This is a genomic window from Pseudomonas sp. KSR10 (assembly GCF_022355455.1).
GTDB classification, from domain to species: Bacteria; Pseudomonadota; Gammaproteobacteria; order Pseudomonadales; family Pseudomonadaceae; genus Stutzerimonas; species Stutzerimonas stutzeri_E.
On record NZ_JAKOEN010000019.1, the window covers coordinates 1343094 to 1398792 of the forward strand.

The 55699-nt window shown below is 62.9% G+C and carries 56 protein-coding genes (2 of these 56 only partly in view); 24 read left to right on the plus strand and 32 right to left on the minus strand.

Annotated elements, in window-relative coordinates; all coding sequences use genetic code 11:
- The 3 genes from MCB86_RS15030 to MCB86_RS15040 form a co-directional block, all read right to left on the minus strand.
- Positions 1-994 carry the 5' portion of a citrate:proton symporter gene (locus tag MCB86_RS15030; protein ID WP_045164275.1) on the minus strand. Its footprint begins 314 nt before the window's first position, so only the first 994 of its 1308 coding nucleotides appear in the window; the start codon lies at positions 992-994; the stop codon falls past the left edge of the window.
- Between the two features lie 73 nt (positions 995-1067).
- Complete coding sequence (locus MCB86_RS15035) at positions 1068-1397, minus strand: hypothetical protein (protein WP_196298706.1); 330 nt, start codon at positions 1395-1397, stop codon at positions 1068-1070.
- Positions 1397-2749: an acyclic terpene utilization AtuA family protein gene (locus MCB86_RS15040; RefSeq protein WP_239611375.1), complete on the minus strand. Its 1353-nt coding sequence runs from the start codon at positions 2747-2749 to the stop codon at positions 1397-1399. The genes MCB86_RS15035 and MCB86_RS15040 overlap by 1 nt, the downstream gene beginning before the upstream one ends.
- A gap of 99 nt (positions 2750-2848) precedes the next feature.
- Between MCB86_RS15040 and MCB86_RS15045 the strand changes: the two genes are divergently transcribed.
- Positions 2849-3721, plus strand: coding sequence for a LysR substrate-binding domain-containing protein (locus MCB86_RS15045; protein WP_045164278.1), 873 nt, complete (start codon positions 2849-2851; stop codon positions 3719-3721).
- A 124-nt stretch (positions 3722-3845) separates the two neighbouring features.
- Entirely contained in the window at positions 3846-4214 is a 369-nt protein-coding gene (locus MCB86_RS15050) for a PH domain-containing protein (protein WP_045164279.1), read from the plus strand.
- Between the two features lie 31 nt (positions 4215-4245).
- On the opposite strand, the gene MCB86_RS15055 is transcribed toward MCB86_RS15050, so the two are convergent.
- The 9 genes from MCB86_RS15055 to MCB86_RS15095 all read right to left on the minus strand — a co-directional run bounded on the left by MCB86_RS15055 (position 4246) and on the right by MCB86_RS15095 (position 12651).
- Positions 4246-4662 (minus strand): VOC family protein, encoded by a 417-nt coding sequence (locus tag MCB86_RS15055; protein ID WP_045164280.1) that lies wholly within the window; start codon positions 4660-4662, stop codon positions 4246-4248.
- Positions 4663-4721: 59 nt separating this feature from the next.
- Positions 4722-5180 (minus strand): heme-binding protein, encoded by a 459-nt coding sequence (locus MCB86_RS15060; protein ID WP_052679352.1) that lies wholly within the window; start codon positions 5178-5180, stop codon positions 4722-4724.
- A gap of 24 nt (positions 5181-5204) precedes the next feature.
- Positions 5205-6377, minus strand: a complete 1173-nt coding sequence (locus tag MCB86_RS15065) for an alpha-hydroxy acid oxidase (protein ID WP_239611376.1) — start codon at positions 6375-6377, stop codon at positions 5205-5207.
- Positions 6367-7377 carry a D-glycerate dehydrogenase gene (locus tag MCB86_RS15070; protein WP_239611377.1) on the minus strand — a complete coding sequence of 337 codons (1011 nt, stop codon included), beginning with the start codon at positions 7375-7377 and terminating at the stop codon, positions 6367-6369. Before MCB86_RS15070 ends, MCB86_RS15065 begins: the two co-directional genes overlap by 11 nt.
- A gap of 3 nt (positions 7378-7380) precedes the next feature.
- Positions 7381-8310: a dihydrodipicolinate synthase family protein gene (locus MCB86_RS15075; protein ID WP_239611378.1), complete on the minus strand. Its 930-nt coding sequence runs from the start codon at positions 8308-8310 to the stop codon at positions 7381-7383.
- A 56-nt stretch (positions 8311-8366) separates the two neighbouring features.
- A complete protein-coding gene (locus MCB86_RS15080) occupies positions 8367-9875 on the minus strand; it encodes a tripartite tricarboxylate transporter permease (RefSeq protein WP_230623720.1) in 1509 nt (502 codons plus the stop codon).
- 33 nt (positions 9876-9908) lie between these two features.
- Complete coding sequence (locus MCB86_RS15085; RefSeq protein ID WP_045164284.1) at positions 9909-10376, minus strand: tripartite tricarboxylate transporter TctB family protein; 468 nt, start codon at positions 10374-10376, stop codon at positions 9909-9911.
- A 34-nt stretch (positions 10377-10410) separates the two neighbouring features.
- Positions 10411-11388, minus strand: coding sequence for a tripartite tricarboxylate transporter substrate binding protein (locus MCB86_RS15090; protein ID WP_045164285.1), 978 nt, complete (start codon positions 11386-11388; stop codon positions 10411-10413).
- Between the two features lie 111 nt (positions 11389-11499).
- A complete protein-coding gene (locus MCB86_RS15095; protein WP_045164286.1) occupies positions 11500-12651 on the minus strand; it encodes a mandelate racemase/muconate lactonizing enzyme family protein in 1152 nt (383 codons plus the stop codon).
- A gap of 236 nt (positions 12652-12887) precedes the next feature.
- On the opposite strand from MCB86_RS15095, the gene MCB86_RS15100 reads away from it, so the two are divergent.
- From MCB86_RS15100 to ampC, 4 genes are all read left to right on the plus strand, one after another.
- A complete protein-coding gene (locus MCB86_RS15100; protein ID WP_045164287.1) occupies positions 12888-13919 on the plus strand; it encodes a LacI family DNA-binding transcriptional regulator in 1032 nt (343 codons plus the stop codon).
- A gap of 119 nt (positions 13920-14038) precedes the next feature.
- Positions 14039-15748, plus strand: coding sequence for an IlvD/Edd family dehydratase (locus MCB86_RS15105; RefSeq protein WP_239611602.1), 1710 nt, complete (start codon positions 14039-14041; stop codon positions 15746-15748).
- 58 nt (positions 15749-15806) lie between these two features.
- The gene (locus tag MCB86_RS15110; RefSeq protein WP_230623722.1) at positions 15807-16508 is read left to right on the plus strand and encodes a fumarylacetoacetate hydrolase family protein; all 702 of its coding nucleotides are present in this window, start codon (positions 15807-15809) and stop codon (positions 16506-16508) included.
- Positions 16509-16602: 94 nt separating this feature from the next.
- Positions 16603-17766, plus strand: a complete 1164-nt coding sequence (ampC, locus tag MCB86_RS15115) for a class C beta-lactamase (RefSeq protein ID WP_239611379.1) — start codon at positions 16603-16605, stop codon at positions 17764-17766.
- Between the two features lie 157 nt (positions 17767-17923).
- Here ampC and MCB86_RS15120 read toward each other — a convergent pair whose 3' ends face one another.
- Positions 17924-18115: a hypothetical protein gene (locus MCB86_RS15120; RefSeq protein WP_239611380.1), complete on the minus strand. Its 192-nt coding sequence runs from the start codon at positions 18113-18115 to the stop codon at positions 17924-17926.
- Between the two features lie 345 nt (positions 18116-18460).
- On the opposite strand from MCB86_RS15120, the gene MCB86_RS15125 reads away from it, so the two are divergent.
- The 4 genes from MCB86_RS15125 to MCB86_RS15140 all read left to right on the plus strand — a co-directional run bounded on the left by MCB86_RS15125 (position 18461) and on the right by MCB86_RS15140 (position 22541).
- Entirely contained in the window at positions 18461-19402 is a 942-nt protein-coding gene (locus tag MCB86_RS15125; protein WP_239611381.1) for a LysR substrate-binding domain-containing protein, read from the plus strand.
- 173 nt (positions 19403-19575) lie between these two features.
- Entirely contained in the window at positions 19576-20568 is a 993-nt protein-coding gene (gene dctP, locus MCB86_RS15130) for a TRAP transporter substrate-binding protein DctP (protein WP_045164290.1), read from the plus strand.
- 90 nt (positions 20569-20658) lie between these two features.
- Positions 20659-21228 carry a TRAP transporter small permease gene (locus tag MCB86_RS15135; RefSeq protein ID WP_045164291.1) on the plus strand — a complete coding sequence of 190 codons (570 nt, stop codon included), beginning with the start codon at positions 20659-20661 and terminating at the stop codon, positions 21226-21228.
- Positions 21225-22541: a TRAP transporter large permease gene (locus MCB86_RS15140; protein WP_045164292.1), complete on the plus strand. Its 1317-nt coding sequence runs from the start codon at positions 21225-21227 to the stop codon at positions 22539-22541. The genes MCB86_RS15135 and MCB86_RS15140 overlap by 4 nt, the downstream gene beginning before the upstream one ends.
- A gap of 141 nt (positions 22542-22682) precedes the next feature.
- Here the strand turns inward: MCB86_RS15140 and mdcH are convergent, their stop codons facing one another.
- The 10 genes from mdcH to MCB86_RS15190 all read right to left on the minus strand — a co-directional run bounded on the left by mdcH (position 22683) and on the right by MCB86_RS15190 (position 30181).
- Entirely contained in the window at positions 22683-23612 is a 930-nt protein-coding gene (gene mdcH / locus MCB86_RS15145; protein ID WP_239611382.1) for a malonate decarboxylase subunit epsilon, read from the minus strand.
- Positions 23609-24229, minus strand: coding sequence for a malonate decarboxylase holo-ACP synthase (locus MCB86_RS15150; protein ID WP_045164294.1), 621 nt, complete (start codon positions 24227-24229; stop codon positions 23609-23611). The genes mdcH and MCB86_RS15150 overlap by 4 nt, the downstream gene beginning before the upstream one ends.
- Positions 24230-24313: 84 nt before the next feature.
- Positions 24314-25099, minus strand: coding sequence for a biotin-independent malonate decarboxylase subunit gamma (gene mdcE / locus MCB86_RS15155; protein ID WP_045164295.1), 786 nt, complete (start codon positions 25097-25099; stop codon positions 24314-24316).
- On the minus strand, positions 25096-25962 hold the full coding sequence (locus MCB86_RS15160) for a biotin-independent malonate decarboxylase subunit beta (protein WP_239611383.1): 867 nt from the start codon (positions 25960-25962) through the stop codon (positions 25096-25098). Before MCB86_RS15160 ends, mdcE begins: the two co-directional genes overlap by 4 nt.
- On the minus strand, positions 25955-26254 hold the full coding sequence (locus tag MCB86_RS15165; RefSeq protein WP_045164297.1) for a malonate decarboxylase subunit delta: 300 nt from the start codon (positions 26252-26254) through the stop codon (positions 25955-25957). The genes MCB86_RS15160 and MCB86_RS15165 overlap by 8 nt, the downstream gene beginning before the upstream one ends.
- Before the next feature lie 2 nt (positions 26255-26256).
- Positions 26257-27135, minus strand: a complete 879-nt coding sequence (locus tag MCB86_RS15170; protein WP_045164298.1) for a triphosphoribosyl-dephospho-CoA synthase — start codon at positions 27133-27135, stop codon at positions 26257-26259.
- Complete coding sequence (gene mdcA / locus MCB86_RS15175) at positions 27135-28802, minus strand: malonate decarboxylase subunit alpha (protein ID WP_239611384.1); 1668 nt, start codon at positions 28800-28802, stop codon at positions 27135-27137. The genes MCB86_RS15170 and mdcA overlap by 1 nt, the downstream gene beginning before the upstream one ends.
- Before the next feature lie 116 nt (positions 28803-28918).
- Entirely contained in the window at positions 28919-29356 is a 438-nt protein-coding gene (locus MCB86_RS15180; protein ID WP_239611385.1) for a YqaA family protein, read from the minus strand.
- Between the two features lie 81 nt (positions 29357-29437).
- Positions 29438-29680 carry a hypothetical protein gene (locus MCB86_RS15185; RefSeq protein WP_239611386.1) on the minus strand — a complete coding sequence of 81 codons (243 nt, stop codon included), beginning with the start codon at positions 29678-29680 and terminating at the stop codon, positions 29438-29440.
- Positions 29681-29752: 72 nt separating this feature from the next.
- Positions 29753-30181: a DNA methylase gene (locus tag MCB86_RS15190; RefSeq protein ID WP_239611387.1), complete on the minus strand. Its 429-nt coding sequence runs from the start codon at positions 30179-30181 to the stop codon at positions 29753-29755.
- A gap of 369 nt (positions 30182-30550) precedes the next feature.
- On the opposite strand from MCB86_RS15190, the gene MCB86_RS15195 reads away from it, so the two are divergent.
- The 3 genes from MCB86_RS15195 (at position 30551) to MCB86_RS15205 (ending at position 34109) form a co-directional block, all read left to right on the plus strand.
- A complete protein-coding gene (locus MCB86_RS15195; protein WP_045164303.1) occupies positions 30551-31504 on the plus strand; it encodes a TAXI family TRAP transporter solute-binding subunit in 954 nt (317 codons plus the stop codon).
- 173 nt (positions 31505-31677) lie between these two features.
- Positions 31678-33711, plus strand: a complete 2034-nt coding sequence (locus MCB86_RS15200) for a TRAP transporter permease (RefSeq protein ID WP_045164304.1) — start codon at positions 31678-31680, stop codon at positions 33709-33711.
- Positions 33708-34109 (plus strand): DUF1850 domain-containing protein, encoded by a 402-nt coding sequence (locus MCB86_RS15205; protein WP_045164305.1) that lies wholly within the window; start codon positions 33708-33710, stop codon positions 34107-34109. Before MCB86_RS15200 ends, MCB86_RS15205 begins: the two co-directional genes overlap by 4 nt.
- Before the next feature lie 166 nt (positions 34110-34275).
- On the opposite strand, the gene MCB86_RS15210 is transcribed toward MCB86_RS15205, so the two are convergent.
- The 4 genes from MCB86_RS15210 to MCB86_RS15225 all read right to left on the minus strand — a co-directional run bounded on the left by MCB86_RS15210 (position 34276) and on the right by MCB86_RS15225 (position 39585).
- A complete protein-coding gene (locus MCB86_RS15210) occupies positions 34276-35460 on the minus strand; it encodes a PepSY domain-containing protein (RefSeq protein WP_239611388.1) in 1185 nt (394 codons plus the stop codon).
- A 68-nt stretch (positions 35461-35528) separates the two neighbouring features.
- Positions 35529-38006: a TonB-dependent siderophore receptor gene (locus MCB86_RS15215; RefSeq protein ID WP_239611389.1), complete on the minus strand. Its 2478-nt coding sequence runs from the start codon at positions 38004-38006 to the stop codon at positions 35529-35531.
- A 104-nt stretch (positions 38007-38110) separates the two neighbouring features.
- Positions 38111-39070, minus strand: a complete 960-nt coding sequence (locus MCB86_RS15220; RefSeq protein WP_239611390.1) for a FecR domain-containing protein — start codon at positions 39068-39070, stop codon at positions 38111-38113.
- Complete coding sequence (locus MCB86_RS15225) at positions 39067-39585, minus strand: sigma-70 family RNA polymerase sigma factor (protein ID WP_239611391.1); 519 nt, start codon at positions 39583-39585, stop codon at positions 39067-39069. The genes MCB86_RS15220 and MCB86_RS15225 overlap by 4 nt, the downstream gene beginning before the upstream one ends.
- A gap of 149 nt (positions 39586-39734) precedes the next feature.
- On the opposite strand from MCB86_RS15225, the gene MCB86_RS15230 reads away from it, so the two are divergent.
- Positions 39735-40259 (plus strand): DUF3617 domain-containing protein, encoded by a 525-nt coding sequence (locus MCB86_RS15230; RefSeq protein WP_239611392.1) that lies wholly within the window; start codon positions 39735-39737, stop codon positions 40257-40259.
- Between the two features lie 43 nt (positions 40260-40302).
- On the opposite strand, the gene MCB86_RS15235 is transcribed toward MCB86_RS15230, so the two are convergent.
- A complete protein-coding gene (locus MCB86_RS15235) occupies positions 40303-40659 on the minus strand; it encodes a hypothetical protein (protein WP_045164311.1) in 357 nt (118 codons plus the stop codon).
- Between the two features lie 92 nt (positions 40660-40751).
- Between MCB86_RS15235 and MCB86_RS15240 the strand changes: the two genes are divergently transcribed.
- Entirely contained in the window at positions 40752-41720 is a 969-nt protein-coding gene (locus MCB86_RS15240; protein WP_045164312.1) for a CobW-like GTP-binding protein, read from the plus strand.
- Between the two features lie 7 nt (positions 41721-41727).
- Here MCB86_RS15240 and MCB86_RS15245 read toward each other — a convergent pair whose 3' ends face one another.
- Entirely contained in the window at positions 41728-42102 is a 375-nt protein-coding gene (locus MCB86_RS15245; RefSeq protein ID WP_045164313.1) for a DUF3301 domain-containing protein, read from the minus strand.
- A gap of 88 nt (positions 42103-42190) precedes the next feature.
- The gene (locus MCB86_RS15250) at positions 42191-42598 is read right to left on the minus strand and encodes an SMI1/KNR4 family protein (protein WP_045164314.1); all 408 of its coding nucleotides are present in this window, start codon (positions 42596-42598) and stop codon (positions 42191-42193) included.
- A gap of 202 nt (positions 42599-42800) precedes the next feature.
- Between MCB86_RS15250 and MCB86_RS15255 the strand changes: the two genes are divergently transcribed.
- From MCB86_RS15255 to cysC, 9 genes are all read left to right on the plus strand, one after another.
- Positions 42801-45059, plus strand: a complete 2259-nt coding sequence (locus tag MCB86_RS15255) for an ATP-binding protein (protein WP_045164315.1) — start codon at positions 42801-42803, stop codon at positions 45057-45059.
- 13 nt (positions 45060-45072) lie between these two features.
- Positions 45073-45558 (plus strand): response regulator, encoded by a 486-nt coding sequence (locus MCB86_RS15260; RefSeq protein ID WP_045164316.1) that lies wholly within the window; start codon positions 45073-45075, stop codon positions 45556-45558.
- Positions 45559-45628: 70 nt separating this feature from the next.
- Entirely contained in the window at positions 45629-48028 is a 2400-nt protein-coding gene (locus tag MCB86_RS15265; protein WP_045164317.1) for a response regulator, read from the plus strand.
- Positions 48028-48591, plus strand: a complete 564-nt coding sequence (locus MCB86_RS15270; RefSeq protein ID WP_045164318.1) for a biliverdin-producing heme oxygenase — start codon at positions 48028-48030, stop codon at positions 48589-48591. The genes MCB86_RS15265 and MCB86_RS15270 overlap by 1 nt, the downstream gene beginning before the upstream one ends.
- 162 nt (positions 48592-48753) lie before the next feature.
- A complete protein-coding gene (locus MCB86_RS15275; protein ID WP_045164319.1) occupies positions 48754-50094 on the plus strand; it encodes an arylsulfotransferase family protein in 1341 nt (446 codons plus the stop codon).
- A gap of 32 nt (positions 50095-50126) precedes the next feature.
- A complete protein-coding gene (locus tag MCB86_RS15280) occupies positions 50127-50390 on the plus strand; it encodes a hypothetical protein (protein WP_239611393.1) in 264 nt (87 codons plus the stop codon).
- 80 nt (positions 50391-50470) lie between these two features.
- Positions 50471-51187: a hypothetical protein gene (locus MCB86_RS15285; RefSeq protein WP_045164321.1), complete on the plus strand. Its 717-nt coding sequence runs from the start codon at positions 50471-50473 to the stop codon at positions 51185-51187.
- A complete protein-coding gene (locus MCB86_RS15290; protein ID WP_239611394.1) occupies positions 51184-52341 on the plus strand; it encodes a sulfotransferase in 1158 nt (385 codons plus the stop codon). Before MCB86_RS15285 ends, MCB86_RS15290 begins: the two co-directional genes overlap by 4 nt.
- Positions 52342-52364: 23 nt before the next feature.
- Positions 52365-53033, plus strand: coding sequence for an adenylyl-sulfate kinase (gene cysC, locus MCB86_RS15295; protein ID WP_045164322.1), 669 nt, complete (start codon positions 52365-52367; stop codon positions 53031-53033).
- A gap of 5 nt (positions 53034-53038) precedes the next feature.
- Here the strand turns inward: cysC and MCB86_RS15300 are convergent, their stop codons facing one another.
- Both MCB86_RS15300 and glmS read right to left on the minus strand, forming a co-directional pair.
- Complete coding sequence (locus MCB86_RS15300) at positions 53039-53734, minus strand: dihydrofolate reductase family protein (protein WP_045164323.1); 696 nt, start codon at positions 53732-53734, stop codon at positions 53039-53041.
- Between the two features lie 435 nt (positions 53735-54169).
- Positions 54170-55699, minus strand: partial view of a glutamine--fructose-6-phosphate transaminase (isomerizing) gene (glmS, locus tag MCB86_RS15305; protein WP_045164324.1) — the 3' portion only. 321 nt of this gene lie beyond the right edge of the window; the window shows 1530 of its 1851 coding nt (coding positions 322-1851); its start codon lies off the right edge, out of view; the stop codon is at positions 54170-54172.

Below are 55699 nucleotides of genomic sequence, written 5' to 3' on the forward strand. Positions count from 1 at the left end.
GCAGGAACTGCGCCGAGCCGGCGGGCAGGATCTCGATCAGCGCGAGCGCCATGCCGTCGGACATCTTCGCGCCGGACAACACGCCCAGCAGTACCGCCGCGGCCATCATCACCAGCACCATCTGCAGCGCATCCGAAGCGTGGGCCTTGAGCCGTTCGGCCTGGGCGTCCAGCGAGACGAAATTGAGCGGCAGTGCGATACCCAGGCCGACCATGAAACAGGCGTACAGGGGAAAGATACCGGTGAACAGACAGGCCAGGATCGCGCCCGTCAGGGCTACGTTGAGCCAGTAGCGCAGCGTCCTGGGCGACAGCGCGTGTTCGCGCGGCTCGGGCTGGGTCGACGCGAAGTCGATCGTCGCCGCAGCCCCCAGCGACACCGGCCGGCCACGCTGAGCGCGGCGGGCGAGCAGCACCGCAACGATCAACATGCAGACCAGGCCGACCGCCTGTACCGGCAGCAACCCCAGCCACAGCTCGGTGGCGTCCAGCCCGGACACCGCGGCCGCACGCGCAGTGGTGCCGCCCCAGGGCACCATGTTGCCAACCCCGGCGGTGGTCCCGACCAGACACAGCAGCATGGCGGGGCTCATGTTCAACCGCCGATAAAGGGGCAACAGCGCCGGAATCGTCAATAGAAAGGTCGCTGCGCCCACTCCGTCCAGGTGCACCACGGCGGTGACCAGCACCGTGACCACAGCCACCGCCAGGGGCTTGCCGCCGGTGCTGCGGATCAGCAGGTTGACCAGCGGATCGAACAGGCCACGATCACGCATGATGCCGAAGAACAGGATGGCGAAGAGGAACAGTGCCGCCGTCGGTGCGACGGTGATCAAACCACTCTTGATGAACTCACCTATCTGCTGCGGGCTGAAGCCGGCCAGCAGGCAGATGGCGACGGGAATGGTGGTGAATGCCACCACCGGACTGATCCGGCGCAGCAGAATCAGCACGATGATGCTGAGCATCATCAGAAAGCCCAGGGTTGTGATCATGTGGTTTGCCTCGTCTTGTTTTTATAGTCGGGACCGGCATGCATCGCCGGCATGGATACGGCGGTAGCAGCGGTCAGCCAGTCGGTGGCGCGGGCAAGCGCATCGACAGCAACAGGTAGCTCAGGCTCTTGCCGTGTCGGTCGAGCCCGGGACTTCGGTTGACGCCCCCTTCCAGCGCGTCTTCCAGGACGAAATTCAGCACCCGGAGACTGTCGAGCTCGTAGCGGCGAACCTTGCTCGGCCGACGCGTAGCGAACTGCTCGGCGACGCGCTCGCAGGTCAGCTCGCGCTGCAGCCAGGCATAGTGCGCGTCGTTCAGCGGAAACACCGCGATGCTGAGAATGTTGCCCTTATCGCCGGCACGGGCATGGGCATAGTCGGCCAGGGTGACGAATGCGCTCATCAATACCACTCCAGGGATGTTTCGATTTCATCGCGGGGGATCAGAAAGCTTTGCGTGGTGATGCTTTCGCTGACATGCCGACGCACCCCACCGCCGCCTGCGGGCCCATTGGTGTAGAGCGACTCCACCTCGCCCAGCAGCGCGTCGATCAGGTGTTTGTCCCGGTGCGTGAGTCCGACACGAACACGAACGTCTTCCAGCTCAGGCGCCCGCTCCAAACGCTGCGCCAGATACTCGCCGCGGCTGTCGTTGAACAGGCTGGCAACGCCGGACAGATCGATCCAGGGCTCGATCTGCGGCGCCAGTTGCGCGAAGCGCTGTAACAGCACGTCCCGCGCCAGCCGGGCGCGGGCCAGCGCGGCCGGGCCGGCGTAGGAAATCTCGCCCTCGCCGAACCAGAGGCCGCGCAGGCCGACCAGCCCCTTGAGGGTGTCCGGCTGCGGATGCCCCTGGATACCGCTGACTTCGACGCGGTTCTCGCCCTGTTGGTGAACACGCGCCGTGCCCAGGTCGAGCACCACATCGGGGGTCAGGTAGCGGCGTGGATCATGGACTTCATAGAGCAGTTGTTCCCTGACGGTACGCTCGCTGACAAAGCCGCCACTGCCGCCAGTCTTGGTGATCACCAGGCTGCCGTCCTCGCCCAGTTCGACGATGGGGCAGCCGAGGTTGGCCAGATCGGGAACGTCTTTGATGCCGGGATGGGCGAAATAGCCACCGGTGACCTGGGTGCAGCATTCCAGCAAATGCCCAGCGACGGTGGCGACGGCCATCTTCTGCCAGTCATCGCGCGCCCAGCCGAGCCCATGGCGCGCTGGCCCGACGGCCAAGGATGGGTCGGCGACGCGCCCGCAAAGAACGATCTGTGCGCCCTGCTCGAGCGCCTGCGCGATGCCGTCGGCACCGGTATAGACATTGATCGAGACCCGCCCTTCGACCGGCGTCTCGGCGGGCAACCAGCGGTCCAGCGCCGCGGTGTCAGCCTGCAACAGGTCATCGCCCAGCACGCAGGCGATCCGCGTCTGTGCGTGGTGTGCTCCAAGCAACCCGCGTAGCCGCCGCGCGGCAGCCTGGGGATTGGCCGCACCGCCATTGGTGATGATGGGTATCTGGTGTTCGAGGCAGAGCTCGAGGATCGGCTCGATGAAATCGAACAGCCGCGCCGCATAGCCCAGGGCGGGATCGGCACGCTTGCGCAGCTGTGCTTCGGCCAGGGTGCGCTCGGCCAGCAGTTCGAGCATCAGGTAGCGTTGGCCGTCACGGCCGGCCAGATCCCTGGCGAGCCGCAGCGCGGCATCGGGGCGGTCATTGGCAAAGCCGGCACCACAGCCGATGTGGATGATTTTTGTCATAGGGGCTCCACTGCGGTTTGCCTGCATGGTGGAGCTGCGTCATTCTTCTGTGAATTCGAAAAGTACGATCAATTGATTCACTATTTTTATAGGTAGGCCATGAACGTCTCGTTCCGTCAGCTACGTGCATTCGCTCTGGTTGCCGAGAGCAGCAGCTTCACCCGCACCGCCGAACTGCTGCATCTGTCCCAGCCGGCGCTGAGTTACACCATCCGCAAGCTGGAAGAGTCGCTCGGCCTGCAGCTGCTGGCGCGCAACACCCGCATGGTCGAGCTGACCCCGGCTGGTCAGCATTTTTTGACCCAGGCACGGCGGATGCTGCGGGACATGGAGGATGCGGTGCGCGATGCGCGTGAAACGCTGGCGCTGACCCGCGGCATCATTCGTCTGGGTGCGCTGCCGACCGCCGCGGCGTCGTTCCTGCCCGAAGCCATTGCCGCCTTTGCTCAGCAGCATCCGGGCATCGAAGTCCATCTGCGGGACGGCCGTGCCGGCGAGATTCTCGGTTGGCTGCAGAGCGGCGAGGTCGAAGCCGGAATCACCTCGTCGCCCGCTGAGGGGCTGAGCCTGAACTTCGAGCCGCTGCTGGACGATAACCTGGTGCTGCTGGTGCGAGAGGATGCCAAGCGGTGCACGCAATGGCAGAGCCTGCCTTATATCGCACTCACGCCGGACACCAGCATCCGACCGCTGGCCGACGCCGCGCTCAGGCACCTGGGCATGCAATCGACACCCGTCTGGGAGGTGGCGCACATGAGTTCGGTGGTGGCGCTGGTGCGTGAGGGGCTGGGGTTTTCGCTGCTGCCGGCCAGCTGCGCGTCGGTGTTCAATATCGAGCGGTGCACCACGGTGCCGGTCGAACAACCGGCACGGCGCTCGATTGGTCTGTTGGAAACCCGGCCGGTGTCACGCTCGCCATCGTTGGCCGCGTTCATGGCATTTCTACGCAAGCGGCTCGAAGCCCGCGTTTGAGCGTTCGCTGGGTCACGCTGTCACCGTGGCCATGATAAATGCGCTTGAGGCCGGGTACGGTGCAGCCGTGGACAGGATTAGTTTCCCTTGCTCAACTGACGCAAACCAGAACCGAGGAACGCGAATGATCGACTTCAACAACAAGGGCTTCTTCAAGCTCAAGCAGAACGACGAATACGCGGAGCGGGTCAGATCCCTGCTGCTGGACGGTGAACAGGTAATCGACGCCTACAAGTCCATGCGCGACGGCGTGGTATTCACCAACAAGCGCATCATCGCGGTCAACGTACAGGGCATCACCGGCAGCAAGAAGGATTTCACCTCGCTGCCCTACAAGAACATCGTTGCCTATTCGATCGAAACCTCCGGGACCTTCGATCTGGATTCCGAACTGGAGATCTATTTCTCGTCGCTGGGCCAGGTGAAGTTCGAGTTCACCGGCAAGACGTCGATCGTGGAAATATCCAAGCACATATCGAAGCACGTGTTTTGAACCAACGGGCGGGGCATTCACCACGCGGCGGTCAGTCCAGCAATTGCGGGTTCCACACCACTTCCCAAAGGTGGCCGTCCGGGTCCTTGAAGTAGCCGGAATAGCCGCCCCAGAAGGTGTCATGCGCCGGTTTGACGATGACCGCGCCGGCCGTGGCGGCTGTGGCCATGACGGCGTCGACTTCGGTCTTCGATGACACGTTGTGGCCCAGCGTCATTTCCGTCGAACTGGCCGGACCGAGGGCCAACCCGGTGTCATGCGCAATGCTGCTGCGCGGCCAGAGGGCCAGACGCAGACCAGGTTGTAGCTGGATGAACGCAACCGCACCATGCTCGAATTCCTGTCCAACAATGCCTTCGCAGGCCAAGCCCAGACCATCGCGGTAGAACCGCAACGACGTTTCCAGGTCCTCGACTCCGAGGGTGATGACGGTGATACGAGGCTGCATGGTCAGACTCCGTTACGGATCATGGCTTTGCGGCCAGAGTAGAACGGGGCTCCGGCGATTCAACCCGCTCGCTCGACCGCCTCGGCGCCAGCACTCGCGACCTGCGCGGCTTCGCTGCGGTGGACGCCGTGCACGCCAACCGCACCGATGCAACGGTCGTCGACATAGATCGGCATCGCGTCCGCGACGCAGCGCAGACGCGGAGAAGACCGCATCAGTGGCGCCGTCTCGAGCAGACCGCATCGCTCGACGGCCGCAGCCCGCTGGGCCTTTCTGATCGCGCAGCGGGCGCTATCGGGCGGGCTGCCGTCGAGTTTCACCAGGCCAAGCGGCTCGCCCGCGCTATCGACTACCGCGATGGATACCGCCCAGCCACGGCGCTCGGCCTCGGCACGTGCCGCGCGCAGAGCGGCTTCGGTGCGCTGCATGCCGAGCTGGTAACGATCTTCCAATGGCGGAGGCCCCGCATAGATGGCAGCCTCCACATCCCATAGTCCTGACAGCAGTCCACGTCCCATAAGCCCTCCGCTAGCGGCTTTGCGCTAGTTCTTGTTATTGATCAGGCAATCGCGGGTGACGTCCTCGATCCGGGTCAGCCCCAGCAGCGCCATGTCTCGCTGCAATTCGGCGCCCAGCAGTCCGATGGCGTGGGCCACCCCCGCCTCGCCCGCATAGGCCGCGGCGTAGTTGAATGGCCGGCCGATGAACACCATGCGCGCGCCCAGCGCCAACGCCTTCAACACATCGGTGCCGCGCCGGAAGCCGCTGTCGACCATGACCGGCAGTTCGCTGACCGCTTCCACCACCCCAGGCAAGGCCGCCAGCGCCGAGATTGTGCCGTCGAGCTGGCGCCCGCCGTGGTTGGACACGATCAGCGCATCCGCACCCACGTCGCGAGCCTTGCGCGCATCGTCCGGGTGGAGAATGCCCTTGACCACCAGCTTGCCCGGCCACAGCCGTCGGACCCGTTCGAGATAGCGCCAGTTGAGGTGGCTGCGACCCGAGAAATCCCGCTTTACGTTACCGGACAGGATCGCAACGCCGCGCGTGGCGTAGTTGTTCTCGAAGTGCGGCATGCCGTGGTTGATCAAGGTGCGCAGGAAGGTGCCGAACAACCAGCGCGGCCGCACCAGCCCGTCGTAGGCCAGCCGCAGACTGGGACGCAGCGGTGAACTGAAGCCCGAGCGGGTGTTGTTGTCGCTGTTGGGCGGTACCGGGTAATCGACGGTGATCACCAGCTTGTCGAAGCCGGCGCTGCGCACGCGCTCGATCAATGCCTCGATGCCGGCTTCGTCGCCCGGCAGGTAGGCCTGAAACCAGTCCGTGTTTCCGTTATCGAGCACGTCCTCCATGCGGATCAGCGAGCTGCCGCTGAGGATCATCGGAATGCCGGCCTTGGCTGCCGCCTGTGCCTGCACCAGATCGCCGCGGTAGGCCGAGAGCGCGCTGATGCCCATTGGTGCGATGCCGATCGGCAAGGCGTAGCGCTGACCCAGCAGCTCGGTTTCAAGCGCAATGTTGGATACGTCCACCAGTGCCCGTGGCAGGAACGAATACGCATCGAAGGCGCTGCGATTGGCCCGGGCGGTGTGCCCATCTTCGGCGACATTGGCGATGTAGCCGTAGATCGGCCGTGGCAGATGGCGCTTCGCAGCGTGATCGAGATCGTGCAGGTTGAGAATCGACGCCAGGCGGCGCGAGGGGTTACTGGGCATTTACAGACGGGTCCTGCTGATTCTGGAACCCGTTCGGGCGGGCCTCCGGGTTGACCAGATCCCGCGGGCGCTCGCCGCGCAGGGCCTGAGTGATGTTTTCTACCGCGCGATGGGCCATGGCTTCACGGGTTTCATGAGTCGCCGAGCCGATGTGCGGCAGGGTTACCACGTTGTCCATGCGCAGCAGCGGCGACTCTTGCAGCGGTTCACGCTCGAAGACGTCGAGCCCCGCCCCGGCGATCAGTCCCTCGTCGAGCGCCCGAATCAGCCCGGCCTCGTCGATCACCCGGCCGCGGGCGATATTGATCACGAAGGCCGAACGCTTCATCGCCTGGCATTGTTCGTAGCCGAGCAGGTGCTCAGTCTGCTCGGTGAGCGGTACGGTCAGGCAGACGAAATCCGACTCGGCCAACAGCTGCTCGTAGCTGCGACGCTGCAGGCCCCACTCGGCCTCCAGCGCCGGTTTGGGCGACGCGTTGCTGTACAGCACCTGCATATTGAACCCGCGTGCGCGACGGGCGATGGCCTGGCCGATGCGCCCGAGGCCGACCAGACCAAGGGTTTTGCCATGCACGTCGTGACCGAAATGGGGCTCGCCGACGTGCTGGGTCCAGCGACCCTCGCGCACCATGTTGGCCAGTTCGACCAGTCGCCGGGCGCTGGCCATGATCAGCATGAAGCCGGTGTCCGCGGTTGTCTCGGTAAGCACGTCCGGGGTGTTGGTCAACACGATGCCGCGGCGACTCAGCTCGGCGACCGGCAGGTTGTCGTAGCCCACCGAGATGGTCGCGATGGCTTCCAGCGCCGGCGCCCCATCGAGCAACGCCGAGGTGACCTGCAATTTGCCGCCAATCAGGCCGTGTGCTTCGCGCAACGCGGCGGTGACGGCCTCGGGCTGCAGCTCCGGCTCTTCGAAATAGGCAACCTCGAAGGCTTCATGCAAGCGTTGCAGGTGCGACTCTTTAAGCCGCCGCAAGGCGACGATTCGTTTCTTGTGCATCGATCACTCCAGATCAGCTGTTTTGAGGCCGGGCATGTCGAAGCCGGCATCGTCGAGCAGCGCGAACAACTCGGCGCGCTGCCGCTCGTCGAGTGCCAGCAGTGGCGCCCGCAGTCGTGCCCACTGCTCGTCAACACTGAATCGTGCCGTCGCGGCCTTGAGCGCCGCGATCACCGGGAAGCGTTCGAAGATCTGCCGCGTACGTACCAATGCCGCCTGCTGTTCGTCGGCATCGTCTGCCTGCCAGCTTTTGGCAAGGCGCGCGATGGCGCCCGGATTGACGTTGGCCGTGGCGCTGATACAGCCGGCTCCGCCTGCGCGCAAGGTCTGTAACAGAAAGGATTCGCTGCCGGCATAGACCTGAAAACCGTCCGCGCCGAACTGCTCGATAACGGCACGGGTGTTGGACCAGTCGCCGGAGCTGTCCTTCAGCCCGACGATGTTGCCGGGATAAGCCCGGAGCAGCCGCTCGATCAACGCCAACGACAGCGGCACCTGGGACACCGGCGGGATGTGGTAGAGGTAGATGCGCAGGCGTTCGTCGCCGACCCGTTCGACCACCTCGCTGAAATAACGGAACAGCCCCTCGTCGGACACGCCTTTGTAGTAGAACGGCGGCAGCATCAGCACCCCTTCCACCCCTTGGGCTACCGCGTGCCGGGTTTGCGCGACGGTGTCCGGCAGCGCGCAGCTTCCGGTGCCCGGCATCAACCGCGCGGCGGGAATCCCTGCGTCGATGAGCGCATCGAACAGCCGGATCTTTTCTCCGACGGCCAACGAATTGGCCTCGGAATTGGTGCCGAACACGGCCAGCCCGACGTCCTGATCCAGCAGCCAACGGCAATGCGCCACGAAGCGCTTGGTATCCGGCGAAAGATCCGCACCGAACGGCGTAATGACTGGCGACCAGACACGCCCGCTTTCCTGACTCATGATGCTCTCCTCTTGTTGTGATTATCTGGCAGCCCCGCAGGCTGCCAGCCATGACCTCAGGCGAGGCGTATGCGACGGCGAAGCGGTGCGAGCAGCCAGCGGAAGATCGGCGTCGCCTGCAATATCGAAAGCAACGCGATGGATAGCAGCACTACGGCGATTGGGCTGGTCAAAAAGATCCGATAATCGTCGTTGCCGATCAGCATCGACTGGTGGAAGGCGTTCTCCATCACCGGCCCTAGAATCAGGCCGATGACCATGGGTGCCGGGGATACACCGGCCTTGGCCAGCCAGTAGCCGAACAGGCCGAAACCGAGCATCAGTCCCACCTCGAACAGGCTGTTGTTGAGCGCGTAGGCGCCGATGATGCACAGCGCGATGATGGCGCAGGCGACGAAGCCGTCCGGAATGCGGGTGACCGCCACGCTGGCTTTGGTGAACATCAGGCCTACGCCGAGCAGGCCGATATTGGCGAAGATCACCGCCCAGATCAGCGTGTAGGTGACGTCGCCATAGTCGCTCAACAGGTTCGGCCCGGGCAGAATGCCTTGCACCATCAACGCCCCGAGCAGGATCGCGGTGGCCGAGCTGCCGGGAATGCCCAGCGCGATGGTGGGAATCAGCGCACCGCCAACCACCGCATTGTTCGCCGCCTCCGGTGCCGCGACCCCGGCCGGATCGCCATTGCCGAAGCGACTCTTGTCCTTGGCGAAACGCTTGGCCTCGTTATAGGCGAACCAGCTGGCGGTATCGCCGCCGGTCCCAGGGATCAGCCCCACCACCACACCGATACCGCTCGAGCGCAGGATGTTGGGCATCAGCGCCTTCAATTCGCCGAACTTGGGAATCAGCCGGTCGGTAATACGGCTGGCGATCTTGGCCGCACCATGGGAATTCTCGATCAGCGACAGCGCCTGGGGTATCGAGAACAAGCCGATCAGCGCCACCGTAAAGCTGATACCGGAGAACAGATTGATGTTGCCGAAGGCCATGCGCGGCGTGCCGGTCATCAGGTCCATCCCCACCGTACTCACCAGCAATCCGACGGCACCGGAAAACAGCCCGTTGATCACCGACCCCTGCGCCAGCGAGCCGATGATGGTGATGCCGAGCACGGCGATGGCGAACAGCTCGATGGGGCCGAACTCGACCACGATGCTGCCGAGCAGCGGTGCCGCCAGCAACAACGCGATGCCGCTGATGGTGCCGCCGATAAAGGAGGCGAACAGCGAGATTCCCAGCGCCTTACCCGCCTGGCCCTGCTGTGACATCGGGAACCCGTCGAGCACCGTTGCGGCGGCCGATGGGGTGCCCGGTGTGCGCAACAGGATCGCCGCGATGGAACCGCCGTAGGAGGCACCGACATACAGCGAGGCGAGCATGCTCAGGCCGGTGGCGGTATCCATGCTGAAGGTCAGGGGCAACAGCAGGGCCAGCGCCATGGTGGCGGAGAGCCCCGGCATGGCGCCGACGAACAGCCCCAGCAGGATGCCCCCGAAAATGGCAGCGAAGTTGGCCAAGGTCAGCACGTTGACCAACCCTGTCATGACGATCGAACTTTCCACGGAAAAGGCCTCGTCGGAAATGGAAGGGAGCGGTCAGGCGATCGCTGACGGCAACAACGGTATGGGAAGCCCCAGGAACTGCACGAACACCAGGCATACCACCGCCACCAGTACCACCGTGCCAATCACGGCGAAGCGCATCGATACGGTGCGGATCAGCACCAGCGCCAAGGCCATGAACAGTACGGTCGCCAGCACATAGCCGAGCGTGGTGATGGCCGCGACGTAGGCTACCGCCAGCACGAAAACCAGGGCTGTCACCGCGTAACGTGGCGGGGCGGCGGGTGCTTCGCTGGCAACCGCTGGCTCGACCTCACGTTGCCGGGCCGCGCGCCAGCGCAGCAATTCCGAACACACCATGGCCAGCGAGAACAGCCCCACCGTGACCGAATAGATCAGCGGCATCTGCGCTGCGGCTTCTGGATAGCCCTGCGCGTTGCTGAAAAACACCATCGCCAGGGCCATGCCAAAGAGTCCGAGTACCAGCCTGTTCATGTTCATGGGCGCCTCCCCTCGTCGCGTTCGGCCGATGGCTTCACTGTTGCTTGCCACCGACTTCGCTCCAGATGCCCTGGAACTCCTGCTCCATGTCCTCAAACATCTGGCCGTAGTCATCGCCGGTGACGATGTCGATGTGCAACGCACGCTTTTTGGCATCAGCCAGGAATGCCTCGTCGGTTTTCAGCGCTTCGAAAGCGGCGATCAGCTGCTGGCGCGCTTCATCCGGAATCCCGGCCGGTGCGCTGTAGCCGCGCGAGGAGCCGGCGACCACGTTGATGCCCTTCTCTTTCAGGGTCGGCACATCGGGCAGGCTCTCGAAACGCTTGTCCGCGAACACCGCCAGCGCCTTCAGGTTGCCGCTCTTGATCTGGCTGTAAACATTGCCGACGTTGTTGAAGCTGACGTCGATCTTGTTGCCCATGGCCGCGGTGGCCGAGGGGCCGTCGCCCTGGAACGGCACCTTCTTGAAGGAAAGCCCGGTGGCCTTCTCGATCACCAGCGTGGTGAAGAAATCATCGCCACCCACACCGGAGTTGCCGACCGTGACACGGCCTGGCTTTTCCTTGGCCGCCGCGAACAGGTCTTCTATGGTGTTGTAGGGACTGTCCTTGGCGACCACCGCAATGCCCGAGTCGGTCACCACGTTGGCGATCGGGGTCAGGTCCTTGATGTTGTAGGTGATAGCGTCGTTCATGATGTAGTTGGTCATCAGCATCGGCGTGTTGGTGATGCTGATCACCGTGCCGTCCTTTTTCGACTGCCGTGCCAGACGCGTCCAGGCGATCGCGCCGGTGGCACCCGGGATGTACTCGTTGACGAAATTGGCGCCCAGTTTCTTGGTCAGGTAGGGCTGTACCAGCTGCGCCAGCACGTCGCTGCCGCCGCCCGGCTTGAAGCCTTGCAGCACGGTGACCTCGTCGCCGGCGACGTAGTCCGCCTGGGCCGCAAAAGGAACGGAAAACGCCGTGACGGCGGTCAAGACGGCTGCGGACAGTTGCTTGTTGATCTTCATTTCGCTCACTCCACGTTTCTTGTTGGATTTATCGTGTCTGGCCAGGCAAGCCCAGACGTGGTCAGGAGCGGCAACCGCGCGCCGCCGCCCCTACAGCGGGTCATGCAACGCTCATCGGTTGTTTTCGAGGGTCATCCAGGGTTGGCCGCCGGCCGCGATCGCGTAGCGCGCAACGGCCTGCTCGTCGAAGTCGAAGCCGAGCCCCGGGGTCTGGTGCAGCTTGATGTAGCCGTCTTCCTGCTCGAGCTGGCGGTCGATCAACCGGCGGAAGTTGAGGACCTGGTCATCCCAGAAGAACTCCACGTAACGTGCATTCGGCGTGGCGGCCACCAGCGGTGCATGCACGTCGTGGAACCAGTGCGGGTACATCGGCACGCCGTAACCGGCGGCCATCGCCGCGATGCGGCGCCACTCGGTGATGCCGCCGCAGACCACCGCGTCGGTCTGCAGGATGGCCGCGCCGCCCTTGTCGAGCAGCTCCTTGTGGCGCCAGCGCCCGACCTCCACCTCGCCGGTGGCAATGGGAATCGGTGTGGCCCGCGCCAGCCGTGCATGGCTGTCGATGTCATCGACCAGGAACGGCTCCTCGATAAAGGCCGGGTTGTAGCGCTCGAAGCGGCGCACGTACTGCAGCGCCTCGGTGACATCGCTCCAGCCGTTGTTGACGTCGAGCATCAGTTCGACGTCGGGGCCGATGGCTTCGCGAGCCGCCGCCACCCGCGCCTCTTCTTCCTTGGGCGAGAGACGGCCGGTTTTCATCTTCACGGCCTTGAAGCCGAGCGATACGTAGTGCGCCATCTCCTCGCCGAGCAGCGCGGGAGTTTTACCGTCGAGGTAGTAGCCACCGCTGGCGTAGGCCGGCACACGATCGGCACTGGCCGCACCGAGATAGCGATGCAGCGGCAGGCCGGCGCTGCGCGCATTGAGGTCCCAGAGCGCGGTGTCGAGAATGCTGATCGCACGCATGACCACCCCGGCGCGGCCCTGCAGGAGGGCCTCCTGGTACATCTCCTTCCACAGCGCCTCGACGTCCAGCGAATCGCGACCCAGCAGCACCGGCGCCAGCAACTTCTCCACGGCGATCGGCAGCAGCTCACCGCCGGCACTGCCGACGTAGCAGAACCCGATGCCGCTGACGCCGTTGGCGCCGGTTACCTTGACCAGGCCGTAGTCGCGGGCGTGCACGGTGCGGTTGGAGAATGAGGTGACCTGATCCAGCGGCATGCGGGCCGCACAAACGGAAATGGAGCTGATCTTTGCCATTGTTGTTCTTGTCCTGTCTCAAGCCGGCAGGCCGATGTAAACGTTTTCATCGTCCGCCGGGGTTCGCTCGTATGACCCCAACCGCGTCGCCAGTAATGCGAAACGGCGCTATGTAATCGCTTACATTTGCGAAAAAATGCGATGTAAGCGTTTACAAAAAGTTAGTTTCGGTTTTTCCTTATGTCAAACGCCATTCGCTGAGTGGCTTATTTCCAGCTCAACAAATGAGTAACTCGATGCCTCCCCCACAAGCGTTACTGTCCCGCGCCAGTCTGCACGATGTTGCCCGCGTAGCCGGTGTTTCGACGGCTACGGTATCGCGGGTGATCAACGGCAGTGCAGCCGTCAGCGACGACAAGCGCCAGGCCGTGCAGCGCGCCTGCGATGAACTCGGTTATGTGCTGAACGCCGCGGCGCGAACCCTGGCCTCGCGCCGCAGCATGACCATCGGCGCGGTCGTCCCGACGCTCGCCACGGAAACCTTCTCCCGCCCCCTCGCCGCCTTTCAGCACACCGTGCACGAGGCCGGCTACACGCTGCTGGTGGCCAGTTTCGGCTTCGACGAACAGGTCGAACTGAAGGAGGTCCAGACCATGCTCGAACACGGCGTCGATGCGCTGATGGTGGTCGGTCGAACGCACGATCCGAAGATGTGGCAGATGATCGACAACAAGCGCATCCCCTGCGTACAGGCGTGGACGCAGGACAGCGCCCGCCCGAGCGTCGGCTTCGACAACATCGCGGTTTCCCGGGATATGGTCGATCACCTGTTGGCATTCGGTCATCGCCGGTTCGCCATGCTGGTCAACGCGCCCTTCAACGACCGGGTCAGCGACCGAATCCTCGGCGCCCGGGCACGCCTAGCCGAAGTCGGGCTGGAAGTGCCCGAGCAATGGCTGATGGAGACCAACCTGACGCTCGAAGACGGTATCGCCGCGATGCACAGCCTGCTGCAGGGCGCAGTACGGCCCACGGCGGTGATTTGCGCCAACGACCTGCTGGCATTTGGCGCCCTGCTGGCGGCGAAGAACCTTGGCGTGCGGGTGCCCGAGGATGTCTCGGTGGTCGGCTTCAACGACTTCGACTATGCCCGGCACCTGTCGCCACCGCTGACCACCACCCGCGTCGAGCTCGAACAGATCGGCACTCGCGCCGGCACCTACCTGCTGGAAGCGCTCGACGGCAAGCCCAGGCCGGGCCCCATTGCCGTCGCCACGGAGCTGATCGTACGCGGCAGCTCGGGGCCGGCACCCGAACCCTCCGGTTGAGGCCGCGCGCCTCGCCGCCAAAGTGCCGCACGCCCGGCACGCATCACAACGATCGAGAGGTAACGCCCGTGAACAACAACAATGACTCCGGCAGCAAAACCGACGATCCGGCGCGCGGCATGCGCAAAGGGTTGACCAACTATGGCGATGCGGAATTCTCGCTGTTCCTGCGCAAGGCCTTCATCAAGGGTGCGGGCTATTCGGACGATGCGCTGTCGCGTCCGATCGTCGGCATCACCAACACCGGCAGCGGCTTCAATCCCTGCCATGGTAACGCGCCGCAGCTGATCGAAGCGGTCAAGCGCGGGGTGATGCTCGCCGGCGGGCTGCCGGTGGACTTCCCAACCATCTCGATTCACGAGAGCTTCGCCCATCCCAACAGCATGTTCCTGCGCAATCTCATGTCGATGGACACTGAGGAAATGATCCGCGCCCTGCCGATCGATGCGGTGGTCCTGATCGGCGGCTGCGACAAGACCGTGCCCGCTCAGTTGATGGGTGCCGCCAGCGCCGGCGTGCCGGCCATTCAACTGGTCAGCGGCTCGATGCTGACCGGTTCGCACCGTGGTGTGCGAGTCGGCGCCTGTACAGATTGCCGGCGCTTCTGGGGCATGTACCGCGGCGATGAGATCGACCAGCAGGAGATCACCGAGGTCAACGACCAGCTGGTGGCCAGCGTCGGCACCTGCTCGGTGATGGGCACCGCCAGCACCATGGCCTGCGTCACCGAAGCACTGGGTATGATGCTGCCCGGCGGCGCCACACCACCGGCGGTCACCGCCGACCGCATCCGTATCGCCGAGCGCACCGGCACCCAGGCGGTGGCGATGATCCAGTCACGGATGACGCCAGACCGCATCCTCACCGAGCAGGCCTTCGAGAACGCCCTGATGGTGCTGCTCGCCATCGGCGGCTCGACCAATGCCATCGTGCATCTGTCAGCGATCGCCGGCCGCTGCGGCATCCGCATCGACATGGATCAGGTCGACGCGCTCGGTCGCAAGATCCCGGTGCTGGTCAATCTCAAACCGTCCGGCACGCATTACATGGAAGACCTGCACAAGGCCGGCGGCCTGGCCCCCGTGCTGCGCGAACTACGGCCTTTCCTGCACCTCGATTCACTGACCGTCACCGGACGCACGCTGGGCGAAGAGTTGGATGAAATCGCCGCCTTCCCGCAGGACGTGGTGCGCTCGCTGGACAACCCGATCTATCCACAGGGCGGCATCGCCTTCCTGCGCGGCAACCTGGCGCCGGACGGGGCGATCATCAAGCAGTCGGCCGCCAGCGCCGAGCTGATGGAGCACGAAGGCCGGGTGGTGGTGTTCGATGGCCTGGAGGATCTGGCCCAGCGCATCGACGACCCGGACCTCGACGTCAACGCCGACGACATCTTGGTGCTGAAGAACATCGGCCCGAAGGGCGCGCCCGGCATGCCGGAAGCCGGCTACATCCCCATTCCGCGCAAGCTGGCGCGTGCCGGCGTCAAAGACATGGTGCGCATCTCCGATGGCCGCATGAGCGGCACGGCGGGCGGCACCATCATCCTTCACGTCACGCCCGAAGCGGCGGATGGCGGGCCACTGGCGCTGATCGAAAGCGGCGATCGCCTGCGTCTGAGCGTGGCCGAGCGTTCCCTGGATTTGTTGGTCAGCGACGGGGAGCTGGCGCGTCGGCGCGATGCGCTTGAGCGACCGGAACCGCGCGAAGGCGACGAGCGCGGCTATCGCAAGCTGTTCCTCGACACCGTGACCCAAGCCGATCGCGGCTGTGATTTCGACTTTCTGCGCAGCCTGGACGAGGCCGGCAGCGTGCCGCTGCGTAAATGATTCCAAAGCCGTCGCGTCGCACCCAGCGCAAAAACCTCAACAACCTGGAGCCCGAACAGTGAATTTGACAGACCCGAACGACTACCTCTTCACCCCCAGCATCCCCAGCCTCGCGATTGCGGATAGCAACCAACGCTACCCCGTGCGGCGCATCTACTGCGTGGGCCGCAACTATGCCGAACACGCCCGCGAGATGGGTCATGATCCGGACCGCGAGCCGCCGTTCTTCTTCACCAAGCATCCCGACAGCCTGCTGCCCGATGGCAGTGTGTTCCCCTACCCGCCGGGCACCGAGAGTGTGCACCACGAGATCGAGATGGTCGTGGCCATTGGCCGTGGCGGCGCCGATATTCCGCCTGAACAGGCGCTTGAGCACGTCTACGGCTATGCCGTGGGGCTGGACATGACCCGCCGCGACCTGCAGGCCGAGGCGAAGAAGATGGGCCGACCCTGGGCGGTGGCCAAGGGCTTCGATCACGCCGCGCCCTGTTCGGCGCTGGTACCGGCAACCAAGGTCGGCCATCCGAGCGAAGGCCGCATCTGGCTTGAGATCAATGGCGAGCTCCGTCAGGAAGGTGATCTGGCGTCGCTGATCTGGAGCGTGCCGGAGGTAATCGCCTACCTGTCGCGGCTGTTCGTGCTCGAGCCCGGCGACCTGATCATGACCGGCACGCCGGCCGGTGTCGGCGCGGTGCAGCGTGGCGATCGGTTGAGCGGCGGCGTTGAAGGCATCGGTACGCTGGAAGTCACGGTGGGTTAAATGTTCGGTATCACTGACGGGGCTGGAAAGGCACTTCTGCAAGCGGCCGGCAGATGCTAGTTTCCAAGCCCTTCAGGTGATTCGAGGAGCCATGATGCGCTCATCCAGAAAGTGCCGGGCGGGGCTGTTGCTCGTCGCGGTGACCATGGCGCTCAGCCGCCCCGCCGCGGCCGACGTGGATTTCGCCGGCATCGACGCGACGGTAACGGACGCCGCCCAAGCCGTCATGGCGCAACACGCGATCCCCGGTCTGGCGATCGCGATCACGGCACAGGGCGAGCAGCGTTTCTATGAGTTCGGCGTGGCCTCGAAGGCGACGCAGCAGGCCGTGACCCGCGATACCCTGTTCGAGATCGGCTCGGTCAGCAAAACCCTGACCGCAACCCTGGCGGCCTATGCCGAAACCCAGGGCAAGCTGTCTCTTACCGACAGCCCCAGCCGCTATCTGCCCGCCCTGCAAGGCAGCCAGCTCGACCGGATCACCCTGATCGACCTGGCCACCCATACGGCTGGAGATTTTCCGTTGCAGCTGCCCGATGCGATCCGCAGCGATCAGCAGTTGACGGATTACTTCAGGTCTTGGCAGCCGCGCTACGCACCTGGCACCAGGCGCGTTTACGCCAATCCCGGCATGGGTCTGCTGGGCATGGCGGTGGCCAGCGGCCTGGGGATCCCCTATGTCGAGGCCCTGCAGAGCCGGCTGTTGCCAACGCTCGGGATGAACAGCACCTACATCGATCTGCCGTCCGGCGAGAGAATGCGCTATGCCCAGGGTTACAACAAGAACGGCGACCCGGTCCGGCTGAATCCGGCGCTGCTGGCGAATGAAGCGTACGGCGTGAAGACCACCAGTCAGGATCTGCTGCGCTTCATCGAAGCGCAGCTCGGCACGATCAAAACGGACCGCTCGGTCAGACAGGCCATAACCGCGACCCAAACCCGCCACTACCGGGTGGGCGCCATGACCCAGGCGTTGGTATGGGAACAGTACGATTATCCGGTCGCGCTGGACGATCTGTTGGTTGGCAATGGCAGCAAGATGGTACTCGACAGCCAGCCGGTGGAACCGATTTCCCCTCCGTCACCACCGCAGGCCGACGTCTGGATCAACAAGACCGGCTCGACCAACGGTTTTGGTGCCTACCTGGCCTTCATTCCGGCCGAACAGCTGGGCATTGTCATTCTGGCCAACCGGTATTACCCGAACGAGGACCGGGTGAAGCTCGCCTATCGCATCCTCGGCCAGTTGGCGCGATAACGGAAACAGGTCAGCCGGATCGCGTAACGCGGCTCAAAGGCATGCCTCGGCGGTGGGCTGAAGGGGAGCCGACCGCCTCGGCCGCTTAAGAATGCCAAGACGATCGGCTTTCGCTCAGCGGTCTGGGCGCTATCGATACTCGCTCACCAGAGCCGGGCTAGCGGCCCACCTTCGCGTCGGTTGAATCATGGGTGATCGAGGCGGCCGGCTCCGGTTGCGCAGGTTCCGGTTCGCCACGCCCGGGGTCGTCCGGTCGGATTCCCAGAGCCATCAGCAGCGTCTCGGTAACCTCCATGAAGGAGTACCCGTCGGCCCATATTTGCGTCTTGCTGTTTAGCCTGTTATCCATTTCGTTCCATTTCCTGGGCCGGAGCGTCGTCCAGCCCTCGTTCGTATTTTTGTCTGCTTTGCCAAATTGGCACAGCACAACAGCATCGAACGTGCCATCGCATATTTTTTAATTTTTCCTTATAAATCAAATAGTTGCTGTGATGGCAAATTTCAATTATCGTGCAAATTGCATGACCTCCGTTAGCGCGCCATGCGATGTGCATGTCGCCCGCTGGCGCCTTGAGCAGGCATCACACACAGCCGAACAGGACGAGCAACCCGACACGCGCAGATCGTTCCCATGGCCAAGCCCTAAGCCGGTCCGCGTTAGGCATAATTGACCTCCTTGCCCGAGCCCTTGCCCATGCAAATCGACGAAGAACTCACCCTGAAGAAGCTTGAAGTCTTTCTGGCCTTCATGCGTAGCGGCAACCTGAGCAAAGCGGCCGCCGAGCTGAACACCAGCAACGTCAGCGTTCACCGCGCCATCCATTCATTGGAAAGCGCCCTGCGCTGCCCGCTGTTCAAACACGAGGGCCGCAACCTGATCCCGCTGGAGAGTGCCTATGTGCTGGAGGAACATGCGCAGAAGCTGGTCCAGGATGTCCTCGAAACGGTGCGCCAGACGCGTGAATCGGCTGGGTTCTCGGCCGAGCGCTTCAAACTCGGGGCGCTCTATTCGCTGACGGTGAAGACCGTGCCGCAGCTGATCATGGGCCTGAAGCTGCGCCGCAGCGAGCTCAACATCGACCTGATCCTCGGCTCCAACGTCGATCTGCTCTATAAGCTCAAGAACATGGAACTCGATGCCGTCCTGATTTCTCTCGACGACAGCCTGATCAATATAGATTGCGAGCAATTGCTGCTCTTTGCCGATGACATCTTTCTTGCTGTACCCACCGACTCCCCATTTGCCGAGCAGACAGAGGTGGACTTAGGCGACTTGCGTGATGCGACCTTCATCACCCTCACCCAGGGTTTCGCCACCCATCGCGACAGCGCTCGTGTGTTCGACCAGGCAGGCTTCAAGCCGAATGTAGGGATGCAGGTCAACGACATCTTCACTCTGCTCAGCATGGTCAGTTCAGGCGTCGGTTACGCCCTCCTTCCAGGTCGGGTCGCAGCGGTTTACGAGAACCGCATCCGTCTGATCCCCCTACAGAGCAAGTACCGCCTGCAGCAGCAGATCGGCATTGTGTTCCTCAAGGCCAAGGAGCGCGATCCCAACCTGCTTGCTCTGGTCGCCGAATGCCGAATGTATCGGTCCCGATCCAGCACCGAGCCGGGGTCTTCAACTGATCGTTAACTTAGCCGTAACGATAGAAGGGAGGTCTTAATTGATCCCCCCCGTTGCGCACGCTAGCCTGCATTTCACTCGAGCAACGGACGCTCGGATAACAAGAAGAAATTCCTGTGACGTAATAAAAATAATTATGAGCCGCGTAGCGTGGCTCTAAGTGTCAATCTAGGAGAATTCCAATGAAAGCCCTACTCCGTACATCGGTTGTGGCTGCAATGCTAGTCGCCAGCGCCCCCAGTTTCGCCGAGACAGTCCTTCGCGCTTCCCATCAGTTCCCTGGCAATCAGGGCGACCCGCGCGATGAAATGGTGCAGATCATCGCGCGCGAAGTGGCCGCCGCCAATGTTGGCCTCAAAGTCCAGATTTATCCCGCCTCCTCCTTGTACAAAGCCAACGAACAATGGGGCGCGTTGACCCGTGGCCAACTCGACATGACCGCCTTGCCGCTGGACTACGCGTCGGGCCGCGTACCGCAATTCTCCGCCACGCTGATGCCTGGGCTGGTCAAGAACTACGACCACGCCGAGCGCTTGAACGACTCCGACTTCATCAAGGAAATACACGCGCTGGCTGAGAAGAACGGCGCGATCATCCTCGCTGATGCCTGGCTGGCTGGTGGATTCGCTTCCAAAGAGAGCTGCATTACCTCGCCTGACACCATCAAAGGGCAGGTCATCCGCGCCGCCGGTCCGGCTTTCGAAAACATGCTCGCCGCCGCCGGTGCCTCGATATCGTCGATGCCTTCGTCCGAGATCTACAGCGGCATGCAGACCGGCGTACTTGATGCGGCCAACACCTCCAACGACAGCTTCGTCTCATACCGCCTGTATGAGCAGGTGAAATGCCTGACCGCGCCGGGCGAAAACGCCCTATGGTTCATGTATGAACCCGTCCTCATATCCAAGCGCACCTTCGACAAACTCACCCCGGAACAAAAGGAAGCCATGCTCGCGGCAGCAAGCAAGGCCGAGGCCTACTTCGCCGAGGAAGGACCAAAAGGTGAGCAGCGCATGAACGAGACGTTCGCCAAGGCCGGCGTCAAGGTTGTCAGCCTGAGCAAAGAAGAACACGACGCCTGGATGCAGGTCGCCCGCGACTCTTCCTACAAGTACTTCGCCGAGAAAGTCAAAGGCGGCCAAGACCTCCTGGACAAGGCCCTCGCCGTGCAGTGATGCCCCACATGGCCGCTACCTCAGCGGCCTTCGCTGTGTTCAAGCACGCTCCGTGCTTCTGCTTCATGGCCCGGGTTCAAAGGAGTCCCCATGTCCAGACGATTTATTCGCTCCATCGAGGCCCTGTCGCGCCTTGGTGGGGTCAGCTCCGTGTTCCTGTTGATCATCGCCATGGTTGTGATGTGCCAGATGATCCTGATGCGCTACTTATTCAGAGCGCCCACCGTCTGGCAGACCGAGGTCGTGGTATTTGCCGCCACCGCGGCGATCTTTATCGGCGCGCCCTACGTGCTGATGAAAAAAGGCCACGTCGGCGTCGACGTCATAGAACTGATGATGTCCTCGCCCAACCGACGCCGTATGCAGCTGCTCGGGGCGGTGCTGGGCCTGACGTTCTGCCTGCTGATGACCGTGGCGAGCGTCATCTATGTCCACGAAGCCTGGGAAGGCGGCTGGACCACCCCGACGATTGCCGCCATACCGCTATGGATTCCTGCAACGCCTATGCTCGTGGGCTTCGGCCTGCTGTGCCTGCAATACGTGGCAGAGATGATGAAGCTCATCTGCCCCGCCCTGGCCATCTCGGAGCAGCAAAGCGCTTCGGCCATCACGGATGAACCCATCGGACACAGCCGCCAGAATCTGGGAGAAGCACCATGACGCCGACCCTTACAGGTACGCTTTTGATCTGCGCCTTGCTCCTGTTCCTGGCCACCGGCATGCCGATCGCCTTTGCCCTGGGCCTGGCGGCCATGGGCGGTCTGTTCTTGGCGATGGGCCCTGATGTCATCGGCGTGGTGGCTGAAACCATGTTCGCCGGGATCGGCAATCTGGCCTTCGTCTCGATTCCGATGTTTGTGCTGATGGGCGCCATCGTGGCCGGCACGCCCGCCGGAGCCGATCTTTATCGCGCGCTGGACCGCTGGATGTACAAGGTTCCAGGCGGTCTGGTGCTCTCGAACATCGGCGCCTGCGCTGTCTTTTCCGGTATGACAGGCTCGAGCCCGGCCACCTGCGCTGCGATCGGCAAGCTGGGCATCCCGGAGATGATCAACCGCGGCTACCCCTCCTCGGTGGCGACTGGTTCGATTGCCGCGGGCGGCACGCTCGGCATCCTGTTACCTCCGTCGGTGACGATGATCATCTATGGCATCGCCACGGAAACCTCCATCGGCCGGCTTTTCCTCGCCGGGGTTCTGCCGGGCCTGATGCTGACGGCCATGTTCATGTGCTGGGCGATGATCGATGCCCGCCGCAAGGGCTTCCGCTTCGGCACCGAAGGTGTGTATTACAGCCTGCGCGACAAGCTGGCAGCACTGCCGCGTATTTTTCCGCTGATCCTGGTGATCATCGGCGTGCTCTACGTGCTTTATGGCGGCGTGGCCACGCCTTCCGAGGCAGCCGGCGCAGGTGCGATGCTCACGCTGGTGGTCGTGGTGCTGGCCTACCGGCTGTTCAAGATGGGCACCTTCCGCAATATCTTCAGCTCCGGCATGCGTGAAAGCGTCATGATCATGATGATCCTGGCCTCTGCCGAGCTGTTTGCCTTCGCGTTGTCGTCGCTCTACATCACTCAGTCGCTGGCCGAAACGATTGCCAGTCTGGAGGTCAACCGCTGGGTGCTGATGGGTGTGATCAACCTGTTCCTGCTGGTGGCCGGGATGTTCCTCCCGCCGGTCGCGGTCATCGTGATGTCTGCGCCCTTGCTCTTCCCCATCGTCGTACAGGCCGGCTTCGATCCCTACTGGTTCGCAGTGGTCCTCACCATCAACATGGAGATCGGCCTGATCACGCCGCCGCTGGGCCTGAACCTGTTCGTCATCAATGGCATCGCACCCCAGGTGCCGACCCGGGACATCCTTTGGGGGGCGCTCCCTTACGCGCTGGTCATGGTGCTGGCGATCATCGTGCTGTGTGCGTTCCCACAGATCGCGACCGTACTGCCTGACTATGTGATGGGCGAAGCCCTATAAGCATATATGTTGGCCATTGGCCGTAGGCGAATTTGACGGGCTCCTTTGGGGAGCCCGTTTTTTTTGCGCTTACGCCAATGCGTAGCGCTCGGATCGGAGCAATCTAAGCGCCTGAAAAGTAAGGCCAGTGCGGTGATGGGGTTATTCGACTCGATCGGCTTCCTGACGCAGCAAGGCGATCAGGGTGTCCAGCCGTGCACCGTCGAAAGCGATCAGCGTGCCCTGTTCGAACACCCGCCGTGCCAGGCCGGTCAGCACCGAGCCGGGGGGCAATTCGATATGCAGCCGCACGCCGCGCTCGTAGGCGGTGCGCAGGGTGCCGTGCCAGTCGACGACGCGGCACATGTTGAAAGCCAGGTCGTCGCGCAGGCGCTCGGGAACAGCAATGGGACGTGCCGTGGTACTGCTCAGATAGCGAATGCGTGGCGCACGGAGCTCGACGCGGGAGAACGCTTCGGCCAGTCGTGCAGCCGGTGCGTCCAACAAAGCGCTATGCGACGGCACGCTGACCGCAAGGCGTCGGGCACATGAGGCGCCCAGCGCTTTAGCGCGTGCCGCGACCGCCGCCATGGCATCGTCTGCCCCGGCAATGACGATCTGGTTGTCGGCATTGATATTGGCCAGGTGCACCGACTTGTCATGGACTTCGCCCAGCAGGCGTTCGACCGAAGTGAGATCGAGCCCGAGGATAGCGGTCATGCCGAAACCCTGGGGATAAGCGTTCTGCATCAGCTCGCCGCGCAGCTCGACCAGCCGCACGGCATCGCGATAATCCAGCGCACCCGCCGCCACTGCAGCGGCATAAGCGCCAATGGACAGGCCTGCCACATAGTCGGGCGCCTGACCGCCGCGCATCAACAACCGGGCAGCCGCGACCCCGGCGATCAGCAAGCACAGCTGCACGGCGCGGGTTGAGGCCAAGGCATCTTCGCTGTCCAGATCCAGCACGTTATGGCCAAGGACTTCGCTTGCCTGCTCCAGGCAATCAATCACCTCGGGCTCCTGCGGCAATCGATGCAGCATGCCGGGTTTCTGTGCGCCCTGGCCGGGGAAAGCGAACAGGCTGCTCATGCGACCTGCTCCTGCTGGTTCCATGGGTTTCCGACCAGCCGCGCCCCGGTGGGGCACTTGAGCAATACGCGTGTAGAGTCACCGGCCCATTCGCGCAGGGCGATGGCACCGAAGGGCGTTTCCAGCTGTAGGTCGACGCGACAGGGACCGTCATCAAGATGCTGCAACAGGTCGCGGGCCCTGGGCCGTGAAAAGGACTGCGGCACGCGCACGAGCAAATCGAGATCGCTGTTGGCATGCGCAGCCGGGATGCCGGTGGCCAGCTGATAGCCGACGGAACCGGTTATGCCCCAATCCAAGCCCAGTTCATTCATCACCGGCCTGAGCTGTATCAGCGCACGCAGTGCCGGTAGCTCACTGGCGTAGACACCCGCGGTCAGCTCTTCAGGCCGCACACGACGGCGCACAGCGTCTACTGACATGAGCGTGGCATAGCGCTGATCACGCGAGGCGCCACGTACTCCGACGGCGATCTGACCGCTCGCCACCATGGCCCGTCGCACGACCACGGGTTGGTCGATCTCAAGCACCTGTCGCACCCACACCGGCGTGTCAGAGGGCAGTTGTGTCGGGCTCATGCCCCAGAGCAGATCATGGGGGCATGGACGGTCGTGCATTAAAACCTCCTCGCGAAACCTCGTTATGAGTGAGACATCGGAGCCGATTTCGTCACATTCGACAGCAGCCCCGACGTGAATGACCTACCACTGCGCGCGCATCAACTCCCGCACCCGCGACGAGGCCTCACGGTTCGGTGCGCCGAGACGACCACGCAAGTCGGTACTGCTGCCGATGTCGTCCACGGCTCGCTGCAGGCAGTCACGCACACGCTGCAGATCGCCGGCAGAAGGCTGCTCGATGCTGTCCACCGAGAGGGTTTCCCAAAGCAGGCCGAGGGTCGCGTAATTGTCGATGTCGTAGGCCATTGGCGGCACTGATTCGGCCAGGGCTTCCAGCTCTTCGACGCTGCGCAGGGTAATGCGCGCCGCGGCGGCCTTGCCCATGGCGTGCACCATTACGCCCGGATCACGCAGGGCGACGATCCTCTGGGCCTGGTAGCCGTGTGCGAGAAAGGCACCGGACATGGCCTTGCCCACCAGCAGCGCGATCACCGGATGCCCGGCCAGGCGCGCGCGAGCATAACCGTCCACCGCACCGGCCAGGGCCTGATGGATGCCCAGCGCCTCCTCGCGACGGCCATAGGCCTGGCTCGGCACGTCGACGATGGCGACCACCACGCGTTTGTCCGCCTTGTCGCGATCGGCCGCGATCACCTCGTCCAGCGCCTGGCCCAGCGCCCAGCCTTCGAGCAGACCGACCTCGCCGTTGCGCGCGCGCGGGAAGGGATTCTCGGCGTCCGGCACCACGGCGATATAGCGTGCCGTGCGGTCGTCCAGCGACCCGTCGACCACCTGTACCGAGGCCGGATAGCCATCCAGTGCTTGACCACCGGCCAGGGCTTGCAACCAGTTCAGTCCACGGCTCATTGGGCATCTCCTTCGTAGAGGGCACGCACGGCGTCTGCATCGAGCTGCGCACGGGTATCGACGTCCGCCAGGCGCTGCAGAAACCAGGCGTGACGGCAGCTGCGCGGTTGAACGGGAATGCCGAGGGCGAACAGCTCGTGCAGCTGCTCGCGGATGGCGTCGGTGTCGTCAGCGACATAGGCGTCCACCAAGCCGCTGGCATAACGCTGCTCACCGCCGCTCAGGCTCCAGATGAACGGCCGGTCGCGCGAGTCGTATTCCTCGATCCCGGCTTCTTGCTCGATCACTTGTGGGCCGTTGAGACCGACGCGGGCTTCGCGGGTGACGACTAGATAGCTGCACAGCCCGGCGGCGATGGACATGCCGCCGAAGCAGCCGACGGAGCCGGCGACCACGCCAATCACCGGCTGATAGTCACGCAGTTCGACGATGGCTGCCTGAATCTCGGCGATGGCCGCCAGGCCCAGGTTGGCCTCCTGCAGACGTACACCGCCGGTTTCCAGCAGCAGCACGGCGCGAGTCGGAATGCCATTGCGGTTGTCTTCGATGGCTAGCTCCAGGGCGCCGGCGATCTTGGCGCCGCCGACCTCGCCCATGCTGCCGCCCTGAAAGGCACCTTCGATGGCGGCGATCACCGCCGGTTGGCCGTCGATCGTGCCCTTGGCAACCACCACGCCATCGTCGGCCTGGGTGACGATGCCCTGCTTCGGTAGCCAGGGCGAAGTGACGCGGGCGAAGGGATCGAGCAATTCGCGAAAGCTGCCCGCGTCCAGCAGCACACGGGCACGCTGGCGGGCGCCCAGTTCGACGAAGCTGCGCGACTTGAGTAAACGGGCCACGTTATCAGCAAAGGAATCAGTCATGGCCGACCTCCTCCAACCCCTGCTCCAGACGCAGACGCACTACGCCGGGTGTGGCCCCAAAATCGTGAATATCGATATTCAGCGCTGGCAGGTTCTGCTCGCGGAACATTCGCTCGAACAGTTGCTGCCAGCGCTGCTCGGCGCCATTGACCGAGGTGACCACTTGGATCGCCAACTTGCCGGCCTGGCCGGGTTCCAGCAGCACTTCCAGATCGCCCGAGCCGACCACGCCGACCAGGGCCCTGCCGCGGGCGGGTTGCCCGGCGGCGAATTCGAAAGACAGGGTTTCCATGTTCAATTGCTCCCAGTCGGCGCCGGTGCGGCGGGCGCCAGGCGGTCGAGGAATAAGGTGGCGGCGAGTAGATCGGCAGCTCCGCCCGGCGAGGCGCGCAGCGACAACATCTCGCCTTCCAGTGCGCGCAGCTGGCGGCGCCCGGCGAGGCTGGCGCAACCGCCGGCAGCCAGTACGGCGAGGGCGCCTAGCTGCATGCGATTCAGCCCGGCGAGGCCAGCGCGGTGCAATACACAGGTGTCGCTCAGTTCGGTCATGATCGCCAGCAGCGCATCAAGCCGGGCATTCTGCTCACCCGCCCCGCCGCGACGGCTCACCAGCAACTGCGGCAGGCCCTGTTCGATGACGGCGGGAAAGCCGTGCTGCGCCTGTTCGCGTGCACCGAGCACGCCATAGGTACGGCAGACCCGTGCGCCATGGCTGTGCGGATTGTGCGGGGCGGCCGGGTCGCTCAAACGCGCCAGTGCCGCGGCGGTCGCCGCAACGCCTCGGGCATCAGGCGCGTCGATTTGCAGCGCCGCCGCCGCGCTGAGCAGCCCCAGCGCCCAGATAGCGCCGCGATGGGTATTCACACCGCCGGTGACGCGGAGCATGTCGGCTTCTCCGGCCCGGCCCAGTTGGCCGAGGGTTTCGCGCAAGGGCTGGCCGACTTCGCCAATTTCCTGCGCCGCTTCGGCCATCGCCTTGAAGGCCGGCCACAGCGCATCAGCCGAGGCGTGCATCAGGCCCAGGTGCAGGTCGTCATGCGCGCCGTTGCCGCGCCGATCGACCAGCCCCGGCTTGGGCGAGAGGTCGGCCTCGTCGATCAGCGCCTGCACCGCCAGGTCCGCCAGGCGCTCAGCCAGGGTTGGCTGCGCCTGTCTTGCAATGAGTGCGCTCATCACCAGCTCCTGAATTTCGCGGGCGGGTTGTAGAGGCCGCCGGACCAATCGACCAGTTCGGCGATGCTCTTGGCGGCCAGCAGCTCGCGAGTCGCATCGTTGCGGCGGATGCCAAGATCTTCCGGCAGCGCGATCAGGCCTTCGCGGCGCATGCGCTCGGTGTCTTTCGGGTTGTGCCGCAGGCCGATGCTGGTGACGCCGGCCACCGCGGCGATCATCGCCCGGCGTTCTTCCAGCGAACGCGCCTTGTACAGGTAGGCGATGCCTTCCTCGGTCAGCAGGTGGGTGACGTCGTCGCCGTAAATCATGATTGGGGCCAGCGGCATGCCGCTCTTCTTCGCCACCTCCACCGCATCGAGTTGCTCGACGAAGGTGGGTTTGCCGCCTTCCTGGAAGGTCTCGACCATCTGCACCACGAGCTTCTTGCCGCGCTCGAGCAGGGTCACCGGGGCTTCGCCACCGGGCATGGCCATGTCCAGCCAAGCCGGAGTTGGATGACGGCGACCGCGCGGGTCGTGGCCCATGTTCGGCGCACCGCCGAAACCGGCCAGGCGGCCGCGGGTGACGGTGGAGGAATGCCCATCACCATCGACCTGCAGGGTGGCGCCGATAAACAGGTCCACCGCGTATTGCCCGGCCAGTTGGCACATCATGCGATTGGAGCGCATGGAGCCGTCGCGGCCGGTGAAGAACACGTCCGGACGATGGGCGATGTAGTTCTCCATCCCCAGCTCGGTGCCGAAGCAATGCACGCTCTCGACCCAGCCAGTCTCGATGGCCGGGATCAGCGTCGGGTGCGGGTTCAGAGTCCAGTTGCGGCAGATTTTGCCTTTGAGGCCCAGCGACTCGCCGTAGGTCGGCAGAATCAGCTCGATGGCAGCGGTATTGAAGCCAATGCCATGGTTGAGCGACTGCACGTTGTGTTTCTCGTAGATGCCGCGGATGGCCATCATCGCCATCAGCACGTGCACCGGCTTGATATGGCGCGGGTCGCGGGTGAACAGCGGCTCGATGTAGAACGGCTTGTCGGCGACCACCACGAAGTCGACCCAGCTGGCCGGGATGTCCACGCGTGGCAGCTCGTCGACAATTTCATTGACCTGGAAAATGACGATGCCATCGGAGAAGGCGGTTGGCTCGACCAGCGCTGGGGTGTCCTCAGTGCTAGGGCCGGTATAGATATTGCCGTGACGGTCGGCCTGGAAGCCGGCGACCAGCGCGACATTGGGAATCAGGTCCACCAACAGGCGCGAATAGAGCTCGATGTAGGTATGGATGGCACCGACTTCCAGCAGGCCGTCTTCGAGTAGCTGGCTGATGCGCAGGCTCTGCGGGCCAGCAAAGGAGAAGTCGAGCTTACGGGCGATCTGCCGTTCGAACAGGTCCAGATGCTCCGCGCGGCTGACGCTCGGCATGATCATGTGCAGGTCATGCAGCTTGCCGGGATCGACCTTGGCCAGGGAGCGGGAGAGGAAGTCCGCCTGCTTCTGGTTGTTGCCCTCGAGCACCACCCGGTCGCCGGGGGCGATCAAGAGTTCCAGGGCCTCGACGATCCGCTCGCTGGGCAGCACCACGCCATCGGCGAGGCGCCGCACCTGATCGAGACGACGGGCTTTTTCAGCGCGGCGACGCGACCACTGCGGCGGTGGGGAGATTGTTGTTGTCATGGCGACTCCACAGGTTTTCCGCTTGTGGAGCGCACAGTAGGGAGACGACCGAAGGGTCATCAATCAAGCGCAGAGGTGTTTCGTTACGCTGAGGTTAACGAAGGCTCTGGATGGGCTCATAGCCAGCCGAGCGTGATGGCTGCAAGCAGCACATAGCGGCCACCCTTGGCCAGGGTCACCAACAGCAGGAAGCTCCACAGCGGCTCGCGCAGGGTGCCGGCAACCACGGTCAGCGGGTCGCCGATGATCGGCACCCAGCTCAGCAGCAACGACCAACGACCGTAGCGGTGATATCGGCGCTGTGCGCGTTCGAGCTGTTGGTCGCTGACCGGAAACCAGCGTTTATGACGCAGCCGCTCAACCGAGCGGCCCAGCAGCCAGTTGACCAGCGAGCCCAGCACGTTGCCCAAGGTGGCAACCAGCAGCAGGCCCGTGGCCGAGTAGCCGCCGTGCAGCAACAGCCCGACCAGCACGGCTTCGGATTGCGCGGGCAGCAGCGTGGCCGCGGCAAAGGCAGCACCGAACAGGCCGAAGTAGGCGGGCAGGTCGAGCATGGGTTCTGCTGGCTTAAGGAATGATCGTGCTGAGCACTGGCTAGCGCAGCCGCTGCTCAACGCTGATGAAACGGCTCGTCGTCACCGCCCCGGCTGTGGGCGAAAGCCCGGCACCGCACTGGGACGCTCGACTCGCCCCGCCGGTTGCGTACAGTTGAGATCACGAAACGGCTGTCCGTTGAGCAGCTCCCAGCCATGCCCGGGCGGCGTCTGCCGGCATATCACGGTACCGTCGGCCTTGCTTTGCCACTGGTAATAAGGCGCGGGGCCAGCGGTGGCCAGCAGAGGCAGAAACAGGCTGAACGCGAGAAGGAAGGCGCGCATGATCGGGATTCGATGGGGAGCTGGCGCCACTTTAACCGGATCCTGGGCCGGCGCAAGCGTCACCCGGCGCGCTCAGTCCCAGACCTTGCGTGCTTCACGCATGAAGATTTCAACGGTTTTCGGCCCGACGCCCTCGAACTCCGCCAGCCGCTTCTCCAGGTCCTTGCGATCCTTGCTTTGCTGGTGAAGGTTACCGAGCTTGCCGCCGTATTCCTTGTTGAGCTTGTCGCACAGCTTGAGCAGACGCTCGGCGGTCGACTCGTCGTAGCGCACGTAATGCCCCTCGCCGAGCATGTTCACCAGCGTCTGCCAGCTGCAATTGCAGAGTTTGCGGGGCGTGTCGCGCCCATGCTTTTCGACGATCACCCGATAGGCCTCGGCGGCGATGTCCTGCTGGATGCGCTTGCCGAACAGAAAGCTGGCAATGAACCATTTGAACAGCTCGCCTTCACCCTTCTCGATGTCGATACCGAGTTCCTTCGCACTGATTTCGCTGGCCATGCTGCACCTCGTCTGAAAGGGCGTCCCAATGCGACGCCTCGATACATGCCGGGGTTCCCATAGAGCCGGGTTGATAGGCGAAAATCCGCCGATCCCCATGCACCCATAGGCAGCTTTTCGCCCATAGACACAGCGGAAATAGATCGACGCCGCGGGCCAGAGCCTTCGCCAGTGATGGCACAGCTCGTGCTATGTCTGTAGTGCCCGATGCGATCAACCACAAGAAAAGCCGCACAGCGCACTCCCGCTTTCCAGCGAAAGCCATTCGTGTGTATCCGTCTTTTCTTGCCCGCTCGCAGCGCTATGGCTGCGGCTGATCGTCTATCGTCAGTTCTGCGAAAACCAATAACAACGAAACGGAGAAACACAATGAGATTGACCAAACAACTCACCCTGCTGGCTGCCGCAGCGGCCTTTACCGCCAGCACCGCCGCGGTTGCCGCGCCGACCTTTATCAATATTCTGACTGGCGGCACCAGCGGTGTTTACTACCCGATCGGCGTAGCCATCTCCCAGCTGTACAGCAAAGGCATCGAAGGCTCGAAAACGTCCGTACAGGCCACCAAGGCTTCGGTGGAAAACCTCAACCTGTTGCAAGCCGGCCGCGGTGAGCTGGGCCTCGCGCTTGGTGACTCGGTGGCAGACGGCTGGAATGGTGTCGAAGACGCCGGCTTCAAGGCCCCGCTGAAAAAGCTGCGCGCCATCGGCGGCAGCTACCCGAACTACATCCAGATCGTTGCCAGCAAAGAGTCCGGCATCAAGACCCTGGCCGATCTCAAGGGTAAATCGCTGTCCGTCGGCGCACCGAAGTCCGGTACCGAGCTCAATGCTCGCGCCATCCTCAAGGCGGCAGGCCTGAGCTACGAGGACATCGGCAAGGTCGAATACCTGCCGTTCGCAGAGTCCGTGGAGCTGATCAAGAACCGTCAGCTCGATGCCACCCTGCAGTCCGCTGGTCTGGGCATGGCTGCGATCCGTGACCTGTCATCCACCATGCCGCTGAACTACGTCGAAATTCCGCAAGACGTCGTCACCAAGATCAACAACCCGGCGTACCAGGCGGCCAACATCCCGGCGGGCACCTATGACGGCCAGGATGCTGACGTACCTACAGTGGCCATCACCAACATTCTGGTGACCCATGAAGGCGTATCCGATGACGTGGCGTACCAAATGACCAAACTGCTGTTCGAGAACCTCGACCAGCTGACCAAGGCCCATTCGGCTGCCAAGGACATCAAGCTCGAAAACGCCACCAAGGCCCTGCCGATCCCGCTGCATCCGGGCGCCGAGCGCTACTACAAGGAAGCCGGCGTACTCTGAGTACGCCGAGGAGCGGCAAACGCCGCTCCGACTCCGGCTGGCGAGTGCATCCCCGCACTCGCTGCCGGCATCCCAAACGATCTTTGCAGAGGTGCTAGTAAAACCAGCGTGTGTTCACGGCAGGTTTTGTTAGCGGCTCTACGCGACCACGCTTTATCAGCTCGAGGCATTTCATGAGCGAATTACAACAAGAGCAAGGCCTGGGCGGCAGCCCTGCCGAGTGGCCCAAGGCGCTGTTCTATGTCGCCCTGCTGTTTTCCATCTACCAGATCACCATGGCGGCGTTTCATCCGGTGTCGAGTCAGGTACTGCGGGCGGGGCACGTCGGTTTCTTGCTGATGATTGTCTTCCTGAGCTTCCCTGCCCATGGCAAAGGTCGCCCCTGGCAACCCCTGGCCTGGGTGCTCGCGCTGGCCGGCATGGGTACGGCGTTTTATCAGTGGTATTTCGAAGGCGACCTGATTCAGCGTTCCGGTGATCTGACGACCTTCGACTTCGCTGTCGGGGTGGTGCTCATCGTCATGGTCTTCGAGGCCGCGCGCCGTGTGATGGGAATCGCACTGCCTATCATCTGCGCGACGTTCCTCGCCTATGGTCTGCTGGGTGAATACCTGCCCGGCGACCTTGCACACCGCGGTTATGGTTTCGACCAACTGGTCAATCAGCTGGCATTTGGCACCGAGGGCCTATACGGAACACCGACCTACGTGTCGGCCACCTATATCTTCCTGTTCATCCTGTTCGGTGCCTTCCTAGAGCAGGCTGGCATGATCAAGCTGTTCACCGATTTCGCCATGGGCCTGTTCGGCCACAAGCTCGGCGGCCCGGCGAAGGTGTCGGTGGTGTCGTCAGCCTTGATGGGCACCATCACCGGCTCAGGCGTGGCCAACGTGGTCACCACCGGCCAGTTCACCATCCCGCTGATGAAGCGCTTTGGTTACCGCGCCGCGTTTGCCGGCGGTGTCGAGGCGACGGCGAGCATGGGCAGCCAGATGATGCCGCCCGTGATGGGCGCCGTAGCCTTCATCATGGCCGAGACGATCAACGTGCCCTTCGTCGAAGTGGCCAAGGCCGCCCTGATTCCGGCGCTGCTGTATTTCGGCTCGACGTTCTGGATGGTGCATCTGGAAGCCAAACGCGCCGACCTCAAGGGTCTCCCGAAAGATCAGTGCCCCAGCGCCATGGCGGCTGTGAAAGAACGTTGGTACCTGCTGATTCCGCTGCTGGTGCTGGTCTGGCTGCTGTTCTCCGGCCGCACGCCCATGTTCGCCGGGATTATCGGCCTGTCGCTGACCGCCATCGTGATCCTCGGCTCGGCGATCATTCTGAAGGTTTCCTCGTTCGGCTTGCGAATCGCCTTCTGGATCGCCCTGGGGCTGCTCTGCGCAGGATTCTTCCAGATGGGCATCGGAGTGATCTTCGGGGTCATCGCGGCACTGGTGGCGACCTGCTGGTTCATCAAGGGTGGCCGCGACACGCTGCGGGTATGTCTGCATGCGCTGGTCGAAGGCGCCCGTCATGCGGTCCCGGTCGGTATCGCCTGTGCCCTGGTGGGCGTGATCATCGGCGTGGTTTCACTGACCGGTGTGGCCTCGACCTTCGCCGGTTACATCCTCGCGGTTGGCCAGGACAACCTGTTCCTCTCCCTGCTCCTGACAATGCTGACCTGTCTGGTTCTGGGGATGGGCATCCCGACGATCCCCAACTACATCATCACCAGCTCGATCGCCGCGCCAGCGCTGCTGGATCTCGGGGTACCGCTGATCGTCTCGCATATGTTCGTGTTTTACTTCGGCATCCTTGCCGATCTCACCCCGCCCGTGGCGCTGGCGTGCTTTGCCGCTGCGCCGATTGCCAAGGAGACCGGGCTGAAAATCAGCATGTGGGCCGTACGGATCGCCATCGCGGGATTCGTGGTGCCATTCATGGCGGTCTACAACCCGGCGCTGATGCTGCAGGGCGACAGCCTCTGGATGACTGCGTACATGCTGTTCAAGGCCGCATTCGCCATCGGTCTCTGGGGTATCGCCTCGATCGGCTATCTGCAGCGTCCGCTGGCCTGGTGGGAACGCGTGCTTGGATTTGCCGCAGGTGCGACGCTGATCATGGCCATGCCGATCACCGATGAAATTGGCTTCGCCATCGGCGCGCTGCTGCTGGCACAGCACATCGTCCGGGCCCGCCGCGCCGGACCGGCGCTGGCGTGATCGGACTCTGCCTGGGCTTGGCCGGGGTGGTGTGGGCACAGGTGCCCACAGCCGACTTCACCCTGGCCTGGACCCATACGATCGAGAAGATCCGCTGGGAAGAAGATTACCGCGTGACACCGGACGGGCTGCTGCTCGGCGAAGCGCGGGTCAAGGGTTCAGGTGCCGGGATGGAGATTCCGGACAACGCCGAACTGCGTGACGGGGCCTGGCACTACCAGCGCCAGATGCCACCGTTACAACCGCTGCGTGTGGGGCGAACCCCCGAAGCAGGGGACTACCAACTGTGTTTCGACCAGCGTTGCCACGCGGTGAGCGAATGGCTCGGCCCGCCAAAAGCGGACCAGCCCGCGCTGGAACTCTGGAGTTGCGCCGCGCAAGCGGACGGCTCCACCTAATTCTGTGTCAGGCTTCGCCTCGTTCGGGGCGCGTACAACGCCCTGGCGGATCGGTGAAGCGTGATCCGCCCTACGTTAGCTGGAGGCCTGCCGCGCTCGGGATCACTTCACGGTAGATCGGTGAAGCGAGATCCACCCTACGTTGACTCAGCGCCGAAGGCGTTCATCAGATCGCGTGCAATGCCTCGTTGCGCTTGCTGGCCGCTACGTACCTGGCGCGCCGTTTGCGCCGCCAGATCACCACGCCGGTCACTGAGAGCACGGCGATCGCTATGCCCAATGCCGCGATCAAAATGCGTCCGGGCAAGCCGAGAATCCGTCCGCCATGGATCGCCGGCTGCAGCATGTGGAACTGCTCGCCCAGCGTGCCCTGCCCCGGTATTTCCTGCCCCAGCAACTGCGTGCCATCACTGCCATGAAAGAACAGCCAGGCGTTGCCCTGATCGCTGTCGTGATCACCGAAACCGGCCCCGTAGAAGTTGTACTCGAAGCTGTAATACAGCTCGCCGATGGGCTCGCTCAGGCCCAGCTCGGCGGCATGCTGCATGGCGAAGTCATAGGCCCGATGAAAGTCGTACTGAGTCACGCCCAGCTCTTCCTTTGGCAACTTGCCGCGCGCCGCGTAGACGCTCGGCTCCACCTTCGATACCAGCGACACCACCGGTTTGAAGACCTGTTCGGGCAGGTTCATCGCAATGCTGCTGACCGCCACCGGCGTGAGCAACAACCACAACCAAAGGCCGCCGGCGCGATGCACATCATGGTTGAGGCGCTGCCGCTTGATTTTCCAGGCCGTCCACCACTTGCCGAAGAACGGCCGCCCGCGAGGGAAGGTCAGCAGCAGTGAGACGAAGCAGTCGAGGGTCCAGAAGATGGCAACGAGCCCCATCAACCAAAGTCCCCAGTTGCCCGGCAGCGACAGGTTGTAGTGAAACTCCAGCAGGAACGGCACGAAATTCTGCCGCGAGAAACAGCACTCGCCCCAATAGCGCGTGCCGACCTGCTCACCGGTCACCGCGTCGAGATAATGCACCACCGGCTGCTCTTCGAATGGCTTGCCGGTCGCCGGGTCGTTGCGCGGCACCAACGCCATCAGCGCGGCCTGCCCCGGTTCATCCGGGAATTCCATGTACCAGACCTGCATCCGCGGGTTCGCCCGTTCGACACGATCGACCAGCGTGCCCGGGGCCAGCACCGGACCACGGCTCTCAGTGTGATAGAACTCCGGATTCAGCCACTCGTCCAGCTCATGGTGAAAGGCTAGAACGCTGCCGGTGATGCCGGCGAGAAAAAGGAACAGCGCCGTGGCCAGGCCGATGTAGCGGTGCAGAAGAACGAGTATGGAGCGCATCGTCGGTTCCCTTCTTGCAGATAGCAAAAAGCCGCCGGCCTTTTGAGCCAGCGGCGCGAATGCCCGTTTCAGAAGTCGTAGGTCAGAGTGGCCATCACGTTGCGCTCTTCACCGTAGTAACACTGGTTAAGGCTGTTGCAAGCCGCAACGTACTTTTCATCGGTAAGGTTGTTCAAATTCAGGCGTACACCCACGCCATCCACCCCGACGCGGGACATGTCGTAGCTGAGCATGGCGTCATAGAGCGTGTAAGAAGGAATACGCAACGTGTTCTCCGCATCCGCCCAGCTTTTGCCGAAGTAACGCACGCCACCGCCGATTTGCAGGCCGGCGATCAGCCCCTTATCGAAGGTATAGTCCGTCCACAGCGACGCCATGTTGCGCGCCACCGCGTTGGGCGTGTTGCCACGGTTATTAATGCCGGCCGTACCGATGTAATCCTTGCTGTACTCGACATCCATGTAGGTGTAGCTGGCCAGCACGTTGACGTTTTCCAGCGGGTTCAAACGCGCTTCCAGCTCCACGCCACGAGAGGTGATTTCGCCAACGGAGCGGAAAAAGTTCTCGTTGGAATCCTTGCTCGACAGATTGGATTGCTTCAGGTCGAACAGCGAAATCGTATAAAGGTCATCGGTGCCGAGAGGTTGGTATTTCAGCCCGAGCTCTACCTGTTCGCCTTCGGTGGGGTCGAGCAAGGTGATGTCGTAGGCGCTGCCATCGTAGTTATAGGCGCCGGTGGCGTTGGGATTGAACGACTCGGAATAACTGATGTAGGGGGACAATCCGTTGTCGAAGGCATAGAGCACCCCGACGCGTCCGGTGAACTGTTCGAGCTTGGACTGATCGGACTGATCGCCGTAGATCGATTCGGTCTGATCGAAAGAGACGTCGACCCAATCCTGCCGCGCCCCTAGCGAGAATCGCCAATTACCCAGGCTGATTAGATCCTGCACATAGAGCCCGGTCTGCTCCAGCTCACGCAATTCATCGTACTGGTGATAGAAGGTTGGGCTACCGGCGCTGACGCTGCCGGTGTAGGGGTTGATTTTGCTCAGCCCATTACCGGCGTCGTAGTCGACCTTGGCCTTGCGACGCTGATAGTCCAGGCCCGTTACCAGCGTATGACTGAGCGCGCCGGTATCGAAGAGAAACTGCAATTGGTTATCGATGGTCCAAGCATGCAGGACTTCGTCGGCACCGGTGTAGTAGCGCACCAATTCATCTGCAGTGGCATAGCCGTACTGGTAGACCTGCCCGGATTCCACCGTCGAATCGAGATATTGGAAATTCTGACGGGCCGACACCACGTCGTTGAAGCGATGCTCCAACTGATAGCCGATCATCTGCTGGTCGCGCTCAAACTTTTCGTAGTCTTCGTCGCCTTCGAAGAAGCTGCGCGAGATGCGTTGCCCATCGTGCGAGGTGATGGTTCCGTCTGCCGGCAATCCGCCATGGTAGCCGCTCTCGGGATCACGCTGGAGCATGGCCAGCAAGGTCAGGCGTGTGTCCTCAGTGAAGTCGATGCTCAGCGATGGCATCACTGCGTAGCGCTTTTCCTCGACTCCATCGACCTGGTTGTCGGCGTCCTTGACGACCCCGACGAGCCGATAAGCGATCCGCTCATCATCCAGCGGACCGGTAAGGTCGAAAGCGGCCTGCTTGTTGTCTTCGCTGCCATAGGACAGTTGAATCTGACGGCTGCCTTCGTATTGCGGCTTCTTGCTGGTCATCGCCACCAGCCCGCCGGGAAGACTGCGCCCGTAGAGCACCGATGAAGGTCCCTTGAGAATGTCGATGCGCTCGATGAAATATGGATCGACTTGCAGGCTGCTGTAGGTGCCGCTATCACCCAGCAGCTTCTGGCCGTCGAGGTAGAGGTTATCCACCGAGCCATCGGTGATACCCCGCATGGCGACATAATCGTAGCGGGTAGTGGCGCCATAAGGCGTACTCATCAATCCCGGCGTGTAGCGAACCGCCTGAGCGATCGATCGAGAGCCCTGATCTTCGATCTGCTGGCGAGTAACCACCGAAACGGTCTGAGAGGTTTCGGCCAGCGGCATGCTCGTCTTCGTCGCCACGCTGCTGTGCGTGGCGTTGTAGCCTTCCATCTCGCCCAAGGCGTTACCCAGCGCAAAGCCCTCGACCACCATGGGCTTCAGTTCGACGGTGCCGGTCTGCTCAGGACGCGGCGCCAGCGAATAGGTGCCGCGCCCATCGCGCACCGCCTGCAACCCGCTGCCCTGGAGCAGCGCCGCGAAGCCGTCCTCGATACCGTATTGGCCTTGCAGGCCGCTCGATTGCCGCCCTTCGATCAGTCGGGCATCGACCGACAGCATGACCCCGGCTTCGCCGGCAAAGCGACTAAGGGCGCTGGACAGCGAGCCCCTGGGAATGTCGTAACCGCGCACCGACTGCTGGCTGGTGGACTGCGCCAAGGCCATCGGCGAAGTGGCGAGCGCCGCCAGAGGCAGGCAGAGCATGGCGGCACGAACGGCTTGGGCAAGCGTACTGGAGCGGCGGAACGGAAGAGCGATGGAGCGCATGAGTCATCCTTTTTGCGAAAGGCAAAATCGTGATAGTTGCCGTTAAGCCCCGTGACATCGCAAAAAGGGAACTGCAGATACGAATTTTTTGCATTCGTGTTTAATCAGGCACTGGAACGCTGTTCCGCAGGTTCGAGGCTCACCCACCAAGGCAGCCGGCGATTGATGCGAAGCGCCAGGGTGTCCGCCAACACGTCCAGCACTCGATCGGTGTCCGCCAGGGGATAGGCGCCCACCACGCGCAAGCCCGCTACACGCGGATCGCAACCGAGATAGCCCTGGCGATAACGCGCCAGCTCGGCGATGAACGCGTCGAGGCGCAGGTTATCGGCCACCAGAACACCATTGGTCCAGGACTGCCGGCCCGCCTGCACGGAACGTTCGGGTTCGATGTGACGGCTGTCGAAAGCGACCTGCTGGCCGCTCATGACGGTACGCGCCCCCACCTGCCCGCTGGGCATGACTTCGACCGTGCCGTCGAACACACTGAGCTGGGAGCTGCCGTCACGTTGCAATACCGAAAACCGGGTGACGCCATGCGCCCGTAACCTGCCTTCGGCCGTTTGCAGCACCAGCGGACGAGGCTCGGCGGCCGCCTGCATCAGCAATTCGCCGCGGTACAACGAGAGCTGACGGGTGCGCTCTTCGAAGACGACATCCACCGCGCTGTCGGTATTCAGCCACAGCCGCGAGCCATCATCCAGGCGCCAGTTGCGCACCTCTCCAACAGCCGTGCGCTGGTCCGCCGCCCAGCTTCGCCAAGGCACCGCGCCCGTGGCCAGGGCCAGCGCGCCGCCTCCGCAAAGAATCGACAGGGTTTTCAGCGCCTGTCGCCGAGTTGGCTGTCCCGAGCGCAATAAAGCCGTCGCCGCGGGGCTGAACGGATCGCCGGCCAAGGGCTCCAGACGTCCGCTGATCCGCTCCACCCGCTGCCAGGCCCGGGCATGTTCCGGCGTCGAGAGCCAGGCGCGCCAGGCCTCGCGATCGGCCTCGCTGACCGAATCGGACTGCAGCACCGCGAACCACTGCGCCGCCGCTTGCAGCACCTGATAGTCGAGGCTCATGGCGCCTCCTCGGCCAGCATCAGGCAATGCAGCATGGCCTGCGCCATATACTTCTTGACCATTCGCTCGGACACATCGAGCTCGACGGCGATGGCCGCATAGGTCAACCCGTGCAACTGCGACAGCAGGAATGCGCGACGCACCTTGTAAGGTAGACGCGTCAGCATCGTATCGACCTGCATCAGCGTTTCGACGATCAGCGCCTGGGATTCGGGCGACGGCATGACCGCCTCCGGCTGCAAGGCGAGCGCGTCCAGATAGGCCTGCTCGATCTGCTTGCGTCGCCAGTGATTGATCAGCAACCCCTTGGCGATGGTGTGCAGGTAGGCGCGAGGTTCGCGAATGGGTTCCAGACCATGGTCTTTGCTCAATACGCGAACAAAGGTGTCCTGCGCCAGATCGGCGGCCTTCTGGCTGCAGCCGAGCTGACGCCGCAACCAGCCGTTCAGCCAGCCTTGATGGTCGACATACAGCCGATGCACCAGCTCATGTCTGACCATACCCTCGGTCGCCATGGTCGTACCCTTCGCCTTGAGAAGCGTTAATGCTAACGCTTCTCATAAACACAAAGCTATGCCCCTCGCGCGTCGACACGCATGACTCAACACCACTCGGGTTTTTCTGACTCGGCTAGGCTTTACGGACATCACTTTGGAGTCTCGAGATGAAACCCATCATTCACCTCTGCGCTGCTGCGTTACTGCTTGGCTCACTCCCTGCTCAGGCGCTGGAAATGCTTCCTGGGCTTTGGGAGTTTTCCAGTGACAACATCGAAGTGGACGGCACACAGATGCCAGGCATGGCGGAAATGCTCGAGCAGATGAAAGGCTTGCCGCCTGAGCAAAAGAAAATGATGGAAGACATGCTTGCGGCGCAAGGCGTCGAGCTGGGTTCTGGCGGGGTGCGCATGTGCCTGAGCGAAGCGCAGGTGAAATCCCGTGAACTGCCATTTCAGGATGAGCCCGGCTGCAGCCAGAAACTCGTCGAACAGACCGATAATCTGTGGAAATTCAGCTTCGAATGCCCTGACGCCAAGGGGCACGGCGAGACCCAGCTGATCAGCGAGCGAGAGGTGGTCAGCACGATCGAAAGCGATTATCGGGTCGGCACGCAGCAGGGCAGCAGCCGCATGCAATCACGCGGGAAGTGGCTGGGCACCGATTGCGGCACGCTCAAGCCGAGAAAATAGCGAAGGTTTCACGTGGAACCCATGGGCATCAGCCTGCCCCACGCTATTCTTCAGCCCATTCACCGCCGCTGGTCTGCTCGCAGGCTGGCTGGAGAAAGCGTGCGTCGCTGGCGACGCCGTAATAATGAATATCTTGCCGATAGGGCATATTGGAGACCTGGGCATTACGGCAGATACCAAAGGCGCCGGTGGGGCATTGCTCGACGAAAGCGACTTCCACCTCTTGGTCCTTGAGTTGCGGTTGGCAGAAGCCGGAGCGAAACAGTTCCGCCGGGATCGTGCGATTCTGCTGACAGAGCTTCACCTCGATCCGCTCATCCTGGCTGTGGATCACGCAACCCTCGGCCCACGCCTGTCCAGCGATGGTCAGCGACAGCAACAGAAAACACATTGAACGCATCGAACGGTACCCTTGATCTACCCGCCGCGACTCTAGCACGCAGATCCTGAAATCGCTTCCACCCCAGCCACCGAGTGCGCACCATAGCCCACATGCTGACCCACATACCTACCCATGTAATCTGCGGACCGCTCGGCGCCGGCAAGACCAGTCTGATCCGCTCGCTGCTGGCGCAGAAGCCCGCCAGCGAACGCTGGGCCGTGCTGATCAACGAGTTCGGCCAGATAGGAATCGACGCCGCGCTGCTGACCACCGATGACACCGGTATCAGCCTGGCCGAAATCGCCGGTGGCTGCCTGTGTTGCATCAATGGCGTGCCGTTCCAGGTCGGCCTGAGCCGCTTGCTGCGCAAGGCCAAACCGGATCGGCTGCTGATCGAGCCCTCAGGACTGGGGCATCCGTCCGAGCTGCTGAAGCAACTCAGTGCGCCACCCTGGCACGAAGTTCTGGCGTTACAGCCGTGCGTTACCGTGCTCGACGCCGCAGCTCTGGCACGTGGTGAGCCGTTGCCGCCGAGCCAGCAAGAAGCGCTACAGAGCAGCGGCTTGTTGCTGCTGAACAAGTGCGAACAGCTGACTCAGACCGATCGCCAGCACCTCGCTACGCGGCTGCCCGCGCTACCCCTGCGCTGGATACGTGAGGGCGCTCTGCCGATCACCGAACTGCCCGGCATCGACAGACAAGCCGGCATGGCCCATGACGAGCTTGAAATGCCTTTGCCCGCTACCGCCGGCGTAACCGGTGGCGTCTGGCTGGATCCGCAACAGCCCTTCTCCCAGAGCCAGGGCGGCGCGGATGGCTGGAGCATCGGCTGGCGCTGGCATCCGAGCCAGCATTTCGATCTGCAAGACATAGCCCAATGGCTCGGTAGTCTCAACTGGCGCAGAGCGAAGCTGGTCGTGCACGGGCCCGATGGCTGGCGCTCGGCTAACGCACTGGCCGGCGAGCCGCTGCGGTTCGAGCCCAGCGAATGGCGGAAGGATTCGAGGCTCGAACTGATTTTCGACGAGCCCCAAGACCAAGAGCGTCTGATGGCAGCAATGGCGGCCTGTCGACTCTAACGCAGGCTCACTCGCCGCGACGGCGCCACTCGTCCAACTGGATCACTCGTCCCGAATCAGGTGGCGCATGAAAGGGGTGCGCCTCCATCTCGATCGATCCTGGACGGGCACCGAACATGACGATGCTGCCCTGATGGCGTTGCTCTCCGGTGACGGTGAATTCGAAACCGTAGACCCGTGCGAAACGGCGTTGTCCCCGTGCGTCACGAATCACTCCCAGACGGCGAAACGCCACATTGCCGTCCAGCAGCTCGACATCCATCGTCTTGCAGTGGCGCCGCACCGCTGCCAGCGCGCGCTCACGGATGCCATGCGCATGCCAAAGCCAGGCGACACCGGTTAGCAGCAAGAGAAAGATGAACAGATTGCCGAGCGTCACCATGGACGTTGCGCTCCATGGGAGATCGCCGCGAACGGCACGTGCCGGCCCGATATGGGCGATATGCGCCCGCAGACGTGGGCCTGGCCGCTCAACTTTCCAGCCAGACGTCGCGTGCCCAGTGCCACACCGACTCCCAGCTCTCGTCGGTCAACTCGTGCTCGTCGCCGTCGAACAGCATGACCTCGCCTTCGAGATCGACCACGTAATAATCCGGCCCGTCCTGGCAGATCGGCAGCAGGTCGCGCGCCACGCCAGCGTCCCAGGCGTTGGCGGCCACTTCCGGCAAATAGGTGTGCGACTGTGGGTCGGCCGCGGTCACCGGCTCCAGCCGGCCATAGACCACGTCGCTGACCGTCAGCAGGAATTCACGCAAACCGAACGGCAGGTTGATCAACAGCTCTTCCTCGACCTCGACCAGCCGGTCGTCGTCCGGGAGCTCCAACGGAACCGGTACCGGTTCGTTGAGCTCACGCAGTTGCTCGATCACCTCTTCCATGACAATCCCCCCTCTGCAGTCGCCTGGAATGCGCCGTTTATACAAGCCCTCGCATTGGCTAGCCAGTACCAGTCGCGCTAAAGTGGCCTCCGCTCGAAAATCCGGTGTGCCCATGCAAGCGTTACGAAGCAGGCACCGACCTGAATAGCCGCATGGATGCCTGCTCATCGTTCAGCCCGCTCGGGCTCGACTAGGAGATATCGTGGCATCCACCCCAGCAAGCGACAGGCTCACAGAGGCGCTCGCCCAGTGCGCTGAAGAACCCATCCACATCCCCGGCAGTATTCAACCCCATGGGTTTCTGCTGGTGCTCCGCGAACCTCAGCTGACCATCGTCCAAGCCAGCGACAATGTCTTGCAGTGGCTCGGCGTCGAAGCCCATGCGTTGCTCGGCCAGCCCCTCGCCGAGCTCATCGGCGAGTGCGGCTTCGCCGAACGCCTGGCTGCGCTGGCCGAAGACGATCACAATCCGTTCCACCTAAGCGACATCAGTTTCACGCTGCCGGGTAGCAATGACCGGCCGACGTTCGCCTTGATGGCCCACCGCTACTCGGGCCGGCTCATCGTCGAGTTCGAGGCCGCGGGCAGTTCCGGCAAGGCCTACGACACGCTCTATCCGCTGATGCGAACCTTCGTGGTGCAGCTGCAAGAAGCGCAGGCGCTTGAATTCATCTGCCAACTGGCCGTGCGCGAAGTCAAACGCATCACCGGCTTCGGTCGGGTCAAGGCTTACCGCTTCGATGCCCAAGGCAACGGCGTGGTACTGGCAGAAGAAGCCGACGAAGGTTACCCGCGCTATCTGGGGCTGCACTTTCCAGCTTCGGATATTCCGCCACAGGCACGCCAGCTCTACCGCAACAACCTGATCCGCGTGATCCAGGACGCCAACTACCGACCCTCCCCGCTGGTACCCGCGCTCAATCCGGACACGGGTGAACCGCTGGATCTGAGCTTCGCCTCGCTTCGCAGCGTGTCGCCGGTACACCTACAGTACATGCGCAACATGGGCACGCTCGCGTCGATGTCGATTTCCATCGTCGTGCAGGGCGAGCTCTGGGGCATGATCTCTTGCCATGACGCCGCGCCGCGCACCGTGGGTTATCAGACCCGCACGGCTTGCGAGCTGTTGGGGCGAATTCTTTCGCTGCAGATCGAAGCCAAGGAGGCGGCGGCGCTGGCCCAGCGCAAGCTGGAATTACGTCGCCAGATCGTCGAGCTGCTTTCGGCAATGGCCGACCGCGACAGCGTCATCGAAGGCTTCAAGAATCTTCCGGCCGCCGTACTCGGATTCGCCAGTGCCGACGGCGCCGCCATCGTCTCGGGCGAATCCCACGAAATCATCGGTGAGACACCTCCACCCGAATTGCTGACCGCCTTGACGCTATGGCTGTCGCAGCAGCATGAGCGTCTGGTGTTCAGTTCCGATTGCGTTTCTCGCGACATTCCCGCCGTGCCGGAACTGGCCGCGCATTGTGCGGGCCTGCTGGCGGTGTCGATTTCGCGCCTGCATCCGCATTACCTGCTGTGGTTCCGTCGTGAGCAGATCAAGACCGTGAACTGGGCCGGTCAGACGGGCAAGCAATTTGACGGTCGCGGCGGATTGTCCCCGCGCGACAGTTTCGAGAACTGGCGCGAGACGGTGCGTGGCTACGCCCAGCCCTGGCAACCGGTGGAGCTGGAAGGTGCACTCGAACTGCGCACCGCAGTGCTCGGCATCGTGCTGCGTAAGGCCGAAGAAATGGCCCAGCTCGCCGGTGAGCTGCGTGAAAGCAACAAAGAGCTGGAGTCGTTCTCCTACAGCGTCTCGCATGATCTGCGCGCGCCGCTGCGGCATATCACCGGCTATGCCGAGCTGTTGGGCGAGCTCGAAGGCAGCAAACTCAGCGATCGTGGCCTGCGCTTCCTTGACAACATCGGCGATGCCGCCCGTTTCGCTGGCACGCTCGTCGACAATCTACTGAGTTTCTCCCAGATGGGCCGCGCCGCGCTGCGCCTGTCCGACGTGAATCTCAGCGCGCTGGTCGAATCCATCCGTCGGGAGTTGGCGCCGGACTGCGAAGGCCGGCAGATAGAATGGCACGTTCAGTCCATGCCCGTCGTGGTCGCCGACGCCGCGTTCATCCACATGGCCCTGCGCAACCTGATTTCCAATGCGCTCAAGTACAGCCGCACGCGTGAGCAGGCGGTCATCGAGATAGGCGCCGAACAGCGCGCCGAAGAAACCATCGTTTACGTTCGCGATAACGGTGTCGGCTTCAACATGCAATACGCCAACAAGCTATTCGGCGTCTTCCAGCGCCTGCATCGGATGGAGGAGTTCGAAGGCACCGGAATCGGGCTGGCCAGCGTGCGACGTATCATCGAGCGCCACGATGGGCAGGTCTGGGCGAACGGCGAAGTCGACCAGGGCGCGACCTTCTTTTTTTCACTGCCTCGCCTCGCTTACGCGTCATCCCTTTAGTACGAGACCCTTGATGCTCAAACCGATTCTTTTGGTAGAAGACAATCCTCACGACCTCGAGCTGACGCTGGTCGCGCTCGAGCGCAGTCAACTGGCCAACGATGTGATTGTCATGCGCGATGGCGCCGAGTCACTCGATTACCTGCTGCGTCGTGGCGACTATGCCCATCGCGCCGATGGCAATCCGGCCGTGCTGCTGCTAGACCTCAAGTTGCCCAAAGTAGACGGGCTTGAGGTGCTGAAAATTGTTCGCGAGACCCCTGAGCTGCGCAGCATACCGGTGGTGATGCTGACGTCCTCGCGTGAGGAACCCGACCTGACGAAGGCCTATGAATTGGGGGTGAACGCTTACGTGGTCAAACCGGTCGAATTCCGGGACTTCGTGGCCGCCATTTCCGACCTCGGTATCTTCTGGGCTGTGCTCAACGAGCCGCCGCCGGGATCGTTGCGGCTGCAACGCCAACGCCGGGATCGCCAGGACGATGAGGAGCAGAGCTGAAAGGCAGCGACTTTGAGCGACTCAGAAGCAGACTTTTATCAAGCCGTGCGACACCCGCAACAGGATGGTTATGCCACCGAAAAAAAACATCAGCCTCCTGTTCGTTGAAGACAGCCCGCACGATGCCGAGCTGGCGCTCCTGACGCTCGAACGAAACCATTACATCATCGAGACGGAAGTCGTCTACGACCGTGCCGGCGTTGTCGAGGCACTGCAACGACGGCGTTTCGATCTGATTCTTTCGGACTTGATCCTGCCGGGTTATTCCGGCAGCCAGGCCCTGCAGGACGCCAAGCAACTGGCCCCCGACACCCCCTTCATTTTCCTCTCCGGCGTATTCGGCGAGGAGCACGCGGTCAACATGATGCGCTCCGGCGCCGTTGATTACGTGCTCAAACAGAACCTGAATTTTTTGCCCAAGGCGGTCGAGCGGGCTCTGAGCGAGGTGCAGGAACGCCACGGACGCCTGCGCGCCGAAGAGGCGCTGCGCGAAGTGGAGGTTCGCGCTCGTCTGGCGATCGATGCGGCGGGCCTGGGCATGTGGGACTACGAGCTGGCAAGCGGCACGATGATTCTCGATCAGCGCTGTCGCACCATGTTCGGTCTGCCACCCGACGCAGCGGTGAACATCAGCGCGTTGGCGTCGTTCTGCCATCCGGATGATCTGTCGCGCATACGCGAGAAGGTCCGGGACACGCTTACGGACGAGGGCGACAAGGAATTCACCGTCGACTATCGCATTCTGCTCGGCGACGGGCGGGTACGCTGGGTGGAGACCCGCGGACAAGGCTTCTTCGAGGACGGCGCGTGCAAGCGCTTCATCGGCGTGGTGATGGATGTCACCGAGCAGAAACTGGCCACCGAAGCGCTCAAGCGCATGAACGAAACACTCGGCGAGCGCGTCGAGGCACGCACCCGCGAGCGCGACCGCACCTGGGAGCTGTCACGCGACCTGCTCGCGGTGATGCGCTTCGATACCACGGCCGTCGCGCTCAATCCGGTCTGGGAAGGCATGCTCGGCTGGCCGCGCGAAAAACTCACTGACCGACCGCTCTGGGCGCTGGTGCACCCCGACGACCTCAGCGCAACCCTCGAAGAAACCGAGCGGATTCGCCGGGGCCAAGTCACCGACCGCTTCGTCAACCGCATGCAGCACCGCGATGGCAGCTATCGCTGGCTGTCCTGGACCGCCGTGCCCGAGGGCGAAAAGATGTACGCCGCGGGACGCGACATCACCAGCGAGATCGCGGCCGTCGACCGGCTCGCGGCGGCCAACCGCGAGCTGACGGAACAGATCAAGGAACGTGAACGCATCGAGGCGACCCTTCAGCAGATGCAGCGACTGGAGGCTGTCGGCCAGCTCACCGCCGGCGTCGCGCATGACTTCAACAATCTGCTGACAGTGATCCTCACCAGCGCCAGCTTTCTCAAGAACGACCTGGAGCGTGGCGCGCCGCTGGCCAAGTCGCTGAGCCGCCTGCAATACATCCAGGAGTCCGGCGAGCGCGGTGCGACCCTGACCAGTCAGCTGCTGGCGTTCGCTCGTCGTCAGCAGCTAGCCCCGAAGGCGGTGGACCTCAACGACACGCTGGTCGGCATGCTCAGCCTGTTGCACAGCACGCTTGGTGGCTCCGTCACCATCGAAACCGACACCTGCGCCGGGCTCTGGCATGCACTGGTCGATCCGACCCAGATCGAGATGATCATCCTCAACCTGGCGATCAACGCTCGCGACGCCATGGGCTCTGGTGGCCGGCTCGCCCTCAGTACCGCCAACGCGGTGATCGACACACCCGCGCAACGTGCCGAAGAGCCGGGGCCCGGCGAGTACGTAGTGCTGTCGGTGAGAGATACCGGTTCAGGTATGAGCGACGAGGTGTTGCAGAAGGCCTTCGAACCGTTTTTCACCACCAAAGAGGTGGGAAAGGGTTCGGGGCTCGGCTTGGCCCAGGTGTTCGGCTTCGCCAAGCAATCCGGGGGTGGCGCGCGGATCGAGACCGAGCTGGGCGTGGGTACTACCGTCAGCGTCTACCTGCCTCGGGTTCGGGCTCCGGAGCTGACGATCGACGCGCCGGCATACTCACACAGCACACCGATCGGTGACGCATCGAACACCGTCCTGCTGGTGGACGACGATCAGAGCGTACGTGAAGTGACCGCGCAGATGCTGATCAACCTGGGCTATTCGGTGATCCAGGCGGAGAGCGGCCAGCGGGCCCTGCAATTGCTGAAAGACGGCACGACGGTGGATCTGCTTCTGGCCGACTTCGCCATGCCGGGCATGAACGGCGGCGAGCTGGCCCGCGCCGTTCTGTCGAGTTACCCGAAGCTGCCCGTGGTATTCATCACCGGCTATGCCGAGCTCGGCGAACTGGGCATGGGCAGCACGACGATCATCCAAAAGCCCTTCCGCGAAGACGATCTGGCCAGCAAGATTCTCGGCGCGCTCACCGAAACGAGTCCCGCCTGATGTCATCCCTGCGTCAATGGCTCCGCGACGCTAGCGCGCCGCTGCACCAGCGAGTCGATACGGCCTTCTCCCGCTTCGACCTGAGCGAACGCCAGGATTACGAACTTTTTCTGCGTGCACACGCTGCGGCGCTGTTCGCCCTGGAAACGGCACTCGAACAGGGCCCGATAGCACAACTGCTGAATGATTGGCCCGAACGGCGCCGCAGCGCGGCGTTACGGCAAGACCTGCAGGCGCTGCAGATCGCCCTACCAGCAGCGCTGAGTGTCCAACCGGGCAGCGACGAAGGCTGGTACTGGGGGGTCGTCTATGTGCTGGAAGGCTCGCGGCTCGGTGGCCGGGTGCTGTCCCAGCGTGTCCGCGCCGGCGGCTCGGGCAGTCCACTGCACTACCTCGCTCATGGCGAAGGCATTCCGTTGTGGCCGCGTTTTCTGGCGCAATTCGAGCAACGAGCAACGCGCGTCGACCGCGGCCAACTGCTGCTCGGGACCCAGCTGGCATTCGGCCGGTTTCTCCGGGCCGCCGAGTACGAATTGCAAGCGACCGCCTCGCCATCGCCTTAGCGCCGTCCGGCCATTTCTTCTTCACCTTCCCAACGATCGCTCCCTATGGGCGCAACGGCGAACCTGGTCCGGCTATGCGAGTCTCAACACGCAGCATTCACCGTTTCGTTAGCCAGAAACGGCCAGCAGCCAACTCGATATCGCAGCCCACCAGGGGGGTTCATGGACAAGGCAGATCGTGCCGGTTTCGTTGTATTCATCCTTGCCATTGCCTTCATCGCCTTTGTGGGTGGCGCGTTGGTCACGCTTTCGCAGAGCTTTCCTTATCGCTATCTGAACGACGCCTACAAGGCGGCTCACGCGGCGCTGGCCCAGCTCACCGAAACCGATCTCTACACCGAGACGCATCTATGGCGACAAGCACGGCGCCAGGAGCGGGGCGTAACCATTCATGATGCGCAGGGCGCGTTCGAGGGGCTGACGGTCTACACCTCAGGCGATGGCAGTTACGCCAACCTGATGGATATGCAGGGCAAGGTGATTCACCGCTGGCAGCTGCCCTATCGCGAGATCTGGAAACAGAGCCCGGCCGGCCGCACCCCAAGGCCGGAAGACAGAATTTACTGGGACAAGGTTCGCCTGCTGCCCAACGGCGATTTGCTGGTGGTGATCACCGCCGATAACGACACGCCTTGGGGCTACGGCCTGATCCGCATCGATCGCGACTCCAAGCTGGTCTGGGCTTACCACGGCGCTGCCCATCACGACCTGCACCTGACGCCGGACGGTCGGGTGGTCACCCTCACCCATGACTTCAGCGAGGAAGATATCCCCGGCCTGCAGGGTCTCCAACGCCCTTGGCTGGATGATTTTCTGGTGACCCTGGATCTGGAAAGCGGCAAAGAGTTGAGCAAGGTATCGCTGTCCCAGGCCTTTCTCGAGTCGCGCTTCGCCGAGCCGCTGTACCAGACGCCCAGCTACGCCACCGGCGATCCGCTGCATGCCAACAGCGTGCACTTTCTCGACGACCGGCAAACCGCTGCCTTCGCCCCAGCCAAGGGCCGACCGGGGCAGGTGCTCGTCTCGTTCCGCAACCTCAGCACCATCGCGTTGGTCGACCCACAACAGGGCGTCGCAACCTGGGCCACCACCGGCCCCTGGCTGGTCCAGCACGATGCCCGTGTGCTGCCGAACGGAAATATGACCCTCTTCGACAATGCGGCCAACTATCGGGAGGCGAATATTTCCCGGGTGCTGGAAGTGAACCCGGGCACCCATGAAGTGGTCTGGAGTTACGAAGGAAACGATGAGCAACCCTTTGAAAGTTACGTCCGCAGCTCTGCGGAAACACTGCCCAACGGCAACCGCTTGATCACCGAATCCGATGGCGGGCGCCTGTTTGAGGTCACTCAGGAAGGGAACATCGTCTGGGAGTTCATCAACCCGGTTCGGGGCGGTGATAACGAAGCCTTTATCCCCATCGTCTCATCTGGGCAACGGATCGCTTACGAAACGCTCGACGCGACATTCCGCGCCGTTATCGATCAGTCGCTGAACAGGTGAATGACATGAATTCACGGCACATCCGAAACAGCATGAATTTTCTTATCGTGACGGCCGCCGCGCTGCCGCTGGTTGCTAACGCCTATGTCGGTCCAGGCGCTGGGCTGGGGCTCCTGACGGCGCTGTGGGGTCTGTTGGCGGCAGTCGGAGTCGCGGTCTTCTACGTAGTGATGTGGCCGATCCGCCGCATGCGCCGGCGGCGCAAGGCCGAACAGGCCGCCGCTACGGCGCGCACTGAGGGAGCCGCGCACCCCACCATCGAGCCTGAACGTAGCCGGGATTCCACGCACTCCTGACCCGGCTTGCCGAGCCAGGGCAACGCCTGGAAGGCCGGCCGACATAGCAGCCAAGCGGCTGGTTGATTGGGAGGATTGTCATGGGAATTCTGGATCTGCCCGGACCGCTATTCGCCGCGATTGACAGCCTGATGGCTGCGCTGATGCCCGCTGGTGCACGCTTGGTCATCTGGGCCATCATGGCCGGCGCCGGCACTCTGCTGCTGTATCGGCTGATCTCGCCCCAGGCACGGATCGGGCAGGCCAAGCGAGACGCTCGCGAAGCCCGACGTCGACTGAACGAGTTCGACGGCGAATTCGCCGAGGCCGGTCCCTTGATCCGGGGTCAGTTCAGCGCTGCCTTTCGCCATCTTGGCCTGGTGCTGATCCCTACCCTACTCTCCATGTTGCCGCTACTCGCGCTGCTGACCTGGATCGATCATACCTACAGCTACGATTTTCCGGACCGAGACGATCCCCCGGTGATGATGGTCGAACCCGAACCCGATTTCGCTGAATGGATCGCCGACAGCGACATACCGCTGGTCCGCATCGGCGTTGCCGGCAGCGAACTGGTGGAAATCGCCTTAACCGCACCGATCCCAGTGATCGAGCGGCGCCAGTGGTGGAACTGGCTGGTCGCCAACCCCCTTGGCTATCTGTCCGGCGAAACCGGCCTGGAGCGCGTCAGCATTGACCTGCCACAGCGCGCCTACCTGCCTTTCGGCCCCCCCTGGATGCGCTCCTGGCTGGCCATTCTGCTACCAACCATGGTGCTGGTGTCATTGCTCACCTATCGCTGGGCGCGCGTGGAATGAACGATCTGAACGTCGCCAACATCAAGCACGAGACGCGCGATCCCGGTTTCACGGTACCGACCTGGATGCACCTGCTCAGCGGTTGGATCCATCGCAATCCGCAACTCTGGATCCGGCTCGGTAATCTGGAGACCAAGGCGGTCGCCGACGCCATTGAGGATGTGCGGGTGGATCGGCCGATCTTTATCGCCGGACTGGCTCGTTCAGGCACCACCGTGTTGCTCGAGCAGCTGGCTACGCACCCGCAGGTGACCAGCCATCGCTATATCGACTATCCGCCGGTACTGACGCCCTATTGGTGGAACCGCTGGCTGGAAATGGTGCCACGTGCGACCGAAGTCGCCAGGGAGCGTGCGCACCAGGACGGCATCAGCATCACCTCGCAGAGTCCGGAAGCCTTCGAGGAGGTTCTCTGGATGGCGTTTTTCCCCGACGCTCACGATCCGGATCACAGCTCGGTCATGGGGCGGCAACACGTCCATCCCGAGTTCGAGCGCTTCTACGCGGAGCACCTGCGCAAGCTGTTGGCCGTGCGTAAACGCCAGCGCTATGTCGCCAAGGGAAACTACAATCTGGTCCGGCTGGGATACCTACATCGTCTCTATCCCGAAGCCCGCTTCGTGCTGGCGATCCGCGATCCGATCTGGCACATCGCTTCGCTGATCAAGCAGCACCGCCTGTTCGTCACCGGCGAGAACGCAGAGCCCAGAGCCCTGGAACACATGCGTAGGGTCGGCCACTATGAATTCGGGCTCGACCGGCGGGCGATCAATACCGGCGACACCGCCCTGACCCGCAAGATCACCGAGCTCTGGGCATCGGGACGCGAAGTGGAAGGCTGGGCGCACTACTGGGCAGCCATCTACAGCTACGTGGCCGATGTGTTGGCGAACGACGAGGCGTTACACCAAGCCTGCCTGATGGTGCGCTACGAAGCCTTGTGCAGTGACCCGAGGACCACGCTGGCACGGGTTTTCGAACACAGTGACCTGCCCGTTACAGGTGACTGGTTGGACACCGCCGCAGCAGGACTGCACGCCCCGGGCTATTACCGTCCGACGTTCAGTGACGAGGAGCTGGCGCTCATCCAGACCATCACCGGTCCGGTCGCAGCCCGCTTCGGCTATGGCGAAGAGGCAGTTTCCAGAAGATGACTCAGCCCATTGAAGAGGTCCCCATGGCACATACCGGCGCCCCGCTGCACCAGGCCGAGCCGCCTGGCATCGAGGAAATCCCGCGGGTTGGCGCGAAGCCGGATGCGCATCTTTATCGGCATGCGATGACGGTGGACAAGGCCGCACGAGCCGCAATCAACGGTCAGAAGCCGTGTGTCCTGTGGTTCACCGGATTGTCGGGAGCGGGCAAATCGACAGTGGCGGACTTGGTCGAACAGCAGCTGCACGCTCTGGGCAAACGCACCATGATTTTGGATGGTGACAACGTGCGCCATGGGCTCAACCGCGATCTCGGCTTCAGCGACGCCGATCGAATCGAAAACATTCGCCGAGTGGGAGAAGTTGCACGGCTGATGGTGGATGCCGGGCTGATCGTGCTGGTCAGCTTCATCTCGCCGTTCCGCAGTGAACGGCAGATGGTGCGCACGTTGATGGAGCCGAGCGAATTTCTCGAGATTTTCGTCGACGCCTCGCTCGAAATCTGCGAAGCGCGCGATCCCAAGGGCCTGTACCGCAAGGCGAGGGCCGGCCAGTTGCCTAACTTCACCGGCATCGACAGCCGTTACGAGCCGCCGAGCGCGCCCGAGTTGCGCCTGCCAGCGGGCGAAGCGTCACCCGAGGTGCTCGCCGAACAGGTCATGGCGCTGCTACGCGCGCGCGCCATGCTCTGAACGAATTAGCCCTTCGGCGACTCCGTCTCGTATGCGTCAGTTTCTTCGCCAGCGATCTTTTCGCGTCGAGCCAATTCAGCGGCCGAGGGCGTATCTGCCTCGGTGGCGCCCAGCGCTAGCGGGCCGGCTGGTCGATAGGTACTGATGAGGACGCCCTTCGGCGTGCTGTGCGTGTCGACAAGGGTAAGGCTGCGCGGCGGCACACCCTGTTCGAATAGCCGTTTTCCTCCGCCGAGCATCAGCGGGAAGATCCAGAGGCGGTATTCATCGATGAGCTCGGCGGCGATCAACGATTGCAGCAGTTCACCGCTACCCCAGATATGTACCTCAGGCCCTTCCGTTGCTTTCAGCCGGCGGATCCCAGCCATGACATCGCAGTTTATGACCAGCGAATTGTTCCACTCGAGTTTTTCCAGGCTGCAGGTGGCGACGTATTTGATGGCCTTGTTGAAGGCCGTCGCGATGTAATTGTCGCCAGCGTACGGCCAATATGCTGCAAAGATTTCATAGGTGCGCCGCCCCAGGAGCATGTCGAACTCACCGGACAGAATCTCGCCGATCGCCTGGCCCAGGGCGTCGTCCCAGAACGGCATGACCCAGCCGCCGTGCAGAAACCCGTACCTCGGATCTTCCTCCGGCCCGCCAGGGGCCTGCATGATGCCGTCGAGAGTGACATGGGTGATGGCAATGATCTTTCTCATCAGCTTTCTCCAGTTCCCGTGGTTGCGTTATCCAGAGAACGAACGACGGGTGTCCTCGGTTTTTTGCTTCCGTTTCAGGTGGCGGGATATTCGTGTGCAAGCGTGCGTGGAGCCCGCCGACGATCCTCAACGACTTTCCCGGTCACTGAATCATCGAATGAGGGCGGCTGAAATCGACACCGCGATGAGCTAGGGCGCAGCATTGCGCACGCCGGAACCATTCCTTCAGCGAATATTCGATCTGCATGACAACGATGGAGAGTTCGCCGTCGCGGACCGCTTGATGATCATCGCCGAGGCACTACGCGCCGTTGGGGGTGAGACACGCCGCCCCTAGCGTCAGCATCCGTCTGGCAGAACGGAATGCCGCTGGCCGCCCCGAGCGAGCGTATCCCAGGAGGAGAGGATGAGGGAGCTCGCTCGGAACGGCGCCGCTTATTCCACCGTTACGCTCTTGGCCAGGTTGCGGGGCTGATCGACATCGGTGCCGCGCAGTACCGCGACGTAATAGGACAACAGCTGCAACGGCAGGGTATAGAGAATCGGCGCCAGTACGTCGTGTATGTGCGGCATGCTGACAATGAAGGTGCCCTCGCCGTTTTCGATGCCCGCTTCCCGGTCAGCAAAAACGATCAGCTCGCCGCCGCGCGCGCGCACTTCCTGCAGATTGGATTTGAGTTTTTCCAGCAGCTCGTTGTTCGGCGCCACGGTGACCACCGGCATATCGGCGTCTACCAGCGCCAGCGGGCCATGCTTGAGTTCGCCGGCCGGATAGGCCTCGGCATGGATATAGGAGATTTCCTTGAGCTTGAGCGCCCCCTCCATCGCCACCGGGTATTGCGCACCGCGTCCGAGAAATAACGTGTGGTGCTTCTCGGCAAAGTGTTCGGAAATCTTTTCCACGGTGGTGTCCATGGCGAGCGCCTCGCCCAGACGCGTCGGCAGACGGCGCAGCTCATCGATCAATTCCGCCTCCAGCGCCGGTGCCAGGGTGCCGCGTACCTGGCCCAATGACAGGGTCAGCAGCAGCAGGCCGACCAACTGGGTGGTGAACGCCTTGGTGGACGCCACGCCGATTTCCGGCCCGGCCTGGGTCAGCAGGGTGAGATCGGATTCGCGCACCAGCGAACTGATACCGACGTTGCAGATCGCCAGGCTGGCGAGGTAACGGCCCTCCTCGGCCGTACGCGCCTTGGCGTTGCGCAGCGCCGCGAGGGAGTCGGCTGTCTCACCGGACTGGGAGATGGTCACGAACAGCGTGTCGGGCTGAACCACCACTTTGCGGTAGCGAAACTCGCTGGCCACTTCGACCTGGCAGGGGATGCCGGCCAGCTCTTCCAGCCAGTAACGTGCAACCATGCCGGCATGGTAGCTGGTGCCGCATGCGACGATCTGCACGTTGCGCACCTTGGCGAACAGCTCGGCGGCCTGCGGACCGAAGGCCTGCACCAGCACCTGATGATCGCCCAGCCGGCCTTCGAGCGTGCGTTGCACGACCTTGGGCTGTTCGTGGATCTCCTTGAGCATGAAGTGACGGTACTCGCCCTTGTCCGCCGCTTCGGCGCCCTCGTGGTACTGCACGCTTTCGCGTTCAACGGGCTGACCTCCGACGTCCCAGATATGCACGCTGTCGCGACGGATTTCGGCGATGTCGCCTTCTTCCAAATACATGAAACGGTCAGTCACCTGACGCAAGGCCAGCTGATCAGAGGCAAGGAAGTTCTCGCCCATGCCCAAGCCGATCACCAGCGGACTGCCACTGCGGGCCGCCAGCAGGCGGTCGGGCTGCTTGGCGCTGACCACGGCCAGGCCATAGGCACCATGCAGCTCCTTGACCGCCGCCTTGAGCGCGACCGTCAGATCGCCGAACTCATCGAGCTTGTGGCGCAGCAGATGCACGATGACTTCGGTATCGGTATCAGAAACGAACACATAACCCAACGCCCTCAGTTGGTGGCGCAGGGC

What these genes read in the sequence shown, in the direction of transcription:
- MCB86_RS15220 (WP_239611390.1), bottom strand. Translation starts at nt 39,070, where the DNA reads ATGAGCCTCGACTATCAGGTGCTGCAAGCGGCGGCGCAGTGGTTCGCG.
- mdcH (WP_239611382.1), bottom strand. Translation starts at nt 23,612, where the DNA reads ATGAGCAGCCTGTTCGCTTTCCCCGGCCAGGGCGCACAGAAACCCGGC.
- MCB86_RS15245 (WP_045164313.1), bottom strand. Translation starts at nt 42,102, where the DNA reads ATGGTGACGCTCGGCAATCTGTTCATCTTTCTCTTGCTGCTAACCGGT.
- MCB86_RS15105 (WP_239611602.1), top strand. Translation starts at nt 14,039, where the DNA reads ATGCGCAAAGGGTTGACCAACTATGGCGATGCGGAATTCTCGCTGTTC.
- MCB86_RS15095 (WP_045164286.1), bottom strand. Translation starts at nt 12,651, where the DNA reads ATGGCAAAGATCAGCTCCATTTCCGTTTGTGCGGCCCGCATGCCGCTG.
- MCB86_RS15190 (WP_239611387.1), bottom strand. Translation starts at nt 30,181, where the DNA reads ATGGCCAGCGAAATCAGTGCGAAGGAACTCGGTATCGACATCGAGAAG.
- ampC (WP_239611379.1), top strand. Translation starts at nt 16,603, where the DNA reads ATGCGCTCATCCAGAAAGTGCCGGGCGGGGCTGTTGCTCGTCGCGGTG.
- MCB86_RS15120 (WP_239611380.1), bottom strand. Translation starts at nt 18,115, where the DNA reads ATGGATAACAGGCTAAACAGCAAGACGCAAATATGGGCCGACGGGTAC.
- MCB86_RS15180 (WP_239611385.1), bottom strand. Translation starts at nt 29,356, where the DNA reads ATGCTCGACCTGCCCGCCTACTTCGGCCTGTTCGGTGCTGCCTTTGCC.
- MCB86_RS15195 (WP_045164303.1), top strand. Translation starts at nt 30,551, where the DNA reads ATGAGATTGACCAAACAACTCACCCTGCTGGCTGCCGCAGCGGCCTTT.
- MCB86_RS15140 (WP_045164292.1), top strand. Translation starts at nt 21,225, where the DNA reads ATGACGCCGACCCTTACAGGTACGCTTTTGATCTGCGCCTTGCTCCTG.
- MCB86_RS15185 (WP_239611386.1), bottom strand. Translation starts at nt 29,680, where the DNA reads ATGCGCGCCTTCCTTCTCGCGTTCAGCCTGTTTCTGCCTCTGCTGGCC.
- mdcA (WP_239611384.1), bottom strand. Translation starts at nt 28,802, where the DNA reads ATGACAACAACAATCTCCCCACCGCCGCAGTGGTCGCGTCGCCGCGCT.
- MCB86_RS15230 (WP_239611392.1), top strand. Translation starts at nt 39,735, where the DNA reads ATGAAACCCATCATTCACCTCTGCGCTGCTGCGTTACTGCTTGGCTCA.
- dctP (WP_045164290.1), top strand. Translation starts at nt 19,576, where the DNA reads ATGAAAGCCCTACTCCGTACATCGGTTGTGGCTGCAATGCTAGTCGCC.
- MCB86_RS15060 (WP_052679352.1), bottom strand. Translation starts at nt 5,180, where the DNA reads ATGGGACGTGGACTGCTGTCAGGACTATGGGATGTGGAGGCTGCCATC.
- MCB86_RS15225 (WP_239611391.1), bottom strand. Translation starts at nt 39,585, where the DNA reads ATGGCGACCGAGGGTATGGTCAGACATGAGCTGGTGCATCGGCTGTAT.
- MCB86_RS15150 (WP_045164294.1), bottom strand. Translation starts at nt 24,229, where the DNA reads ATGCACGACCGTCCATGCCCCCATGATCTGCTCTGGGGCATGAGCCCG.
- MCB86_RS15260 (WP_045164316.1), top strand. Translation starts at nt 45,073, where the DNA reads ATGCTCAAACCGATTCTTTTGGTAGAAGACAATCCTCACGACCTCGAG.
- MCB86_RS15165 (WP_045164297.1), bottom strand. Translation starts at nt 26,254, where the DNA reads ATGGAAACCCTGTCTTTCGAATTCGCCGCCGGGCAACCCGCCCGCGGC.
- MCB86_RS15170 (WP_045164298.1), bottom strand. Translation starts at nt 27,135, where the DNA reads ATGAGCGCACTCATTGCAAGACAGGCGCAGCCAACCCTGGCTGAGCGC.
- MCB86_RS15070 (WP_239611377.1), bottom strand. Translation starts at nt 7,377, where the DNA reads ATGCACAAGAAACGAATCGTCGCCTTGCGGCGGCTTAAAGAGTCGCAC.
- MCB86_RS15160 (WP_239611383.1), bottom strand. Translation starts at nt 25,962, where the DNA reads ATGACTGATTCCTTTGCTGATAACGTGGCCCGTTTACTCAAGTCGCGC.
- MCB86_RS15055 (WP_045164280.1), bottom strand. Translation starts at nt 4,662, where the DNA reads ATGCAGCCTCGTATCACCGTCATCACCCTCGGAGTCGAGGACCTGGAA.
- MCB86_RS15135 (WP_045164291.1), top strand. Translation starts at nt 20,659, where the DNA reads ATGTCCAGACGATTTATTCGCTCCATCGAGGCCCTGTCGCGCCTTGGT.
- MCB86_RS15290 (WP_239611394.1), top strand. Translation starts at nt 51,184, where the DNA reads ATGAACGATCTGAACGTCGCCAACATCAAGCACGAGACGCGCGATCCC.
- MCB86_RS15065 (WP_239611376.1), bottom strand. Translation starts at nt 6,377, where the DNA reads ATGCCCAGTAACCCCTCGCGCCGCCTGGCGTCGATTCTCAACCTGCAC.
- MCB86_RS15125 (WP_239611381.1), top strand. Translation starts at nt 18,461, where the DNA reads ATGCAAATCGACGAAGAACTCACCCTGAAGAAGCTTGAAGTCTTTCTG.
- MCB86_RS15275 (WP_045164319.1), top strand. Translation starts at nt 48,754, where the DNA reads ATGGACAAGGCAGATCGTGCCGGTTTCGTTGTATTCATCCTTGCCATT.
- MCB86_RS15100 (WP_045164287.1), top strand. Translation starts at nt 12,888, where the DNA reads ATGCCTCCCCCACAAGCGTTACTGTCCCGCGCCAGTCTGCACGATGTT.
- MCB86_RS15045 (WP_045164278.1), top strand. Translation starts at nt 2,849, where the DNA reads ATGAACGTCTCGTTCCGTCAGCTACGTGCATTCGCTCTGGTTGCCGAG.
- MCB86_RS15265 (WP_045164317.1), top strand. Translation starts at nt 45,629, where the DNA reads ATGCCACCGAAAAAAAACATCAGCCTCCTGTTCGTTGAAGACAGCCCG.
- MCB86_RS15250 (WP_045164314.1), bottom strand. Translation starts at nt 42,598, where the DNA reads ATGGAAGAGGTGATCGAGCAACTGCGTGAGCTCAACGAACCGGTACCG.
- MCB86_RS15285 (WP_045164321.1), top strand. Translation starts at nt 50,471, where the DNA reads ATGGGAATTCTGGATCTGCCCGGACCGCTATTCGCCGCGATTGACAGC.
- MCB86_RS15085 (WP_045164284.1), bottom strand. Translation starts at nt 10,376, where the DNA reads ATGAACATGAACAGGCTGGTACTCGGACTCTTTGGCATGGCCCTGGCG.
- MCB86_RS15040 (WP_239611375.1), bottom strand. Translation starts at nt 2,749, where the DNA reads ATGACAAAAATCATCCACATCGGCTGTGGTGCCGGCTTTGCCAATGAC.
- MCB86_RS15075 (WP_239611378.1), bottom strand. Translation starts at nt 8,310, where the DNA reads ATGAGTCAGGAAAGCGGGCGTGTCTGGTCGCCAGTCATTACGCCGTTC.
- MCB86_RS15280 (WP_239611393.1), top strand. Translation starts at nt 50,127, where the DNA reads ATGAATTTTCTTATCGTGACGGCCGCCGCGCTGCCGCTGGTTGCTAAC.
- MCB86_RS15200 (WP_045164304.1), top strand. Translation starts at nt 31,678, where the DNA reads ATGAGCGAATTACAACAAGAGCAAGGCCTGGGCGGCAGCCCTGCCGAG.
- MCB86_RS15215 (WP_239611389.1), bottom strand. Translation starts at nt 38,006, where the DNA reads ATGCGCTCCATCGCTCTTCCGTTCCGCCGCTCCAGTACGCTTGCCCAA.
- MCB86_RS15235 (WP_045164311.1), bottom strand. Translation starts at nt 40,659, where the DNA reads ATGCGTTCAATGTGTTTTCTGTTGCTGTCGCTGACCATCGCTGGACAG.
- MCB86_RS15090 (WP_045164285.1), bottom strand. Translation starts at nt 11,388, where the DNA reads ATGAAGATCAACAAGCAACTGTCCGCAGCCGTCTTGACCGCCGTCACG.
- MCB86_RS15240 (WP_045164312.1), top strand. Translation starts at nt 40,752, where the DNA reads ATGCTGACCCACATACCTACCCATGTAATCTGCGGACCGCTCGGCGCC.
- MCB86_RS15300 (WP_045164323.1), bottom strand. Translation starts at nt 53,734, where the DNA reads ATGAGAAAGATCATTGCCATCACCCATGTCACTCTCGACGGCATCATG.
- MCB86_RS15050 (WP_045164279.1), top strand. Translation starts at nt 3,846, where the DNA reads ATGATCGACTTCAACAACAAGGGCTTCTTCAAGCTCAAGCAGAACGAC.
- MCB86_RS15210 (WP_239611388.1), bottom strand. Translation starts at nt 35,460, where the DNA reads ATGCGCTCCATACTCGTTCTTCTGCACCGCTACATCGGCCTGGCCACG.
- MCB86_RS15035 (WP_196298706.1), bottom strand. Translation starts at nt 1,397, where the DNA reads ATGAGCGCATTCGTCACCCTGGCCGACTATGCCCATGCCCGTGCCGGC.
- MCB86_RS15270 (WP_045164318.1), top strand. Translation starts at nt 48,028, where the DNA reads ATGTCATCCCTGCGTCAATGGCTCCGCGACGCTAGCGCGCCGCTGCAC.
- mdcE (WP_045164295.1), bottom strand. Translation starts at nt 25,099, where the DNA reads ATGAGCCGTGGACTGAACTGGTTGCAAGCCCTGGCCGGTGGTCAAGCA.
- cysC (WP_045164322.1), top strand. Translation starts at nt 52,365, where the DNA reads ATGGCACATACCGGCGCCCCGCTGCACCAGGCCGAGCCGCCTGGCATC.